This is a genomic window from Paraburkholderia sp. J41, assembly GCF_905220235.1.
In the GTDB taxonomy this organism is placed as follows: domain Bacteria; phylum Pseudomonadota; class Gammaproteobacteria; order Burkholderiales; family Burkholderiaceae; genus Paraburkholderia.
In genome coordinates this window covers 1-55,225 of sequence record NZ_CAJMZE010000033.1, presented here as the reverse complement: position 1 = coordinate 55,225, position 55,225 = coordinate 1, and the positions used below count along the sequence as shown (strand labels likewise).

Genomic DNA, 55,225 nt, shown 5'->3' with positions numbered 1-55,225 from the left:
GGCGAGAACAACAGCGACTTGCCCACGCCCACGGCCTGGCTCCAGTCCACGCCGCTCGTGCCGTTCGCGCCGTGCAGCATCTGGTTCATGAGACCGACGCCGATGATCGACCCGATCAGCGTGTGCGAGCTTGACGAAGGCAGGCCGAGATACCAGGTGCTGAGATTCCAGATGATCGCCGCGATCAACAGCGCGAACACCATCGCGAAGCCCGCGCTGCTGCCCACTTGCAGGATCAGTTCCACGGGGAGCAACTGAAGAATGCCGAATGCGACGGCGCCCGTCGACGTGAGCACGCCGAGAAAATTCCATGCGCCGGACCACATCACGGCGAGGTTGGGCGAAAGCGAATGCGTATAGATGACGGTCGCGACGGCGTTGGCCGTGTCGTGGAAGCCATTGACGAATTCGAAGCCGAGCGCGATGAGCAGCGCGATGCCGAGCAACACCCACGGCAATACGGAGCTTTCGCGCACGGGCGAGAGATCGTCGGCGAGGTGCATCGCCACGTAGACGGCGCCGGCCACGATCACGAGAAGGAATGCGAGCAGGCTCACATTGCGTCCGCGCGGCTGGGCGGCGCCCGGTTGAAGGGAAATATCCGGCATGGCGGGTGGACTCCTGGGGGATGGAGAAACGGCAAAGGTTTCGCCTTCGATCCTGACCAGCCTTCGTGTCGGTTTAATGACAGCGAGGCGCGGATAATTCCGCGGTACCGCCTGCAAATGCCGTGCAAACGATAGCTAACTCGCGTGAAAACACGAAATGGGGAATGCATGAAGCCCGCGCGGATTGCCGGGCTGTGTCGCGCGGTTGGCCCGCCGCGCATGCAAGTGGCGGGAGGTGCCGGACGACTTAAAACGGCAGGCCGCCGGACGAGACGACGCCGCCCGCGGAACGTGATTCCGCAGGCGTGTCGAAGGCCGGTTGCTTCACGCATGACGATTCGCGCGGCACGCGGCACGCGCGAGCGTGGAACTGCGGTGGCGGTAAAACGTCAACCCGGACGCCGCCTCGGCGTGGCGTGCTCGCGGCGGCCGGGCGAGAGGGCGAGAGCGCGCTCGTTTTCCGCCGATGGCGCCGCGAGCGCGGCGCGGTCAGCGCGCGGATTTCGAGAGACGATGCCCGAGGCCGAGGTTCGAGACGATCTGCCAGGTATAGACGCGCGAATAATGCACGCCGAACTGGCGGCCGATCAGCTCGCGCACGCGGCTGTTGGTCCACGCATCGCTCGGAAAGCCGTGTTCGCGCGCGGAGCCGTGCAGCGCGCTGGCGATCCAGCCCAACGCCGCCTGGTCGAGCACCGAAGGACGGCCGCCCACGCTCATTTGCTGGAGCGCGGCGAGACCGCCGTCCTCGACGATCGTCTTGTAGCGTCGCACTGTCTGGGCAGACAAGTGCAACGAATCGGCGACGGAATTGACAGTTGCGCCTTCCATCAACATCTGGCCGGCGGCCATTCTTCTTGCAACGCTTGGCAAATTCTCGGTTCGGGTAAGCATAGGTTCACTCGTCGACGAAAGATTGCGGTCATGCGGCTTGGTGGCGGCCGCTCCTGTAACCCTCTTTCCTGCAAGCGGGGTTCTGTCGCTTGCCACGCTCCTGCGCCAGCCTGCTGCGCGGTGCAAGATTCATGACGGACGGCGAAATCAACATCCGGCGAAGGATGCCTGTTGCGCAACACTTCGTGTTCCGCAGCGGATATTAATAATTGTTTTTGTAGGGAATGTGTATAGCTGCCGGAAAAATAGTCTGCTTGACTTGTCGTTTATCCTGACCTATCGGAAAAAAACGCCCAACTCGAGTTGCACAATAAATCTCATGACCATTGCATAAAATGCGATTTCGCCATGGCCGATTGGAAGTGGAACCGTTTTACGGGTTATTTACTGAAGAATGCCAAAGCCGCTATTCGTCTAATCGTTGATGCGTCAAATGCGCGATAAATGATGCAGAAGTATCGCCGATGCAAGATGTGCAATTTCCGTGATGGCTTGGCCGTTTGTGGGCACAATAGCCTTTCACTGGCATTACACGAGACAAATGAGCATCGACATCGGGACGAAGATCGAGCGCCTGCTCCGGCGCGCCGCGAGCCGCCGCGCGCTGGTGCCATATAACGCGTTTCATGCGCTGTTCGCGGCCGCGGTGCCGCTGCGCGAGCGTTACGACCGGCTCGAAGCCGTGGCGGCGGCGCTCTGCGAACCGCGCGAAGCCGATTATGTCGCGTTGCTTGCGACCGATTCGGGTTTGCCCGGCCCGGACTTTTTCGTGCGTTTCAAGCGGCTGCATGCCGAGCGTTATTATGCTAGGCGCTGATCGGCATCGCGCATTGCGTCTCGCCGAAAAGCGTCAGCTTGCGAGCGAATCGCGCGAACGCGTTTATGCGCATTACGCACTTCACGCGCAAATCGTTCGCGAACCCGCCGCTGAAATGGAGAAGGCGGAAAGCGTTTAAATGGCGCGAAAACTTACTCGGCCCGGTTGCGGTCGCGCACGAGAATCGACACGTAAATGGCGGTGCAGACAATGATTACCGCCACGCCCGCATACACTTTATTGTTATTGAATTCGATCAGCCCGACCACGGCAATGGCAATGCCCGTTGCGGAGCCGAGCGTGCCGATCGCGGCCACCAGAATGCGCAGCCGGCTCCATACGCGGCGGCGCCGTGCGGGGCCGGCGCCTTCCATAAACCGATGCAGTCGATCGAAGGACATGGTGGCTGTACCTCTGTGAATGCGATGGGGCAAACAGCGGGGAAAGTGCTTGCGTCGATCTCGCATTGATCTCGCATTGATTATAGGCAGCCGTTTTTTCATGCGCGTTCAGAAGCTTGCATTGCATCGGGTTGCTTCAAATGGCCCGGAGCGAGGCTGGAATGCGCACCGCTCGTTTGCAATCTTCTTGCGTTTTTTCGGGGCGTTTAAGTTTGTTTTAATTTTGCGCCGCCATGATGGGTTCGTCGGGTCGATTCGATAGTCGATTCGTGGTTGTTCTCTTCACGTCCCCTGTTGGCCGCCGATCGCATCGGCGGCCTTTTTTTGCGCGGGTTTCGGCCAGCGCCTCGGCCTGCATGGACCCGGCGCCTCAAACGTGCTCGGGAAAGCCGGCTCGGCCTTGCGTGAGATCGCGCAGGGCGTCGCGCGCGGCGTTGACGGCGCTCACGGGAAGCTGGATCGTGAGGCGCACTGTCATCGTGTAATGGCTTTCGGCGAGCGTGAACTGCGCTTGCTCGATCCAGTGGCGCACATGGGTTTCGTCGGGATAGCCGACCTCGACCGTGAGCCGCGCCTGGGCGATGCGCTCGATGCGCGGCGCGTTTTGCAGCGCGCTGGCAATGGCGTCGGTGTAGGCGCGCACGAGGCCGCCCGCGCCCAGCTTCACGCCGCCGTAATAACGCACGACCGCGGCGAGCACGCCGTCCAGATCGTGGTGGCGCAGCACTTCGAGAATCGGGCGGCCCGCGGTGCCGGAAGGCTCGCCGTCGTCGGACATGCCCGATTGCCCGCCCGCGAGCAACGCCCAGCACACATGCGTGGCGGTGGGGTGTTCCTCGCGCAGACGGCGCAACTCGGCCATCGCGGCTTCGCGGTCCGCGACGGGAATGGCTTGCGCGATGAATCGGCTCTTGCGGATGTCGAGTTCCGCGCTGACAGTGTGGGCAAGCGTGAAAGTGGGCAAAGCGGAAAGCCGGCGTACGACGGCGCGGAAGAAACCGTCATGTTAACCGAGGCCCAGCGCAGCGCGGCGGCGTTCCGCGAGCCCGTCCCCATATCTTGTCAGTTTACGTAACGGTTTCTTGCGCGAGATGCTAGTGACGCCCCGGCAGTGTGGGCCGATAATGCAGGACATGACGGGTCTAGCTCTGGCTGGAGCGAAGCCGAACTCCTCATTCGGTGATCCGTCATTCTCGTGATCTCTCGCGGCGCCGTTCTGGCGAAGCGTTTTCCCTAAAAAAATCCCCGGTCAGGACGTAGGGTCCGCCGACCGGGGGTCATAAGGCTCGCCTGTTCTCAAGAGGCGTTGTCACCTTACGTCCGCCAAAATCCGGCCGCAACGGAAAAAAAACGTGCGAAAAAAAGCCCGGCCATTGCTGACCGGGTGAATGAGAATACACCGTGCGCTCCGGGGAACGAAACGCTCGTCTACGTTACTCGCCGCTCGCGCGGGCGGCAACGTGTGCGCATTACCTGCAATTACCGACGACGGTCTTACGCACCGTACCGCGCGGCGCGTCCGTGGGCGATACGGGCGGAATGAAGCGCGATAAAGCGGAATAAAGCGAAATAGGCGGGAAAATGCGGCCGCAGCGGCGATTCGCGCCGGGACTCGCGGAAAGACTTGGCAAGATACGCGCTGGAGCGCCACGCCAATGCCAGGGAACATGCGCGGAAAATGCGCCGAGGCCGGTTTCCCTTATCGGGAAAACCGGCCTCGGTGTCTGCCTTCGGACGGCTCGCCGTCACGATCTCATGACGGGCGGCCATCCGGTAGCGCGACTCATGCGTGACTCATCGCCATGCGATCAGTAACGCGGGGGCGGCGGCGGACGGTGATCGTCGTGCCAGCGCTGCGGACCCGGATCGTGCGGATGACGGTGCATCCATTCGTCATGCTCCCAGTAACGGTGGCCGTCCCAGTAACGGTTGTCGTGCCAGCCGATCGACAGTTGCACGCCCACCGGCATCATGTGCGGCTCGCCGTATTGCGGCGCGGATTCGGCCCGTAGCGCGAACGGCGCCGACTGTGCGAATGCCGACGATGCGCCCATCAACGCGCCACCGGCGACAAGCGCGGCGGCCAGAGCGCGGGCGGGGGTCTTCCAGCTCTTCGTGTTCATGTTGTTACCTCCTCTGGGTTTCGTCGCCGCGTCGCAGCGGGTGCGTTGCGTTCGACCATGGAACGAAGCTTATCGGCTGAAAGCCCGCGAATACGTGACCACTTGTAAGCTTTCATTTCAAACGCCGCGCCGCGAAAACCCCCGTTTCTGACAGTTCGGCCTTGATACAAAACGGATTACCGCGTGTTTCTGACAATTCGCCCCTGCGCTTCGCGGCGCTGTTTGTCAATTGACGTTACATTCGCGGACCGGGCGTTGTCACGCAGACCGGTCGCATCAGTCCGATTCGGGTTCCCGCGCTGCGCCTTGAGCCGCGTCCTGTGCGGCCTCCTGGTCGATTGCGCTTCGCGATTTCATCTGCGCTCGCAGCTCGTATTTCTGGATCTTGCCCGTGGCCGTGCGCGGCAATTCGCCGAATTTCACGGTGCGCGGCACCTTGTAATGCGCAAGAAATTGGCGGCAATGCGCGACGATTTCTTCGGCGGTGGCGCTCATGCCGGGCCGCAACTCCACGAACGCGCAGGGCACTTCGCCCCATTTCGCGTCGGGCGTGGCGACGACGGCCGCGAGCGCGACCGCCGGATGGCGATACAGCGTGTCCTCGACCTCGATGCTCGATATGTTCTCGCCGCCGGAAATGATGATGTCCTTGCTGCGATCCGTGATGCGCACGTAGCCCTCGGGCGTCATGACGCCCACGTCGCCGGTATGGAACCAGCCGCCGCGAAACGCTTCCTCCGTCGCGCGCTCGTTCTTGAGATAGCCCTTCATGCAGATGTTGCCGCGGAACATGATTTCGCCGAGGGTTTCGCCGTCGGCGGGCACGGCTTCCAGCGTTTGCGCGTCGCGCACGCTCACGCCCGCCTGCAAGTGATAGCGCACGCCCTGACGCGCGGCGAGCTTCGCCTGCTCGTCCTCGGGCAGCGTTTTCCAGCGTTCCTGCACGGCGCACACGGCCGCCGGGCCGTACACCTCGGTCAAGCCGTACACGTGCGTGAGTTCGATGCCGATGGCCTTCATTTTCGCGATCACGGCCGGCGCGGGCGGCGCGCCCGCGACCATCGTGCGGACCGTGTGCGAGATGCCTTCGCGGTACGCGGCGGGCGCGTCGGCGAGCGCGCCTTGCACGATCGGCGCGCCGCAGTAATGCGTGACGTGCTCGTCCCGAATGAGATCGAACACGAGTTTGGCGTCAAACTTGCGCAGGCACACGTTCACGCCCGCGCGCGCCGCGACGGTCCACGCGAAGCACCAGCCGTTGCAGTGAAAGAGCGGCAGCGTCCAGAGATACGCGGGGTGCTTCGGCATGTCCCATTCGAGAATGTTGCTCACCGCGTTCAGGTAGGCGCCGCGATGGTGATAGACCACACCCTTCGGGTCGCCGGTCGTGCCCGACGTGTAGTTGAGCGCGATGGCGTCCCATTCGTCGCGTGGCGGCTTCCACGCGTAATCGGCGTCGCCTTGTTCGAGGAACGCTTCGTAGTCGATGGCGCGCGGGAAACACGCGGGGTCGGCGGGCGCGACATCGGCCACGCTGATGATTTTCAGCTCGGGAAATTCGAGCGCCGCGCGCTGCGCGAGCGAGGCGAATTCGGTGTCGACGATGAGCGCCTTCGCTTCGCCGTGGCGCAGCATGAACAGCATTGTGGCGACGTCGAGCCGCGTGTTGAGCGTGTTGAGCACCGCGCCGAGCATGGGCACGCCGAAGTGCGCCTCCACCATCGCCGGAATGTTGGGCAGCAGCACCGCCACGGTGTTGCCGCGCCCAATGCCGGCGCGCTCCAGCGCGCTGGCGAGGCGGCGCGTGCGCGCATAGGTTTCGCGCCAGTTGCGGCGCACGTTGCCATGAACCATCGCGAGGCGGTCGCCGTAGACTTCGGCGGCCCGCGCGATGAAGTCGACGGGCGTGAGCGGCACATAATTGGCTTCGCATTGCGCGAGCCCTTGTTCGAACGGATGCGGCATGGCGGTGTCTCCTTGAGCGTCGCGCGACGGGCGACCCTGGTTTTGTGAGTATGATGCGCGCTAACGTAGCAGGTCCGCGCGCGCCAGTCTGTCGCGGGCGCGACAGAGCGTGGAGCCGCGGGTCCGGCGCTTGTGCGTGCTTATGCTTGCGGTACGTGGCTCTGCGCCGATGTTTGGCTGCTTCGCGATGTGCCTGCTTCGCGATGTGCCGGTTTCACGCAACGTCCCATTTTCAACCGCCAGGAAGCCCGCAATGCCACCGACGATTTCGCATTCCGACGCCGCGCCGTTTCGCGAACCGGTGCGCGAAGGCGAACGCATCGACGCTTCGAACGCGCCGCGCTTGCGCACGCTGTTCGAGCGATGCGCGTGGTTTCGCGCGCTAACGGACAAGCATCGCGATTGGGTGATCGCCTCGTCGCACGCACAGGGTTATGGCGCGGGCGCCGTCGTGGCCGCGCGCGAGGCGCCTTCGGACTGGTGGCTCGGTGTGAGCGCCGGACTCGTGAAGCTCGCGATCTTCAACGCCTCCGGGCGCGGCTGCACGTTTTCGGGCGTGCCGCACGGCGGCTGGTTCGGCGAGGGCAGCGTAATCAAGCACGAGCCGCGCAAATACGACGTGATTGCGCTGCAACCGTCGCTGGTGATGGCCGTGCCCGCCGGGACGTTTCACCGGCTGATGGACAGCAGCCTGCCGTTCAACCGCTTCGTGATTCATCAGCTCAACAACCGCATGGGCGAATTCATCGCGCTGATTCAGAACAGCCGTTTGCTCGATGTCGATGCGCGGGTGGCGCAGGCGCTCGCGCAAATGTTCAATCCCGATCTTTATCCTGAAACGGGCCGTGCGTTGGACATTTCACAGGAAGAGATCGGCATGCTGGCGGGCGCCTCGCGGCAGCGGATCAACCAGGCGTTGCAGACGCTCGAGCGCGACGGTCTGGTCGCGCTTTCGTACCACCGCGTGAACGTGCTCGACCTCGACGGCTTGCGCGCATTCGGGCGCGAGCAGATTTGAGGCGAGCGATGATCGGTAATCGGTAATCGGTAATCGGTGAGCGATGATCGGTGAGCGAGGCGCGGTCGCTCAGCGATCGAGCGCGAGCCGCGCGCCGATACCGACCAGCACCACGCCCATTGCCGCGTCGATCGGACGGCGCAGCTTGCGGTAGCCGCGCTGCACGCGCTCGGTGGAGAACAGCAGCGCCATTGCGGTGAACCAGCAGATGGACACGCCCGCCACCGTGACCACGGTGGCCGCATGTACCCAGCCGGGCGCATGCGCGGGCAGCAGCGTGACGAACAGGCTGCCGAAAAATGCCGCCGCTTTCGGATTCGTGAGGCCGACCAGCAGGCCGCGCCGGTACGAATGCGCCGCGCCGGTTTGCTTCGCGGCGGCCGTGGGTTCGGCGGCGCGCGCGCCTTGACGCAGACTCATGAGAATGCGCACGCCGAGATAAAGCAGATACACCGCGCCCGCGATACGGATGCCTTCATAAAGCCACGCGAGCTGCGTGAGCACGATGCCGAGACCGAACACCGCGAGCAACGCCCACAAGCCGTGCGACGTGGCGATGCCCGCCGCCGCGAACAGACCGGCGCGGCGGCGCGCGAACGCGTGCGAGGTGACGGCGAGCATGTCCGGGCCGGGGCTCGCGCAGGCGAGCAGCATGACGCCGGCAATGGCGGCGAGTTGGGGCAGGAAGTTCATGGTGTGACGCTTTCGGGCGGTTGTGCAACGGAGCGATGAATCAGCGAGCGTCGAGGATACCGCGAACGCCGGCGCCGCGCTGTCGAAATCCGGTAATCCGGCGATTCAGCGATCCGGCGATCCGGCAATCCGGCGATTGGGCGATTCAGCGATTCAGCGATGCGGCGATGCGGCGATCAAGCGATGCGGCGATTGGGCGATCCGGCGATCCGGCGACGCGGCGATCCGGCGACGCGGTGATGCGGCGATGCGGCGATGCCGCGATCCGGCAATCCAGCGATGCCCCGATCAAGCGTCCGGCGGCACGCCCAGCAGTTGCAGCGTGCCTGCCGTCACGCCCGAGAATACCGGCCCCGCCACCGTGCCGCCGTAGAACGAGCCGCCCACGGGATCGTCGATCATCACGGCCACGATCACGCGCGGCGCGCTCATCGGCGCCATGCCCACGAACAGCGCGCGGTAGCGGTTCTTCGCGTAGCCTGCGCCGATCTGCTTGCGTGCCGTGCCCGTTTTGCCGCCCACGCGATAGCCTTCGACGTTCGCCGCGCGGCCGGTGCCGCCGTCGCCCGTGGCCATTTCGAGCATTTCGCGCATGGCGGCGGCCGTGGCCGGCGTGGTGACGCGCTGCGGCGCGCGCGCGGGCGCGGCGCCGTGTATCAAAGTGGCGGGGTGGAGCGTGCCGTCGCCGGCATACGCGGTGTAGACCTGCGCCATTTGCAACAGCGACGCGGAAAGGCCGTAGCCGTACGCCATGGTCGCTTGCTCGATCGGGCGCCAGCGCGCCCACGGCCGCACGCGCCCCGCCGCGACGCCGGGGAACGTCACGCCGGGCCGCTGGCCGAGCCCGTATTCCTGATACTTGTCCCAGATGGTTTGCGCCGGCAGGTTGAGCGCGAGCTTCGCGAGCGCGATGTTGCTCGACTTCTGGATGGCTTGCGCAACCGTCATGCGGCCGTGGTTCGAGGTGTCGTGAATCGTGGCCGGGCCGATGCGGTACGTGCCCGGCGTGGTGTCGATCACCGTGTTCGCGTTCACGCGCCGCAAGTCCATCGCGAGCGAAACGACCACGGGCTTGATCGTCGATCCGGGCTCGAACGTGTCGATCACGGCGCGATTGCGCAACTGCCTGCCGGTGAGGCGCGCGCGGTCGTTCGGGTCGAACGACGGCCAGTTGGCGAGCGCCAGAATCTCGCCGTTGCGCGCGTCGAGCACGACCACGCTGCCCGCTTCGGCGCGGTGTTTCGCCACGGCCGCCTTGAGCTGCGTGTAGGCAAGCTGCTGCACGCGGCGGTCGATCGTCAATTGCACCGTTTCGCCATTGCGCGGCTGCACGGGCGGCACGGTTTCGGAGATCACGCGGCCAAGCCGGTCGCGGATCACTTCGCGCTGGCCCGGCGTGCCTTGCAGACGCGCTTGCGCGGCGAGTTCGACGCCTTCCTGGCCCGCGTCCTCCACGTCGGTGAATCCCACGACGTGCGCCGCCGACTCGCCTTCCGGGTAATAGCGCCGCGAGTCGGCGATGAGCGTGATGCCGCCGGTTGCCATTTCGTCGATATGCGCGGCGGTTTCGAGGTCCACCTGGCGTTTGAGCAGCACGAACGAGCGGTCGCCGGCAAGACGCCGCTCCAGTTCCTTCAGCGGCATCGCCAGCATGCGCGCGAGCGGCGCACGCGCGGCGGCGTCGAACTGTTTCGGCGTGGCCCAGACCTCGAAGGTCGCGAGGCTCACCGCGAGCAGCGCGCCGTTGCGGTCGGTGATGCGCCCGCGCATGGCGTCGAGTTCGAGCGTGCGCTGGTAGCGTTTTTGCCCTTGCTTCACGTAGAAGTCGTGATTGCCGACCTGCACCCAGAACGCGCGCCCCGCGAGCGCCGCAAACGCCGCGAACGTGACGAACACGAGGAACCGCGAACGCCACGCGGGCAGGCGCGGCGCGAGCATCGGATGACGGGTCGCGGTGGCGTGCGGGTCGCGCGGTGGTTTGCGGATTCGGTTCATGGAGAGCGTGGCGGCGCGAAATGGAATTTCATTGTAAACAAGATGTAATTTAAATGAAACGATGCGGGCGCGGCGGCGGCGCGCACCGAGCGCCGTCATCCGAAGAAACGGCGGAAAGGAGAAAGGCGAGCGGAAAAGAAGCGGAAAAAAGAAACGGAAAAAGAAGCGGAAAAATACGCGGAAAAAGAAACGGGCCGCGGAACGCGGCCCGAAATCGCAAACACCTCGCGCGCTACGACTGCACGGCGGCGCGCCGCGCCGTTCTCATGCGCTGGCCGGCAGGCGGAAGCTCGCGATCGACTCGCGCAGCCCGCTCACCTGATCCTTGAGCGAATGGGCGGCCGCGGCGGCTTCTTCCACGAGCGCCGCGTTCTGCTGCGTGACTTGATCCATTTCGCCCACGGCGCGATTGACCTGCTCGATGCCCGCGCTTTGCTCGCGCGACGCGTTGCTGATCTCTTCGAGAATCTCGTGTACGCGGCGCACCGACTGCACGATCTCGCTCATCGTCGAGCCCGCGTTGGTCACGAGCTGCTGGCCTTCGGTCACGGTGCCCGTCGACTTTTCGATCAGCGCCTTGATTTCCTTCGCCGCCGTCGCCGAACGTTGCGCGAGGCTGCGCACTTCGCTCGCCACCACCGCGAAGCCGCGCCCTTGCTCGCCCGCGCGCGCCGCTTCCACGGCCGCGTTCAGCGCAAGGATGTTGGTCTGGAACGCGATGCCGTCGATCACGCCGATGATGTCGCCGATCTGCTGCGAGCTGGTCGTGATGTCGCCCATCGTGCGCACCACGTCGTCGACCACGGCGCTGCCGCGCGTCGCCACGTCGGCGGCCTGGCTTGCGAGCGTCGCGGCGTGCTGCGCGCTTTCGGCGTTCTGGCGCACGTTGGCCGTCATCTGGTCCATGCTCGACGCCGTTTGCACGAGCGCCGCCGCCTGCTGCTCGGTGCGTTGCGAGAGGTCGGTGTTGCCCGCGGCAATCTCGTTGGCGCCCACGTTGATGTTTTCGGCGCCGCTGCGCACGCGCCCCACGGTTTCCACGAGCGAGCCCTGCATCGTGGCGAGCGCGCGCATCAGGCTTTGGCCGTTCGCGCCTTGCACCGCCAGATGCAGCGTGAGATCGCCCTCGGCAATGCGGTTCGCCGCATCCACGGCCACTTCCAGCTCGCCGCCGAGACTGCCGCGCACGCTGCGCACGACGAGCATCATCACGGCCGTCGCGGCGGCGCCCAGCACGAACGTCACCGCGAGCCAGCGCAGCAGGCTGCCATAGAATTCGGCGCTCACGTCGTCCATGTACATGCCTGTCACGATGATCCAGTCCCACGGCGCGAAGCGGCGGCCATAGCTCATTTTCGGCACCGGTTCGCTGTGGCCGGGCTTGGCCCACAGGTAGTCGAGGAAGCCGCCGTTCGGCTGGCTGCCCTGGCGCACGAGTTCGCTGAACACGTGTACGCCCGCCGGATCGGCGAAATCGGCGAGCAGCTTGCCGTCGAGTTCGGGCTTGATCGGGTGCATCAGCATGACCGGCTTCGAGTCGTTGATGCTCAGATAGCCGTCGGTGCCGTAGCGGATCGCGCCGATGGTGGCGAGCGCCTGCTTCTGCGCTTCGGCTTCGCTCATCACGTTGCGTTGCGAGAGCGAGTAGTAGTAGTTCGCGATGCTGGTGGCTTCGTCGACGAGCGCGGTTAGCTGCGCGCGCCGTTCGCGAATCATGCCGTCGCGGCTTTGCCAGGCGCCGAAGGCGACGATCAGCAGCAGGCCGATCCAGAGGATCGCAATCATCGAGCGGAGTTTCTTGTTGAGGGTCATCGTCTGCATGGTCGGTCGGTCTTTCTCGTGGACGGCTTGTGCGGCGTATGGCCGTATCTCGGTGTGCGGCGTTGCGAGGGCGCCAGACTGCTTTAACGGCGTGCGCGAACCCGCGCGAGAGTCAGGGGGAACCCTGCCCAGGCAAAGTTTCGTCATATGAATCAGCCGTTTGCAGCGGTGCGGCCCGAGCGTGGCGCGAGCGCGGCGTGCCAAATGCGCCGACAGCTTGCGACAGCGTGCTGAAACGCGCGCGCTTCCCCGCGTAAAAGCCACAAATTTCCCTGCAACACCATGATTTGCCACGATTGGCGGCGAACGGCGACGGTCGGGAATCATTTCCGCTATAGTCGCGACTTCGGCCCCGCGCCGGCGTGGCTTTGCGGCCAGCTTCATGGCCAGCTTCACGGCCCGCGGCAAGCTTTTTCGCGAGGCGTTGCGCCCGCTTTCGGTTTGAATGCGAATCGCTTTGAAAGCAATTTTCAAGGCGGCGCGGAAAGCGCATGCACGGCCTCGCGAACGCCGGCGCCCGAACCGGATTTTTCCAACGATGCTTGGCAACGAGCGACGCGCGGCACGGCACACGCCAGTGCCGCCGCGACGCCACATGGAGTCTCACACATGAACGCACGCGAACCTGCCCTGGTTCCCGCATCGCGCGCCGCACGGCTGCGCCAGATGCTCATCAGCAACGAACTCGAATTCCTGATGGAAGCGCACAACGGCCTTTCCGCGCGCATCGCGCGAGAGGCGGGCTTCAAGGCGATCTGGGGCTCGGGTCTGTCGATCTCCGCGCAATTCGGCGTGCGCGACAACAACGAGGCGAGCTGGACCCAGGTGGTCGACAACCTCGAGTTCATGGCCGACGCGAGCGACCTGCCCATCCTGCTCGACGGCGACACCGGCTACGGCAACTTCAACAACGTGCGCCGTCTCGTGAAGAAGCTCGAGCAGCGCGGCATCGCGGGCGTGTGCATCGAAGACAAGGTGTTCCCCAAGACCAACAGCTTCATCGGCGGCGAAGCGCAGCCGCTTGCCGACATCGACGAATTCTGCGGCAAGATCAAGGCGGGCAAGGACTCGCAGACCGACGAAAACTTCTCGATCGTCGCGCGCGTGGAAGCGCTGATCGCGGGCTGGGGCATGGACGAAGCGCTCAAGCGCGCGGAGGCGTACCGCCTGGCCGGCGCGGACGCGATCCTGATTCACAGCAAGCTCTCCAAAGCCGACGAAATTCTCACGTTCGCGCGCGAATGGGCCGGCCGCGGCCCGCTCGTGATCGTGCCGACGAAGTACTACAGCACGCCGACGGACGTGTTCCGCAAGGCCGGCATCAGCACGGTGATCTGGGCGAACCATCAGATCCGCGCGGCGGTTTCGGCAATGCAGGCCGTCACCCGGACGATCTACGAAACCCAAACCCTCGTGGACGTGGAAGACCGCATTGCCACGGTCAACGAAATTTTCCGCCTGCAAGACGCCGACGAATATTCGGAAGCCGAAAACCGCTATCTCTCCGCCACGTCGCGCGGCGCGGGTTCGGCGATCGTGCTGGCCGCGAGCCGCGGCTCGGGCCTCGACGCCTTCACCGAAGACAAGCCGAAGGTCATGCTGCCGGTCGCGGGCAAGCCGCTGCTGCGCTGGCTCGTGGACGCGTTCAAGAAGGAGTCGGTCAACGACATCACCGTGGTGGGCGGCTACAAGGCCGACGCCATCGACACGGCCGGCATCAAGCTCGTGCGCAACGAGCGCTTTGACTCGACGAACGAACTCGCTTCGCTCGCGTGCGCCGTGGGCGCGCTCGACAACGACACCGTGATTTCGTATGGCGACCTGCTGTTCCGCAGCTACATCCTGCGCGATCTCGTGGAAACCGAAGCGGACTTCAGCGTGGTCGTCGATTCGTCGCCGGCAACGGAAAACAGCAGCGTGCGCGACTTCGCCTGGTGCTCGGCCGCCGACGAACGCGAACTGTTCGGCAACAAGGTGGTGCTCAAGCGCGTGTCGAGCGAACAGGACGCGAGCGGCGCATACAGCACGGCGCCGCACGGCCGCTGGATCGGCTTGCTGAACGTGCGCGGCGCGGGCCGCGACAAGCTCGCGAAGAAACTTGCGCAACTGCAAACGCGCGCCGATTTCGACACGCTCGACATGCCCGCGCTGCTCAACGCGCTGATCGAAGACGGCGAGCAGATCGAAGTGCAATACGTACACGGCCACTGGCGCGGCGTGAACGATCTCGAAGACTTCCGCCGCGCGGGCGATTTCGCGCACGCGCAAACGCCGCTCGGCAGCGATGTCGCGACGCCGGACAGCGCGGAGGGCAATGCATGATCGAAGCGGCGCAATTCGTCGAAGCGGCGCGCGAGCGCGGCTTCGAATGGTATGCGGGCGTGCCGTGCTCGTACCTCACGCCGTTCATCAACTATGTGTTGCAGGACGAGTCGCTCCACTACGTGAGCGCGGCGAACGAGGGCGACGCGGTGGCACTGACGGCGGGCGTGGCGCTCGCGGGCAAGCGCGGCATCACGATGATGCAGAACTCGGGCCTCGGCAATGCGGTGAGCCCGCTCACCTCGCTCACGTGGACGTTCCGCTTGCCGCAATTGCTGATCGTGACGTGGCGCGGCCAGCCGGGTGTGTCCGACGAACCGCAGCACGCGCTGATGGGGCCGGTCACGCCGCAGATGCTCGACACGATGGAAATTCCCTGGGAGCTGTTTCCGACCGAAGCCGAGGCCATCGGTCCGGCGCTCGACCGTGCGCTCAGGCATATGGACGAAACCGGTCGTCCGTACGCGCTCGTCATGCAAAAGGGCAGCGTCGCGCCGTTCGAACTGAAGGGCGGCGGCGCGATGCCGGCGAAGCACGCGCTGGCGGTTGCGAAGTCGAACTGGAACGGTCGGAGTCCTGAGCAATTGCCGACGCGTCATCAGGCGCTAGAGCGCGTGATCGCGGCCACGCCGGCCGAATCCACGGTGGTGATGGCTTCCACCGGTTTTTGCGGGCGCGAGCTATACGCGCTCGACGACCGCGCGAATCAGCTTTACATGGTCGGCTCGATGGGCTGCGTCACGCCGTTCGCGCTCGGCTTCGCGCTCGCGCGGCCGGATCTGAACGTGGTGGCCGTTGACGGCGACGGCGCGGCGCTCATGCGCATGGGCGCGTTCGCCACGCTTGGCGCATATGGTCCCGCGAATCTCACGCACGTTTTGCTCGACAACGGCGCGCACGATTCCACCGGCGGCCAGGCCACCGTTTCGGCGCAGGTGTCGTTCGCGGCGGTCGCGGCGGCGTGCGGTTACGCCGATGCCGTGGAAGGCGACGACCTCGCGACGCTCGACGCGGTGCTGGCGGCGGCGCGCGAGCGCGCGGCGGGCGCATCGGGCGTCGAAGGCACACGTTTCGTACGCCTGACGATCAAGCGCGGCACGCCCGACGGTTTGCCGCGCCCGACCATCACGCCGCCCGACGTCAAGACGCGTCTCATGCGCCACATCGGCGCGCTCGCTCACTAAGCGGGCTTTACAAGGATCAGTCGATGCTGTTGCTCAATCCCGGCCCGGTCACGCTCACGGAACGCGTGCGCCGCAGCCTGCTGCAAGAAGACCTTTGCCATCGCGAGAGCGAGTTTTTCGACGTGCAGGAAGAGGCGCGCACCCGTCTTGTCGGCGTCTACGATCTCGATCCGGCCCAGTGGCAAGCCGTGCTCATGACGGGCTCGGGCACCGCCGCCGTCGAAAGCATGATCGCCTCGCTCGTGCCCGCGAACGGCAAGCTGCTGATCGTCGAAAACGGCGTGTACGGCGAGCGCATCACCGCCATCGCCGCGCAGTACGGCATCGCGCATGAAGTCGTGAAGCACGAGTGGATGCAGGCGCCGGACCTCGCGCGCATCACGGCTGCGCTCGACGCGGGCAAGTCGTTCACGCACGTCGCGATCATTCATCACGAAACCACCACGGGCCGCCTGAACGATCTGCGCGCGCTGGGCGAGGCGTGCCGTGCGCGCGGCGTGCAAATGCTCGTCGACGGCGTGAGCAGCTTCGGTTCGGAAGCCATCGACTTCAACGATGCGAGCATTGCCGCCGTGGCCGCGACCGCGAACAAGTGCCTGCACGGCGTGCCCGGCGCGGCGTTCGTGATCGTGCGCCGCGCGGCGCTCGCGACGGCTGCGAGCCGCACGTATTACCTCGATCTCAAGCGTCTCGCCACGTTGCAGGATCAGCGCAATACGCCGTTCACGCCTTCGGTTCACGCGTACTACGCGCTGGTCGAGGCGTTGCGCGAACTTGCGGACGAAGGCGGCTGGCAGGCGCGTCACGCGCGCTATGCGGCGCTTTCGGAGCAGGTGCGCGCGGGACTGGCCGCGCGCGGCATGGAAAGCGTGTTGCCGAAGGACGCGTCGTCGGTGGTGCTGCGCGCGTTCCGCTTGCCGGCGGGCGTCGATTACCCGAAGTTGCACGACGCGCTCAAGGCGCGCGGCTTCGTGATCTACGCGGGGCAGGGCGGTTTGTCGAAGGAGTTGTTCCGCATTTCGACGATGGGCGACATTCACGCCGCCGACGTCGAGCGTTTGCTCGCTTCGTTCGACGAGATCGCGCGTTAAGTTCGTCGCGTTTCAAGCGATGAACAAAGGGCTTGCCGCGCGGCAAGCCCTTTGTTTTTGCGGTTGCCGCGGCGCGCGCGTGGCTCAGTGAAGGGCGCGTTCGCGCGTCGTGCGGGCGGTTGCCGTGGCCGTCGCGGCCGCGGCCGCGAGCTTCGCCGCCTTGGCCTTTGATGCGATCTTGCCGGCGCGCCGCGCGCGCGCCTTCTTGAGCCAGATGACGACGCCCGTCGCGCTGAGCAGCGCGACGAACAGCCCTGTGAAGCTGACGGCGATGCGTCCCGGCAATCCGGCGATACGGCCCGAATGCAGCGGAAATTGCGCTTGAATGAAGATGTCGCCGGCGCTGCCCCGGCCGGGAATCTGGCGCGCGAGCACATCGCCCGTGCGGCCGTTGAAGATGAGCCACGGATTGCCGAGGCCCGCGTCGCCGTGATCGTTGCCCGCCGCGAAGTAGCCCACGGCGTAAGTGCCGGCCGAGGGAATCGCGAACAGGCCGCCCGGCGGCGCGACGATGCCTTCGCGGCGGCCGGCTTGCGCGGCGAGACCGGCGACGCGGTCGCGCGCGGCATCGGCTTCGGCGGGCATGAGCGCGGGGCCGGGCGCGGCGGTGCGGAACGGATCGGGCGCGAGCGTCGAGAACACGGAAACCACGGGCCGCACGATCTGCGCGCCCAGATTCATCGAAATCGACGTGACGGCCACGACGATCAGCAGGCCCCACAACCACACGCCGCCCGAGCGATGCAGGTCGAACGCGAGCGTATAACCGCCGCGCTTCACGCGAAACGCGAGCGACTTGCGCCAGCTTTTGAGATTCGGAAACGCGAGCACGATAGCGACGAAACCGTCGAGCAGCCAGACCATGCCGACCACGCCCATCGTCCACACGCTGAAGTCGATGCCCATCTTCGTCGGCAGAAATAGCGTGTAGTGAAGCTGGTAGAGGAACGGGACGAGATTGAGCGGCCGCAGCGACGGCGCGCCCCACATGCGGCGGCCTTGTTCCGCGCCTGTCACGGGGTCGAGCGCGACTTGATTGAAGTCGAGTGCATACGGCGCGCCGGTTTTCGGGTCGAGACGCGGGGAAACGCGCGCGATCCACGTTTGGCCCGGTTCGACCGCGAGCGGCATGTAGGTTACTTCGGCGTGCGGTTCCTCGGCTTCGAGGCGCTTCGCGAGTTCGAGCGCGGGCAGCGGCGCCCCCGGCGTCGCGCTGTGGAAGAACGCGGGATTGAGCAGCGCGTCGAGTTCGTGGTCCCACGCGATCACCGCGCCCGTGAATCCGGCGAGGAACAGAAACGCGGCCGTGCCAAGACCGAACCAGCGATGCAGGCGGACGAGCAGCGGTCTCATGGGGGAATCCGGCACGCCGGCAAGCGGGGAATAAAGAAAGTGGTCACGGCGGCGGTTACAGCGGCGGTCACGGCGATAGGGAGCGGAAAAACGGCAAACCGGCAGGATGAACGCAAAGAATAAGCGCGCAAAGGATAAGCGCAAATAGGAATCGTTTGCATCATACGGGTCGCCGCACCGTGATGCAAGGTATACGAAAGGATAACGGTGGAGAGCGTGCGGCGGCGGGGGATGACCGCCGGTTGCAACCGGCAACGGCGGAACGGGATAGGCGAGATTCACCGTACCCCGCTCGCTGCGTTTTATCGTGGACGTCCGACTGACTTGACCTCAGACGGGGTCTTTGTCCGGCGGCCCTTCCGGCTGCTGCGGCTCGTCGTTGTGATGGCCCGGCGAGGGCGGCGAAAGCGGATCGCGTTCGGGATCGCGCGTGGGATCGGCGAGCGGATCGGGAAGCGGGTTGGTATGCGAGCAGATCATCGCGGTGTCCTCGTGCGTGTGCGGTTGAACGTGGCCCGTGGCGGGCGCGTAGCTTTCAGCTTCTAGCGTAGACGATCGCTACGCAGCTTGCGCGCCTGCTCCGCGCGCTGCGGATTCACGCACAAATGACGCAGGATGGACGCGCGATGCCGCAATCTTGCGCGGCATTGTTGCAGTCGGCGAAACGCTGTTTGTATCCGCCTGGCGTTTCTGGATGTCTTCCCAACCCTTACACTTCCGCTTTCTCAAAAAAGGAGCGGTGAGAGACCGCTCCATTCGTCCTTGCAGGAGTGGTGTCATGGGTGTGGCGGTCATTGCGGTGGTGTTCGTGGCGGGCTTGTTCGGCGTGCCGACACTTTTCGGTCACGGAACGGCGCACGCCGGGCAGACGCAGACGCAAACCGCTTCCGCGCAGGAACAATCCGCCCATGCCGACGCGCAAACCCGGCCGCCCGCACCCGCTACCGAAGTGGCGTCGGACGGCATCGTTCACCCTTGAAACCGGCGGTTGCGTTCAGAGCCCGTTGAGATCGGCGGGCGTGTCGATATCGCGCAGCACGCCGGGATCGTCGACGTCGATGCGCGTGAGCGCCTGCGTGCTCAATAGCGCTCGCGCGCCCGCGTCGCCGTCGAGCGCGCCCAGCGCCTCGCGATGCACGTAGCCGAAGCCGACCGGATGCCCGCGCTGCCCGCGGTAATACGGCGCAACGAGCGATGCGCCGGTGTCGAGCGTACGCGCCACGGCTTCGATCGTCGAAACCGCGATGCACGGCATGTCCGCCAGCGCCACGATCCAGCTTTCCGCTTCGTGATCGGCCTCGATGCCGGCGGCGAGACTCGCGCCCATGCCGCGTGCGGCGTTGGGCGCGAACACCACGTCGCAGCCCGCGTCGTTGAGCACATGCGCGAGCGTTTCGGCGCCCGGGCGCACCACCGCGATCACGCGCGGCACGACACGCAGCAGCCGCTGCGCGGATTCGCGCGCGACGCAGGTGCCTTCGGGAAGCGGGGCGAGGAGCTTGTTGCGCAGACCGTTGGGATCGAAGCGCGAACCGGTGCCGGCGGCGAGCAACACGCCGGTGGCAAGCGATGCGTAGGCCATGGGGTGTACCGCGCGGGAGAGGAACAAGCGCCGATTGTGCGGGGCATCCGTGCGCAGCGCAAGCCCTCGGCACGCCATTCTTCCGGCGCGATAAGACCGTTTCTTGCAAGCATGAAATGGAATGCCGGACCGGCAATGCAGATCCGGCAGTGGAGAGAGTCAAGTGCCGTCGATATGCCCAACGACGCCGACATGCAGTGCATGAGTTGCAGTGCAGATCATGCAAGCGAATTCATCTGCGGCACGACTTTGTCGAGCGTAAGCGGCAAGTCGCGCACGCGCACGCCGGTTGCGTGATACACCGCGTTGGCGATCGCGGCGGGCACGCCGGTAATGCCGATTTCGCCGATACCGCGCACGCCGACGGGATTGAAGCGCAGGTCCGGCTCGCCGACGAACAGCACGTCCAGCGTGCCCACATCGGCGTTCACCGGTACGTGATACTCGGCGAGATTGTTGTTGGCGATGCGGCCCATGCGCGTGTCGAGCAAACCCTCTTCGTGCAGCGCTGTGCTCATGCCCCACACCATGCCGCCCATCAACTGGCTGCGCGCCGTTTTCTCGTTGAGCACGCGCCCCACGTCGTAGGCGCCGACGATGCGCGCGACGCGGATCGTGCCCAGTTCCTCGTCGACATGCACTTCCGCGAACACTGCACCAAACGAGTGAAACGCGTATTGCTGCTTCTCGCTGCCGGGCTTCGCGGAAACCGTCGCCTCGACAGGCTGGCCGCCCGCGCGCGCGATGACGGCGGCAGCCGGATCGCGGCGCGATGCGTCGCTGCGGCTCACGACCCAGCCGTCCTGCACGGTCACGTCCTCGGCGGCGAGGCCGAATACCGGCGAGGCGCGGTCGGCGCGGGCAAGCGCGACGAGCTTGTCGCGCGCGGCCATGGCGGCGGCCTGCACGGCGGGCGACACGCTCGCCGCCGACTGCGAGCCGCCCGAAACCGGCGCGGTCGGCAAGGTCGAATCGCCGAGCGCGTCGGCGGCCACCTGCGTCATCACCGTGTAGGTGCCGGTGCCGATATCCTGCGTGCCCGACGCAACCATCGCGCTGCCGTCCGGCAAGATGCGTGCGACGGCACCGGCTTCGCTGCGGTTCGCGGGATAGGTGGCGGTCGCCATGCCGAGGCCGATCAGCGTATTGCCGTTGCGCATCGCGCGTGGCTGAGCCACGCGCCGCGACCAGCCGAAATGCTGCGCGCCCGCCGCATAGCAGTCGCGCAACGCCTTCTCCGACCACGGCTTGCGTTCCTGCGGCTCGCTTTCCGCATAGTTCTTCAGGCGCAGCGCAACGGGGTCCATGCCGAGCTTCCACGCGAGCTCGTCCATTGCCGATTCGAGCGCGAACGAACCCGTGGTTTCGCCGGGCGCGCGCATGAAGGTCGGCGTGCCAACATTTAGGGCTACTATGCGATGGCTCGTGGTGAGATTGGGCACGGCGTACATCATGCGCGTGATGAGCCCGGAATATTCGAGCCAGTCTTCGAATGTCGACGTATGCGCGAGCGTGTCGTGGCGCAAACCCGTCAGCGTGCCGTCGGCGCGCGCCGCGAGCGAAACATGCTGCTCGGTATGCGGGCGCGAGCCCACCGGCCCGAACATCTGCGGACGCGCGAGCACTAGCCGCACCGGACGTCCCGTTTGTTTCGCGGCCATTGCGCACAAACTGACATGCGACCACGACGAGCCCTTGCAACCGAAGCCGCCGCCGAGGAATGGCGAGATCACGCGCACGTTGTCGGGCGGCATGCCGAACACCGCGGCGACCGCCGTGCGCGCGCCGCTCACGCCTTGCGTCGCGTCGTAGAGCGTGAGCGAGGGGCCGTCCCAGCGCGCCATCGTCGCGTGCGGTTCCATCGGGTTGTGGAACTGCGTGGGCGTGGTGTAGACCGCGTCGATGCGTACCGCGCCTTCGCTCAAGCCCGCCTCGATGTTGCCGCGCGACGACGCCACGGGCCGCCCCATCGCGCTCGCGGGCACGCGCGACTGGCTTTTCGCGCGATCGAAATCGAGCGTGGCGGGCGTGGGCGCATACGTGACGGCGACGTGATTCGCGGCGTCGGCCGCGTGTTCGAGCGTATCGGCGACCACCACGGCAACGGGCTCGTTGCTATAGCGCACCGCATTGTCCTGCAACAGCGTGAGGTGACGGCCCGCGGGCGGCTTGAGCGGCGTGCGGCCGCCGTTGGGCAGGCGCATTGCGTTCTCGTACGTCATCACGAGCAACACGCCCGGCATCGTTTGAGCGCGGCGCGTGTCGATCGAAGCGATCGTGCCGCTGGCAATCGTGCTCGTCACCAGCACCGCGTGCGCGAGCCGCGCCTCGGGAAAATCGCCCGCGTAATGGGCGTCGCCCGTCACCTTGAGCACGCCGTCGATACGGTCCATCGGTTGTCCGGTGAAGGTGCTCATGCGAGGTCTCCTGCGGTGTTGGCCTGCGCGCCGGCCGCGAGCAGCGTCGCGCGAACGATCGCGCGCTGCGCGAGCCCGACCTTGAACGCATTGCCGTCGAGCGGGCGCGCCTGCGCGAGTTCAGCGCTCGCGGCTTCGCGCAGCGTTGCGGCATCGAGCGTGCGCCCGGTCAAGTGCTGCTCGGCGATGCTCGCACGCCACGGCCGATGCGCGACGCCGCCCAAGGCGATATGCGCGGTGCGAATGCGGTTGCCGTCGAGTTGCAGCGCGCTCGCCACCGAAACCAGCGCGAACGCGTAGCTTGCTCTATCGCGCACCTTGAGATAGTGCGCATGCTCGCTGAACGCGGGCGGCGGCAGATCGACGGAAGTAATCAGTTCTCCGAATTGAAGCGTGGTGTCGAGATCGGGCCGTTCGCCGGGCAGACGATGAAACGACGCGAATGGAATCGCGCGCGCGCCTTGCGGTCCGCTCACTTGCACCGTTGCGTCGAGCGCCGCGAGCGCGACGCTCATATCGGAAGGATTCACGGCGACGCACTGCGCACTCGCGCCGAGAATCGCATGCATGCGCGTGAAGCCGCCGATGGCCGCGCAGCCGCTGCCCGGCGCGCGCTTGTTGCATTGTGCGAACGCGGTGTCGTAGAAGTACGCGCAGCGTGTGCGCTGCATCAGATTGCCGCCCACGGTCGCCATGTTGCGCAGTTGCGGCGAAGCGCCCGCGAGCAGCGCCTGCGAAAGCAGCGGATAACGCGTGCGCACGAAGGTGTGATTCGCGGCGTCGCTGTTGCGCACGAGCGCCCCGATGCGCAAGCCGCCGTCGGCCAAAGTGTCGATGCGGTCGAGCGAACCGATGCGCGTGATGTCGATGAGCGTCTGCGGATGCGCAACGCCGCCTTTCATCAGATCGAGCAGATTCGTGCCGCCGCCGATGAACATTGCGCCGGGTTTTTGCGCGGCCGCGATGGCGCCATTGACGTCGGCGGCGCGCTGGTAGGAGAGAGCGTCCATGCGTGCTCCTTCGCTTACGCGCTGGCCGCATGCGCGTCGCGCACGGCGGCCACGATGTTCACGTAGGCGCCGCAGCGGCAGAGGTTGCCGCTCATGCGCTCGCGTATTTCGGCGTCGCTCAGTTGCGCGGGACGCGTGCGCACGTCGGCGGTAACGGCGCTCGCGGTGCCTGCGGAAAACTCGCTCAGACATGCCGTGGCCGAACACAACTGGCCGGGCGTGCAGTATCCGCACTGGAACGCATCGCGCTCGATAAACGCGCGCTGGATCGCGCTCAATTGACCCGTTTGCGCCAGACCTTCGACCGTCGTGATGCGCTCGCCTTCGTGCATCACCGCGAGCGTGAGACAACTGTTGATGCGGCGGCCGTTTGCGAGCACCGTACACGCGCCGCATTGCCCGCGATCGCAGCCCTTCTTCGTGCCGGTCAGGCCCGCATAGTCGCGCAGCGCGTCGAGCAGCGTGACGCGCGGTTCGAGTTGCAGCACATATTCGCGGCCATTGATGTCGAGCTTGACCGGTTGCGCGGGAACGGGCGGCGGCGCGGCAGTGGTGGCAGCCGCCTGCGGCCTGTTCTGCGCGTGCAAGTGCGGCGCGGCGTTCAGCGCCGCAGCAGCAGCAGCCGATTGTAAAAAGCGCCGGCGTTTGACGTCGGCGGGCGCCGCGGCGTCGGCATTGGTCGATTGAGTATTCGAGGATGCGTCGCGTGAATCGCGCGGCGCGTCGTGGGGATTGTGATTGGACATGGCGTTCGGCAGACTCCAGGACGAAGACGGAACGAAGCGCATGGCCGCCTGAATCACAGGGGAAAAGCGGATGCGCCGTGCATGGGTAGAGCAATTCCGATGCCGCTTGCTGACTCATAACTGTCACAGCGAACTGTCACAGCGTTGGATTGGCGCGGGTTGCAACTCGCGCCAGAACAGCACGTTGCGCCTGTGGGGCGACAAAGTAAAGCATTAACGCAGAATGCGATAACTCGCTGGCGCGTGACTGACGCGAAGATGGCGCGTCAGTCAGGATCGGATTCGAAGCTTGCCGGCTGCCGTCGATAATCAGGATGACGAAGTAATTGCGTGAAAAAGAAACCGGCTCGCCTGCGCGGCAACGCAGGCGAGCCGGTGCGTTCACATTGGAACGAAGGCGTCAGTCGATGCCATGAAACACGGCGTCGTCCAGGCCGAGGTAGGCGGGCGGACGCCAGGCGGCATCGCGCATCGAATGCTGGACGAGATTTTCCACGCCCAGCAGCACCGCGAAAATCGCCATGCGCACCGGAATGCCGTTGTCGGTCTGGCGGAAGATCGCAAGACGCGGGTCGTGGTTCAGGTCCGTCGAAAGATCGTTGGCGCCGGGGCGGCTGTCGCGCGGCAGCGGGTGCATCACGAGCGTGTCCGGGCCGCAGCACTCGTCCAGAATCGCCTGATTGATCTGGAAGTCGGGCGTATAACCTTCGAACGATTCGTCGGTGAAACGCTCTTTTTGAATGCGCGTCGCGTACACCACGTCGGCGCCGCGCAAGCCTGCCTTGAGATCCGTTGTCTGCTCCACCACGTGGCCGTTGGTCGAAATTTTATCGACGATATAGGCGGGCATTTCGAGCATCGGCGGCGAAACGAGCGTGAACTTGATGCCGCGATACAGCGCGAGCAGCTTCACGAGCGAATGCACCGTGCGGCCGTATTTGAGGTCGCCGACCAGCACGATGTGCGCGCCGTCGACGATCTTGCCAAGACGCGAGAACTCGCGCTGGATCGTGTAAAGATCGAGCAGCGCCTGGCTCGGGTGCTCGCCGGGGCCGTCGCCGCCGTTGATGACGGGAATGTTCACGGCGCGCGCGAATTCGGCCACCGAGCCTTGATCAGGATGCCGAATCACCATCGCGTCGACGTAACCCGCCATCACGCGGCTCGTGTCGTAGATCGATTCGCCCTTCGCCATCGACGAAAACGTGAAGCCGGTCGTGTCGCACACGGAACCGCCCAGCCGGCAGAACGCCGCGCCGAAGCTCACGCGCGTCCGCGTGCTTGCTTCGAAGAACAGGTTGCCGAGCACGGCGCCTTCGAGCACGCGCGAGATTTTCCTGCGCCGCGCGATGGGCTGCATGATGTCGGCCACGCGAAACAGCGCTTCCACGGAGTCGCGCGAGAACTGATCGACGGAAAGCAGTTGCGGCTTGCCTTCCACCTGAATCTGGCTCGCGAGCGAACGCGGATCTACGCTTTGCGTATAGCTTTCGCGCACCTCGCCGTTGCCGACGATTTCGGAGACGAAGCGCTCCACGATTTCGGGCATGGCGCGCGATTCCGCCGATTCCTCGGGCAGCAGCCACGTATCGAGCGCCCGGCGGGACACGCCGATGCGGCTCGCGAACAGGTCGCGGGTCATGTTCAGACGCCGCATGGCGTCGCGAAGGAAGGCTTGTTGCGGAACGCTCATGCTGGCACCCGTTGGTTCTGGTTTGTGTACGCGGTGCGTATATTAGTTCGGTGGCGGGAGAAGTCAAGCGGTTTGTGCGGTGTCGCCGGCCGGTGCGGCGCGGGCTGGCTCGAACGGGATAAAACTCGCATCGCGCGGCGAATTGTGCCTGCACGGCACGCACTATCGTGCCGCTGCATCGAGTGCAGGAAATTTGGGATGGCGATTTCGCGAGCGCCGCGATAATCGACGCTTTGATTTTTTCGAGGCCGCCGTAACGCCGGCCTCCGTTGCCGAAGATGTTTGCCTTGCCGCCGTCATTTCACCGCCCGGAGCACCAGTCATGAAGCTGCCGTGGTCCGGCGCCGCCGACGATCTCACCAAGGGCGATCTGCGCTTCGTCACGCAGCACGCGGCGCGGCGCTCGGCGATTGCGTGGGCGTGCGCGGCCGCGGTGCTGGCGCTGGCGAGCGGCGTCGCCATCGGTCATTTCACCGCCAGTGCGCCGGGTGCGATCCCCGGTCCGGCGGGGTCGAGCCAGCATCACTACGTGGTGGGCGAGATCGGGCGCATGGATGCCTCCATCGCGCTGCTTGATCCGCGCATCGAACGGCTTTCGGCGCAGCTTGCCGAACTGCGCAAGTTCGACGAGCGGTTGCGCGCGCAGCCGCCGCGTGCCGGCGTGCCGACCATAACGCCGGCGCACCCGGGCGACGAAGGCGAAGGCAACGAGGGCAACGAGGGCGATGGCGAAGGCGGCCCGGCGCTCGCGCCGCGCAAATGCGTGGAGCGGTCGGCGGCGCGCGACAACGCGAAGGCCGTCAGCGGTGAAGTCGATTGCATGAGCGCGACGCTTTCCGCGCTCGAAGCGGCCACGGCCGAGCACGAGGCGGCGTGGGCCGCGTTTCCGGGCCGCCGCCCGCTCGACGGCGGCCGCAACGGCTCGCCGTTCGGCAACCGCGTCGACCCGTTCACGCATCAGCTCAGCTTTCATCCCGGCGTCGATCTCGTCGCACCCGCCGGCACCGCGATTCTCGCGGCTGCGGGCGGACGCGTGATTTTCGCGGGCCCGAAGGGCGGATACGGCAACGCCGTGGAGATCGACCACGGCAACGGCTTCGTCACGCGCTACGGCCACGCCTCGAAGATCGACGTCGAAGTGGGCCAGATCGTGTTGCCGCGCGAGCATATCGCCGACGTCGGCTCGACCGGGCGCTCGACCGGCCCGCATCTGCATTTTGAAGTGCTCGTGCATGGCCAGCCCGTGAATCCTGTCGATTACCTCGCGTTGTTCCCGAGCCTCGCGCCCGGTGCGATGCCGGGCGCCGAAGACGGTGCGGGCACCATCGCCATTTCGACGGCGGGTTCTCACCATGGCTGATCCGCGACGCACGGCGCGCGTGCGCACCAACGCCGATCTCGCCTACGAATTGCAGCCCGTGCGCTCGCGTGTCGTGCGCGTGGCCGGCGTGGTGCTGTGGACCACGCTCGCGGCGACGACCGGCGCCGCTCTCGCCGCGTGGTGGCTCATGCCGCACGAAGCGCCGAGCTGTCCCGTGGTGTCGCCCGACGCGCTGAGCCGCGAGTTGGGCGAAACGCAGTTGCGGCTCGAACAGGAACGCGCCGCTCGCGCCACGCTCCAGCAAGCCGCCGAAACGGCGCAGGCCAGCATCGCCAAGCTGCAAACCGAGCTGCTGTTCGTGCGCAACCATCGCGCCGCAACGCGCTGATCGGCGCGGATTTCCAACCGGTGCCGCGCGCCCTTTTTCATTCGCTACGGTAGTTTTTTATGTTCAGCACCAAGAAGAAGCCGCAACCCGCCATCGAGCAAACGAAGCTGGCGACGTTGATCGCCCAGGACATCACGATCTCGGGCAGTCTCGAATATGCCGACGGCCTGCGCCTCGATGGCCGCGTGCAAGGCAACGTCACCGGCAAGCCGGGCGCGAAAACGCTGCTCGTGCTGAGCGAGCGCGGCTCGATCGAGGGCAACGTGCATGGCTACGACATCGTCGTGAACGGGCGCATTCATGGCGACGTGATCGCCGATCACTTCGTCGAATTGCAGGCGAATGCGCATGTCGTGGGCAACATCTACTATCAGCAATTGCAGATGGATTGCGGCGCGTCGGTCGACGGCAAACTCGCGAAGCGCGACCCCAACGAGGCGCCGAGCCTGATGCTCGATTCGCCCGACATCGAGATTCTGCCGCGCGAGTGAACGCCCGCGGCGCGGCGCGCGCGTTGGGTGCGTGTTGGCCCTGCCCGCTGACTTCGCTGACTCCGCTGACGCGCGCGGCCGGTCGATCCCGGTTACACTGCGCGACATGACCGCTCACCCGCACCGACACGCTCTGCCTCGCGCCGCCGCCTTGCGCGCGGTGTCGTCGGTCGCGCCCGCCTTTGGGGCGCCGGTGGAAGTCAAAGCTAAAAAACAGCCGCTCATCTGACCGGAGCTTGCTGTTCCGTCAGATGTTGCGACGGAACAGTCTGCCCCGGCGTCTCCGCCTTCCTGGCTCTCTTTTCCTGCGCACCGCTGAATGGACTTCGATACGGTCGTGTTCAAGGGAAAAGTCATGTCTCACATTTTCGCGCCGTCCGCGCGCTTCTCGGGTATCTGGATTCCGCTCGTCACGCCGTTTCATGCGGGCGTCGTCGATCTCGGGGCGCTCGACGTGCTGGTGCGTCATTACGCCGAAGCGGGCGTGGCCGGTTTCGTCGCACTGGGTACGACGGGCGAGCCTGCGGCGCTCGACGATCGCGAGCAGGACGCCGTGCTTGCCACCGTGCTCGCGGCCGCGGGGGCGTTGCCCGTTGTGGCGGGCGTGAGCGGTAACCATACGGCGAGCGTCTGCGAGCGCATCGCGGCGCTCAACGAGCAGCCCGTTGCGGGCGTGCTGGCTGCCGCGCCGTACTACATCCGGCCTTCGCAGGCGGGCGTGATCGGCCATTTCGCCGCCATCGCCGATACAAGTCGCAAGCCCGTGATCGTCTACGACATTCCGGCGCGCACGGGCGTGGGCATCGAGTTGCCGAGCCTGCTCGAACTCGCGTCGCATGAACGTATCGTGGCCGTGAAGGACTGCGGCGGCGCGCTCGACAAGACGCTTGCGCTGATTTTGGACGGCCGTCTGGACGTGCTGTGCGGCGAGGATCTCGATATGTTCGGCGCGCTATGCGCGGGCGCGAGCGGGGCGATTGCGGCGTCGGCGCATTTGCGGCCCGAGCGTTTCGTGGCGATGGAAAAAGCGTTGCGCGAAGATCGGCTCGGCGAGGCGCGCGAGATCTGGCATACGCTCGTGCCGCTCGTGCGGGCAGCGTTCGCGGAGCCGAATCCTGGGCCGGTGAAGGCGGCACTTGCGTCGATGGGTCGCATGCGCAACGAACTGCGCGCGCCGATGACGCGCGTGAGCGGAGAACTGGAGGAAACGCTCGCGCGGCTAATGGCGTGACGGCGTGACGGCGTGACGCGCGAGCGCGAGCGGGCCGGCGACTGGCGTCAGCGCGCCGCGTGGGCGCTCGCGGTGCTGCGCGCGCGGCGCCGACGGCTGCGCGGGCGTTCGCTGACGGCGGGCTCGCCGTTGAGCAGAATGCGGCGGCCGGGCACGTGCTGCGCGACGAGCCGCGCGATTTCGAGGGCCGTGCTTTCGGCGGGAACGACCTGGCGGCGCGCGCCTTCGTCGAGCGGCGTGGTCCATTCGACGAGACGATACGGCCGTCCCCACGGATGCTGAAGCGGCGTGGAAACGCGGCACGACGCGATTGCGGAAACGCCGCCATCGCGCAGCAGGGACTGTAGGTGCATCAGCACGTCGTCTTCAACCATCGCCTCGCTCCTCGCGGTTCGCCGCATAAAAAAACGCCGCCGATGCTCCGGCGGCTCAACAGGGGTTGAGCATATGGTTGCAGCGAAGAATTAAAAGAGACTTAAGAGCGCATGCGTAAGGCTGCGGCGTGCGCGCTCGACGAGCGCGCGACCGGAATGAAACGGAATAACGGCGGGGATAACGGCGGGGATAACGGCGGGACTCGAAAGACCAGCGCGGGGAGCAGCGAGGACGACGGAAAAACGCGGGCGGAGCAAGAGGAAGCGCGCGGCCTCAGTGCGGCTTCGAGCCGTTTCGCCGCAGCGTGGCGCGCACTTTTCTGGCGGCGAACAAGGGCAAATAGTCCTGAATGCGCGCTTCGGCCCGATATTCGTCGAGCGTGCTGGCGTAGATGCGGGCGACGGTTTCCTCGGGCGTGTTGGTTTCCTCGGCGATCGAATGGACGATCTGCTTGAGGTCCTCGGTTTTCGGCATGACGAATCTCCGGATAGGCGGGCGGGGGGGCTGACGGAATTACGGACAAACGAGTCTGAATTCAAGGACATCCGCACGCGGGATGCCAATTGAAACCGCCTATCGAATTGGGCGGAATTGCGCCGAATTACGCGGCGCGAGACGCGCGTTACCGGCGTTTCCGTTTGAACGATGCCGCCATCGGCGCGAAATGCCCGTTCATATGGGCTTCGCCATGAAAAAATGGCCACGGCCGGACCCATGTCCATGCCGTGGCCGCGTGGCTGGCGGCGCGCCGTGCTGCGTCGACTGACCGCAGGCGCGCGCCGCGAACCGCTGCGCTTTTATGTCGCGCTTATGCCGTGTTCATGCGGCATTTTCGAGCGACGGATAGTCGGTGTAGCCCGTTTCGCCGCGCGCATAGTACGTTTGCGGATTCGGCGCATTGAGCGGCGCGTTCAGTTCGAAACGGCGCGGCAGGTCCGGGTTCGCGATAAAAAGCTGGCCCCACGCCACGGCGTCGGCTTCGCCTGCCGCGAGCGCGGCTTGTGCCGATTCGAGCGAAAACTTTTCGTTGGCGATGAACGGGCCGCCAAATTCGGCCTTCAATTGCGGGCCGAGGCGATTGTCGCCGACCGACTCGCGTGCGAACAGGAACGCGATCTTGCGCTTGCCGAGTTCGCGCGCCACATAGCCGAAGGTGGCCGCCGGATTCGAATCGCCCATCGTGTGCGCGTCGCCGCGCGGCGCGAGGTGTACGCCCACGCGACCGGCGCCCCAAACTTCAATGCAGGCGTCGGCGATTTCGAGCAGCAGGCGCGCACGGTTCTCGATCGAGCCGCCGTAGGCGTCGGTGCGATGATTCGTGCTGTCCTGAAGGAACTGGTCGATCAGATAGCCGTTGGCGCCGTGGATTTCGACGCCGTCGAAGCCCGCTGCCTTCGCGTTGACCGCGCCCTGGCGGAACGCGGCAATCACGCCCGCGATTTCGTCGAGTTCGAGCGCGCGCGGCGTGACGTATTCGCGCTGCGGACGCACGAGGCTCACGAAGCCTTGCGCCGCAATGGCGCTCGGCGCGACCGGCAGGTTGCCGTCGAGGAATACGGGGTCGGAAATGCGGCCCACGTGCCACAGTTGCAGGAAAATGCGGCCGCCGGCGGCGTGTACCGCATCGGTTACGATTTTCCAGCCTTCGACTTGCGCCTGCGACCAGATGCCGGGCGTTTCGGCGTAACCCACGCCTTGCGGCGTGACCGAGGTCGCCTCGCTAACGATAAGGCCGGCCGAAGCACGTTCGGCGTAATAACGCGCCATCAGCTCGTTGGGCACGCGTTCGTCGCCCGCGCGCTGCCGCGTGAGCGGCGCCATGATGATGCGGTTCGGGAGCGTGAGATCGCCGATCTGGATAGGGTCGAAAAGCGTTGCCATGGTTCACCTTGTCTGCGGGCACGGCCCGCGGGCTGTAAAGCGATTCGGAGATAAAGCGGAGTTAGCGGACGATGCGAGCCGCGACACGCTACAACTGCGCGTTCATGTGGGCGAGGAACGCCTCGATGACGGGCTCGTTGCGCTTGAAGAACACCCACTGGCCGACCCGTTTCGACGTGACGAGACCGGCTTTTTGCAGCGCGGCCAGATGCGCGGACACGGTGGATTGCGAAAGCTCGCAATGTGCGTCGATCCGGCCCGCGCACACGCCGTGGTCCAACGTCAGTTCCTGATCGCCGAAATGCACCTGCGGTTCGCGCAGGCACGCAAGAATCTCCCGGCGCACGGGATTGGCGAGCGCCTTGCAGATTGCGTCGACGTCGAGGGTCGGAGTCGTTTCTTTCATCGCTAGTGCATCGTTACTGAGCGAATCTTATATCGTATTTTTCCGATATGTGCGGATGCCATTGATGAAAGCAGGGTTGTTCGACGAGCGTAAGCAAACGGCTCGCGCCCGAATGGCGGCGCGAGCCGTTGTCACAGCGCGCGCTCGACGACGATTTCCACGCGGCGGTTGCGGGCGCGCCCCGCGAGCGTGCGGTTGTCGTCGAGCGGCGACGATTCGCCGCTGCCGCTCACGGACATCGTGTCCAGCGCGACACCCGCGTCGGCCTGTGCGTCGCCGGAGGTATCGGCGCTGCCCGTCACCATTTCGCGCAGCGCGGCAAAGTGGCTGTCGACCAGTTCGCGTTCGATGCGCTCCTCGGCGCGAATGCCGAGCGCCTTGTCGGCGTTCTTGCCGAGGGCGTCGGCGTTTTTCTGAAGCAGCGAACCGTCTCACTGTCGACGCGTGGCTCACCAACCGCGACTTGCCCATGCTCGTGCCGCGCAACGGCATCAGCGATCTGTCTTCCGACGGCACCGACGCGCTGGACGGCATCGCTTCGATCGGCCTGATCCGGCCGCCGAGCGCGCCGAAAGCGCCGTTCGCCGAGCGCGAACTTGCGTGGCGGCTGATCCGGCAACTCAATTTCAATTATTTGCCGTTCAGCGATATGGACCATCGCGCGGGCGGCCAGGGCTTACGCGATCTGCTGCGACTTTTCCTGAGCCGAGATGACGTCGACCAGCACCGGCAAGTCGAAGCGCTGATCGGCGTCAAAACTCGTCCCGTAAGCCGTATGTTGCCAGGCAACGGACCGCTTGTTTTCGGGCGCGGTATCGAATGCTCGCTGACTGTCGACGAAAGCGGGTTTTCGGGCACCAGCCCGTATTTGCTCGGAATGATTCTCGAGCATTATCTTGCGCGCCATGTTTCGATCAACGCATTCACGCAGACGGAACTGCATTCGATGCAACGGGGCAGGGTTGCGCGCTGGCCGGTTCGCATGGGTGCGCGAGGCGCGGCATGAATACGAGAGCGAAACCACCGATGGTCGCGACGGAGTAAACGATGAACGATAGAAACCACGCGCTCGCGGCGGCAGTGAAGGCCGGCGCGCAGCCGGTTCATGACTGGCTGATGCCGGTCACGCCTGAACTGCCCTGCGGCGCGGATCTCGAATACGACCCGGAATTTATCGTGCTGGCGGGGCGAATCGCGGCGAAAAGCGACGCGCAGTATGGCGATTTTGTCGGGATTCCCGAGCCGGTCAACTGGGGCGAAGTGGATCGCGAATGCCGGCGCTTGATGATGCGCAGCAAGGACATTCGTCTTGCCGTCATCTTTACGCGCTGCCGAACACGGCTGAGTTCGGCGGCGGGGCTTGCCGAAGGATTGCGCGTGCTTTCGGCCTGGCTCGCCGCATTTCCCGACGACGTTCATCCGCAGCTCTCCGTGGATTCGGATCGCGACGCCGCGCTGGAAATCCGCATGAATGCGCTGCAAGCGCTGACGGACACCGATGGCTTGCTGTCCGATATTCGAGAGATATCGCTGACGAAGTCGAGCGCAACGCGCCTGCAATTGAGAGATATCGAGCGCGCGTTCGCGCATCCCCGACCGAGCGATGCGCTGGCGCCGGAATCGGTTTCGCTCCAGCTGGACGATCTCAGCGTGCAACAGCCCGCGTTGTTTTCGGCGCTCGACGAAGCCGTCGCGAGCGTCGAGGAAATGGAAGCGTGGGCGCGCGTGCATCTGGAAGGGTATGAGCCCGATTTTGCTTCGCTGAGGCGCATCTTGAAGCATGTTTCCGGGCGCGCGACGCAGCATCCGGCGGCCGCGCCGCTGGTGCAAGGTTTCGACGACGCGGCGCCTGCCGCGAACCACGACGAGCCCGGTGTCGAGCCGGACCTGAGCGCCGTGGAGGTGCCGCCGCCGGTCGCGGAGCGCAACGCGCCGCGCGCGGAGGCGGGCGTGTCCGGGCGAGAAGAGGCGCTCAACGCGATGCGCGCCGCCCGGCATTGGTTCGAGCGTCACGAACCCAGTAGCCCGATTCCCGTGTTGCTGCGTAGAGCGGAGCATTGCGTCGGCAAACGGTATTCGGAACTGGTTCACGCCGTTCCCAACGAACTGATCGCTCAGTGGGAAAGCGAGTAAGCGGTTTTCGCGCGGCTCGGCGAGAGCGATACGAGAAAACCACGCTGCCTTGACCGCTCTCGTTCGCGCCGATTTTGTTACATGTCTTACTGGCGTCAATTCCGGCGGTTACATAAACCTTACATTTGCGCCCTATACTCAGTGCCATCTCAAAAACAGATGAGCACTGCGATGTCGAACAAATTCCTCCGCATGATTGCCGTTGCTACGCTGGCTGCGGCGACGTCCTTGCCGGCGTTGGCCGGCGACATGAACAACGCTTTGGGCGGCGCGCTGGGTGGCGTGGCCGGCGCCGCACTTGGCGGGGCCGTGGGTGGCAGCACCGGGTCGGTGATCGGCGGCGCGTTGGGTGGCGGTGCGGGCGGGGCGGTGACCTCCAGTCGGCGCGAGCGCACCGGAGCGATCATTGGCGGCGCGCTCGGCGGCGGCGCGGGCACCGCAGCGGGCAATGCGATGGGCGGCCGCGGCGGCGGCTTGATCGGCGCGGCGGTAGGCGGCGGCGCGGGCTCGGCGCTGGGCGGGAATCTTTCGCGCTCGAATTCTTATTCCGACGACTACTCGCGCGGCTATCGCGGCCGGCATCATCACGGCAAGCATCGCCGCTGGGACTAATCGCGTGAAAGCGTGAAATAGCGTGCATGGAAAGGCGGAAGTGTCCGCCTTTTTTACGCTCGGCGGCGTCTCACGCCTTGCCCTGGAAAAATGCGTCGAGCTTCGCGTTTTGCGCCGCGCTTTCGAAACCGTCGAAGCGGCCCTCGGCGAGCCGTTGCGCCGCATGCATGAAGCCGCCCCCGGCCACGCGCACGAGCGCGCCGCCTATGCTGATGCGCCGCACGCCATGCGCTCTCAAATCGTCGAGCGAGACTTGCGCGACGCTGCCGTTATCATAGGCGCTCTTTTTATCAGATCGCCGCCGCCGATGTCCAAACCCGCCGACTCCAAAGCCGCGCCGCCCCGCATGTCCGATGTGGCGCGTCTCGCGGGTGTCTCGAAGATGACGGTCTCGCGCGTGATGGCCGGGCAAAGCGCGTCGGAGGCGACGCGCGAGCGCGTGCAACGCGCCATCGACGAATTGGGCTATGTGGCGGACGCCGCCGCGGGCGCGCTTTCCTCGGGGCGCTCGTCGTTTGTCGCGGTGCTCGTGCCTTCGCTCTCAAGCTCCAATTTTTCGGATACCGTGAGCGGCCTCACGGCGGTGCTCGAACCGCGAGGTCTCGAACTGCTGATCGGCGACACCGATTATCTGCCCGATCGCGAGGAGCGCCTCGTGCGCCAGATGCTGCGCCATCAGCCGCGCTGCATCGCGCTGACGGGCTCGCGGCACACGGAAGCCACGCGCACGTTGTTGCTGCGTTCGCGCGTGCCCGTCGTCGAGATGTGGGATCTGCCCGCCGAGCCGATCGACATGGCGGTGGGATTTTCCAACGTGAACGCCGCGCGCGAGATGGTGCGTTATCTCGCGAACAAGGGGCATCGGCGCATCGGGTTTTTGGGCGGCGCGAGCGAACTGGATCGGCGCGGGCTCGATCGTCTCAAGGGTTTTCAGCTCGAAACGAAGGCGCTCGGGCTCGAGCACGACCGCGTGGTGCGGCTCGGCGAGTCGCCGATCACGTTGAGTCACGGTGCGCCCGCCATGGCCGAATTGCTCGCGCGTTGGCCCGACACGCAAGCGGTCATGGGCGTGAGCGATCTGTCGGCGTTCGGCGCGATCATGGAGTGCCAGCGGCGCGGTCTGCGCGTGCCCGGCGATATCGCGGTGGCGGGCTTCGGCAACTTCGAGATCGGCGCGTGCTGCCATCCGTCGATCACGACCGTTTCCGTCGACGCCTACGGCATCGGCCAACGCGCGGGCGAAGCGATCCTCGCGGCGCTCGCGGCGGGCGAGGGAGCGCGCCGCCGCGCGAAAACGCGCATTCAGTACGCCGTCGTGCCGCGCGAAAGCGCCTGATTCTCACCCGAAATCGCGGTAATTTTCCTCGCTGCGAGAGCGAGCGTCATCGTGCTAACATCGTTGATGTTATCGGTAACAAACGACAAAAGCGAAAGGCGCGATCGAGCGACGTTCCCGCGACGAGCGCCGCGCTGATCGCGCAATATGGAAGGAGATAAGCGCCATGACCACTTCGTCCCCGCGACGTCTGCGCAGCCAGGAATGGTTCGACGACCCTTCGCACGCCGACATGACCGCGCTCTACGTCGAGCGTTTCATGAACTACGGCCTCACGCGCGAAGAGTTGCAGTCGGGCCGGCCGATCATCGGCATCGCGCAAACGGGCAGCGATCTCGCGCCGTGCAATCGCCATCACATTGCGCTCGCGGAGCGCGTGAAAGCCGGCATCCGCGACGCGGGCGGCATACCCATGGAATTCCCCGTGCATCCGCTCGCGGAGCAGAGCCGGCGGCCGACCGCCGCGCTCGACCGCAATCTCGCGTATCTCGGGCTCGTGGAAATTCTGCATGGCTTTCCGCTCGACGGCGTGGTGCTCACCACCGGCTGCGACAAGACCACGCCCGCGTGCCTGATGGCGGCGGCGACCGTCGATTTGCCCGCCATCGTGCTGTCCGGCGGCCCGATGCTCGACGGCTGGTACGAAGGCAAGCGCGTCGGCTCGGGCACGGTGATCTGGCACGCGCGCAACCTGCTGGCGGCGGGCGAGATCGACTATGAAGGCTTCATGGCGTTGACCACGGCGTCGTCGCCTTCCATCGGCCATTGCAACACGATGGGCACCGCGCTTTCGATGAATTGCCTTGCCGAAGCGCTGGGCATGTCGTTGCCCGGCTGCGCGAGCATTCCTGCCGCGTACCGCGAGCGCGGACAAATGGCTTATGCCACCGGCAAGCGCGCCGTCGATCTCGTGCGCGACGACATGCGGCCCTCGCGCATCATGACGCGCGAGGCGTTCCAGAATGCGATCGTGGTGGCTTCGGCGCTGGGCGCGTCGACGAATTGTCCGCCGCATCTGGTTGCAATCGCGCGGCACATGGGCGTCGATTTGAGTCTCGAAGACTGGCAACGCCACGGCGAGCAAGTGCCGCTGCTCGCCAACTGCATGCCGGCCGGCGAATATCTGGGCGAAAGTTTTCATCGGGCGGGCGGCGTGCCCGCGATCTTGCGGCAACTCGACCGCGCGTCGCTCGTGCATCGCGCGTGCGAAACCGTCTCGGGAAAGAGCATGGGCGAGATTGCCGATGCGGCGCCCGAAGCGGACGAAGAAGTGATTCGTACTGCCGATAATCCGCTCATGCACGGCGCGGGATTCATGGTTCTCTCGGGCAACTTTTTCGACAGCGCGATCATGAAGATGTCCGTGGTCGGCGAAGCGTTCCGGCGCACTTATCTGAGCGAGCCGGGCGCGGAAAACGTGTTCGAAACGCGCGCGATCGTGTTCGACGGCCCCGAGGATTACCGCGCGCGCATCAACGATCCCGCGTTGCAGATCGACGAACGTTGCATGCTCGTGATTCGTGGCTGCGGCACGGTGGGTTATCCGGGCAGCGCGGAGGTCGTGAACATGGCGCCGCCCGCGCAGATGGTGAAGCGCGGGATCACGTCGCTGCCGTGCATGGGCGATGGGCGGCAGAGCGGCACCTCGGCGAGCCCCTCGATTCTCAACATGTCGCCGGAAGCGGCGGTGGGCGGCGGCCTCGCGCTGTTGCGCACGAACGACCGTATTCGCGTCGATCTGAACGCGCGCAAGGTGGACGTGCTGCTCGACGCGGACGAACTCGAACGCCGTCGCGCCGAAGCGCAATACGAAGCGCCGCCCTCGCAAACGCCGTGGCAGGAGTTATATCGCAAGACGGTTGGCCAGCTTTCCACCGGCGGCTGCCTGGAACCCGCGACGCTTTATCTGCGCGTGATCGAGCAGCGCGGCGAGCCGCGCCATTCGCACTGAGGCGCTGGGACGCCAGGACAGCGAGGCGCGTGCGTTACAGCGTCTTGCCGATGCGGTGCGCCATCTCCACCACCGCAATCGCGAGACGCTTCTCCCGGCGCGCGTCGAGCCGCTCCAGCGGCATGCTCGTGCTGACCGCCGCGCGTTTGCCGAGCGCCGTCACGCCGACGAATGCCGCGAAGCAGGTGAGGCCCGCGGTGACTTCCTCGCGTTCCTGCGCGAGTCCCGTGCGGCGTATCGCGGCGAGCGCCGCGAGCAAGTCGGTTTTACGCGTGATGGTGTGATTCGTGACGGCGGCCAGTTGACGCGGCAGGATCGTGTTCACTTCGTCGTCGGGCAGGCTTGCGAGCAGCGCCTTGCCGAGCGCACAACAGTGCGCGGGCAAACGCGAGCCGAGATCGGAGACGAGCCGCACCGGTCGCGCCGCGTCTTCGCGCGCGATATAGACGACTTCCGCGCCGTCCAGCACCGCGAGTTGCACGACTTCGTTGTGCTTCGCGACGAACGCGGCGGCTTCTTGCCGGAACACATCCTGAAGGCGATCGTGCCGCACATAGGCGCTGCCCAGCTCGAACAGCGTGACGCCGACGATATAACCGTCGGCGCGCTTTTCGATCCAGCCGCGCCGTTCGAGCGAATCGAGCATCAGATAAAGCGTGCTGCGCGAGAGATTCGTCATCTCGCCGATCGCGGCCGCGCGCACGGGGCCTTGCGCGTGAGCGAGCACGTCGAGGATGTCGTGAATGCGCCGCAGCGCGGGGACTTCATAGGGTGACGACATGGGCGCGATTGCGTGAATGCGGGAGTCTCCAACAGGTTGGAAATAGTAGCATCAGGCTGGACACTACCGCGAGCGGTGCGGGTTTTCGGCGGCAATGTTCCTTGGTATCGTGGGGGTCGTGGGAGAGGCGCCGCAAGCGGTGCGTAGCGAATCGACGAAACATGGCGAATGCACCAGCGCGCCGTCACGGCAAAGCGCAGTCGCGTTCGGGAAATCGAGGTGGACGATGAAGTATGCGAATCTGGTCGAGCGGTTGCAGGGCCGCCGCACGACAGCGTGGGAAATTCATCATGCGGCGGTGCAAGCGGCCGCGCGCGGCGAGGACGTCATCGTGCTGAGCGTCGGCGATCCCGATTTCGCCACGCCGGAACTCGTGATCGAACGCGCCGTGACCGCGCTGCGCGAAGGCGATACGCATTACACGCCCATCATGGGCCGCGAGCCGTTGCGCGCCGCCATCGCGCGCGAGCATTCGAAGCAAAGCGGGCGTACGGTCGGCGCGCAAAACGTGATTCTGAGCGGTGGCGCCCAGAACGGGCTGTTCGCATCGTCGCTGTGTCTATGCGAGGCCGGCGACGAAGTGCTCGTGCCCGAGCCCATGTATCTGACGTACGAAGCCGCGATTCGTGCCTCGGGCGCGACGCTGGTGCCGGTTCCCGTCGATCCGGCGAACGGTTTTCATCTCGACTGCAATGCGCTGGAAGCGGCCGTGACGCCGCGCACGCGCGCGATTTTCTTCGCGACGCCGTGCAATCCTACGGGTGTCGTGATGCCGCGCGAGGATCTTGAACGCATCGCGCGGCTCGCGAAAAAGCATGACCTGTGGGTTCTCTCCGACGAGGTTTACGCCGACCTCACGTTCGAGCGCGAGCATGTGAGCATTGCGGCGCTGGACGGCATGGCGGAACGCACGGTGACGGTCGGCAGCTTGTCGAAGTCGCATGCAATGGCGGGCTGGCGCATCGGCTGGGTCATTGCGCCGGAAGCGCTCATTGCGCATCTCGCGCGGCTCGCGCTGTGCATGCTTTACGGTTTGCCCGGATTTATTCAGGAAGCCGCGCTGGTGGCGCTCGATCATCGCGAGCGGATCGTGGCCGAAGTGCGCGAGATTTATCGGCGCCGGCGCGACATCGTTCATGCGCGGCTCGCGAACGTGCCTGGCTTGCGCTGCCTGTTGCCCGAAGCGGGCATGTTCATGATGATCGACGTGCGCGGCACCGGCCTCGATCCACACGCGTTCACCTGGCAACTCTTCGAGGCGCAGAAAGTTTCGGTGCTCGATGCGAGTGCATTCGGGGAAACGGCGAGCGGCTATGTGCGGCTAGGTTTTGTCGTCGATGAGCCGCGTTTGGTCGAGGCGTGCGAACGCATTGCGGCGTTTGCGCGGCAATGCGTTCAAACGCGGCGCTAGGTTAAGCCAGGGCGTTCGAGGCGCGGTTGCGCGAGGGCGTCGAAATACAAACGCGTCGGCTCGAAAAGGTTCGCGGGCAAGGCGTCGCGCGTGAACCATGCCCAGCGCTCGCACTTGTCGGGCTCGGCCACCACGGGCGTGCCTTCCGCTCGCGCTTCCACGAACAGCGTGACGTGACGCACGCCGCCTGCTTCGAGCCAGCCGCTTGCCCAACCGGCCGCCTGCGCCTGCGTGGCCTCAAGGCCGGTTTCCTCGTTCAGTTCGCGCGTGGCGGCGGCAAGCGGATCTTCGCCGGGTTCGATCTTGCCGCCGGGAAATCCCCATGTGCCGCGGCCCCACGCGCCTTTGCGCAGTCCGAGCAGCCAGGCTGGGCCGTTGCGCACGACCACGCCTACGCCAAGCACGGTGACGGCCGCGTTCATGCCGGCGCTATCGCTCATCGCTCGCCGTCGAGCAAATCGTTGAGCATTTCGTCGAACGCGGCTTGCGCGTCCTCGAGTTCCTGGAGCGCGGCGTCGAAAGTTTGCAGCGCGAATTGCGACGGCTTGCCTTCGCCTTCGGGCGGAAACTGCGATTGCAGCGAAGTGAATGCCGACTTGACGCGCTGCGTGGCTTGCAGCACGCGCTCCATTGCGGCCGATTCTTCGGCTCGTGCCTGTTCTGGGCTCATCGAAAACTCCGGTTGATGTCGATATGTTGACGCGGGCGCGGCCGTTCAGGACAGCGGCAGCCCGCTGTTCGCCTTCACTTCGCGCAGCGAGAGCGCCGATTCGACCGACGTCACGCCCGGCAGGCTGCGCAACTGGTCGCGCATGAAGGTGCCGTAGTCGTCCAGATCGCGCGCCACCACCTGCAAAATATAGTCCGCCGTGCCGGAGATGTTGTGGCACGACAGAATGCGCTCGATGGCGCAAACCTCGCGCTCGAAGCGGTCGGCGAGCGCCCGGTCATGCACGGCAAAGCGCACCGAAACGAATCCGACCACGCCGTAGCCGAGCGCGCGCCGCGAGAGCACCGCGCGATAGCGGTCGATATAGCCTTCCTGCTCCAGACGCTTGAGGCGGCGCGCGCACGGCGTTTCGCTCAGGCCGACGGTTTCGGCGAGGCGCGAGACCGGCATGCGGCCGTCGGCCTGCAAGGCGCCGAGGATCGCGCGATCGAGTTTGTCGAGGTCAGTCATGGTGGTACGCGCCGATGGTGAGCGACATTCTTTACGGACATCGCGAATCGTAGCGCATTCCTCTACGGCGTGGCGATGAAGGCAGGAAAAACGCCAGAAAACGCTCAGGCGGCAGCGGCAAGATAGAGCCTCTTTTCTGCGAGGCCAACATGATTTCCGCTCACCTGCTGTTGATGTTCATCGTCGCCCTGATCATCGTTTGCGCGTTGCCCGGCGCGGACATGGCGTTGGTCATGCAGACGAGCATGGGTCGCGGCGTGCGCAGCGGGTTCGCGGCGGCGGGCGGGCTCGGCCTTGCGCGCGCCACGCATGTGACGCTTTCCGCCTGCGGCCTCGCGGCGCTGCTGCGCAACGCGCCCTGGCTCTACGAAATCGTGCGCTATGCGGGCGCCGCGTATCTCACGTGGATCGCCGTGCAAATTTTCCGCTCGCCCGCGTTCGCCATGCCGGATACGGCGACCGAAACCGGCGCGCGCGGCCATCGCACCGATTTCGTGAAGGGCCTGCTCACGAATCTGCTCAACCCGAAGGCGCTGCTGTTCTGCTCCGTGCTGCTGCCACAGTTCATTCGCCCGGCAGCGGGGTCGGTGTGGTTGCAGGTGAGCGAACTGGGCGTCGTGCTCGTGATCGTGTGCGCGCTGTTCGACGTGATCTACGTGCTGGGCGCGGCGCGCATTGCCGTGTGGCTGCGCCGGCACCCGCTTGCCCAGACCGTGCAGAAGTGGGCGTTTTCGTCCGCGCTAATTGGCTTCGCCCTGCGGCTTTCGCTCGATTGACGCGGGTTGCCGCCGCTGGCGGGGCGCGGCGGCTGGCAGCACGCGCGGCGCGCAAGGCGCCGCGCTGGCGGCGTCTTAACGCGTGCCGAGATAATCCATCTTGCCCAGCTCCACGCCGTTGTGACGCAGGATGTCGTACGTCGTGGTGATGTGGAAGAAGAAGTTGGGCATCACGAACGAGAGCAGGTAGCTCTGGCCCGTGAGTTCGATCGGGCCGCTGCGCATCTTGAGCGTGATGCTGCGATCTTCCGAACCGTCGATCTGCTCCGGCTTGAAGGTGTTCAGATAGTCGATGGTTTTCTGGATGCGCGCGTGTAGTTCGTCGAACGTCACCTCGACGTCCTCGAACTTCGGCGCTTCGACGTCCGCGAGGCGAGCGGCGCATCCCTTGGCGGTGTCCGTGGCGATATGAATCTGGCGCGCGAGCGGCAGCATGTCGGGAAAAAGGCGCGCGCCGGTGAACACGGACGGGTCAATCTGTTTTTCCGCGGCGTGAGCCTGTGCCTTGCCGATGATCGCTTGCAGATTCGTCAGGCCGCGCACGAGCACGGGCACCGACGCTTGAAACATGGAAATGGACATGGGGTTTCCTCGATTCTTCGAATGTACGCGATGCGCTCCGTGCCGGAGCTGATCGGGCGGCCCATTATGCGCCATCGGAGTGCGCGCTGCCATCTACCGAACGGCTAACGCCAAGCGCATAAAATGCCGGGTTTTAATCCGTGTCGAATGCCTGGCACAGCAAAGCGAAATTCCCTTCTGTTTTCGCGAGGTTGCGCGCCGCCGCCCCGTTCGGCGACGATCGTCGCGCAACCGCGTGCTTTGCGCGCAAATGCGCACTTCGAATTTCGAATGTGTTTTAATAGCCCGGCACTCACCATTCAATCCGCATCGTGATTGCGATGCGCTCAACCATGAACGCAGAACAGGCAGCAAGACGCCGCATCGCGCGTCGCATGGCAACCGGGTTCGCGCGAAGCGGCGGCGCACCACGTTGGCGCAGGCTGCGCGTATCGCTGCTGGCGTTCGCAGCCGCCGGCGCGGCGCACGCCGCCGTCGCGCAAGACGCGCAACTGCTCGACGCGCGCGTCACGCAGCAATCCGTCGCGCAGACCATCTGCCGTCCGGGTTATGCCGACACGGTAGCGCCGCCGTTTGACGAGACGATGGCGCTCAAGGACCGCTTGCTCGCGGCGCGCGGCATCGACGCCGACGACGGCGTGGGTTACGCGCTCGACCGTCATGTGCCGATCGTGCTTGGCGGCGCGCCGGACGCCACCGCGAACTTCGATTTGCTGCCGTGGGGTGGCCATGGCGGCGAGCGCCGCAAGTCGCTGCTGACGGTGCGCCTCAAGCGCTGCGTGTGCGCGGGCCGCATGTCGCTTGCCGAGGCGCAGGCCGCCATTACCGGCAACTGGTCACATCAGTACGAACGTCTCACGCGCATGGAATGCGGCGCGGCCGGTCCCGACGATACGACCTCGGCAAGCCGTGACGGCGGCTCCTGAGCCGCGCTGTTCCGTCACCGCGTTGTGACGGGCACGCAGGTTGCGTCTTGCCAGACGTATGCAGCGTCGCGCCGACAATATGCCGCAGCGCGCCGTTCGCCGAATGCGACTATTCTGATGATGATCAACGAAAAGGAGTTGTCACGATGCTAGCGTCTAGTCTTTTGCTGCTTTCCGTTGCAGCGCTGCTCGGTCAAATCGCATGGAATCGTGCCCGCGCACGCGCGAGCTTGCAACCCGTGCGCGTGCGCGCATCGCAACCGCGCCGTTTCCGCTGAAATTCCGCTGAGCTTTTCACTTCGAGATCGAGTGTCTCGCCAGGTAGGCCGCCATGCATCTCACTGTCTGGAACGTCCCGGAAACTTGTAGCGAGCAGGACGTCCGCACCTTTTTCGAGCGCGAGCTTGGCCATTACGCCAAGGGCGTTACCGTGTATGACGCCGGTACTCCCAACGCGCACGCGGACCTCGAACTCAATTCCGAAGTGCCCTATGTCGCCGAAGCCGTGGCGCGCGAACTGCAAAGCCGCCGCCTCGCGGGCGTGGCCTTGCGCGTGAGCGCCGCGCCGTTCGACGCCGAGGAGCCGCCGCGCGAGTGACGGTTTCGCGCCGTCGCCACGCTCTCTTTGCGTCGCGCGGGCGTAGCCCTTTCGCGTTCCTTGCTTCCATCGCACCGTCGGCCGGCTCGACGTGCGCGGCATCCATCGTTCGACTTCCCCGCAAGATTGCGCAAACAGCCGGATTCACGATGAACGACATCTTTTCGCGCCGCTCATGGGCGCGCGCGCTGACGCTTGCGGGCGCGTTCGGCATCATGTCGACGACGATGGGCGCCGCCCGCGCCGCGACCGACGCTGCGGCCGTTTCTGCTTCTACCTCCAGTTTTGCTGCGTCCGCCGCTTCTGCCACCACGCTGACTCCGGCGGCGAGCGTGCCGAAACCGGTAACGGCGGCCAGGCCCGGCGCGGCAGTTTCCGCGTCTACGCCGGCCCATGCGGTTCCGACGATTCCCGGCGCCAGCGCGGCGGCTTTGGCTCCAGCTTCGGCTTCGACATCGACATCGACATCGACGGCGGCGGCGGCGGCTGCATCGGCGGCTTCGACGTCGGCTGCATCGGCGTCCGCACCGCTTGCCGCGTCCGCGCCGCCGCTCACTTTGCCCGCGCGCACGCCGTTTACCGCGCAGCAAGCCTCCGAGGCCACGCGCGCCGCGCTCGACATGCGCGCGCGTTTCGACAGCGAAGTGACGCGCCGACTGCGCGTGCCGGCCGCCGACCAGCGCGCGTACGGCGATCGTCTCCAGGCCGCGCTCGACGCGAAAGACCTTGGCGCGCTGGCGGGCGAGTTCGTGATTCTCGTCGATCGCGCGCCCAACGTGCAGGCGCTATTCGTCTATTTCCGCGCGCAGGCGAAGGCGCCATGGACGCTGATCGGCGCTTCGCCGGTCGCGACCGGGCGGCCGGGCGAGTTCGATCACTTTCTCACGCCGCTGGGCGTGTTCGAGCACACGCCGCTCAACATGGACTATCGCGCTGAAGGCACGATGAATCAGAACGGCATTCGCGGATACGGCAAGCACGACATGCGCATCTACGATTTCGGCTGGGTGGATGGCGAGCGCGGCTGGGGCAAGGGCGGTTATTCGCAGATGCGCTTCCAGATGCATGCCACCGATCCCGACCGGCTCGAGCCGCTACTCGGCATCCGCCATTCGAAAGGCTGCGTGCGGATTCCGGCGGCGCTCAACGCGTTCATCGACCATCACGGGATTATCGACGCCGAATATCAGGCGCTCGTCGACGAAGGCAAGTCGCTGTGGGTGTTGCACGCCAATCGGCAGGTCACGCCGCTGGCCGGGCGCTTTCTGGTCGTGATCGACACGCAGCGCAAGACGCGGCCCGCGTGGTCGCCCGCGCCGGGCAGCAAGGCACGCGCGAAAATGCCGGCTTCGGCGGATACGGCTGATTGACGGGGGACTTGTCGGTCGCCGTTAGTCGTTGGCCGGTTGCGGTGCCGTATTCGCGCTGGACGTGGCTTCGCGCGTGTGCAGTGTCGTGGGCCGCTCGCGATTCGTGCGCTCACCACAATTGTCGTTGGTCCGTTTTGCGAGAGCTGTGGTGTTCGGCGATGGTTAGGAACGTCTGCACAAACCGCTGAACTGCCGACCCGCCGACCCGCTGAACCGCTGAACCGCTGAACCGCCAGCCGCCAATCGCCAACCCGCAACCCCCCGTCGACGCACCAGCGCTTTTCGCACAACGCCGCCGACCCTCTCACTACACTACCCGCGCCGCGCCAACATCACGCCCGCGAGCGCGATGGCGAAGCCGGCGATCTGGATCGGCGAAAGCGTTTCCCCGAACAGCCACCAGCTTTCGAGCGCGGCGAGCGGCGGCGCAAGAAAGAGCAGCGCCGTCGCGCGGGCGGCGTCGCCATTGCGCACCATCCAGACGAGCAGCGTCACGCCCGCGCCCGAGAGCATCGCGATGCCCCAGGCGAGCGACACCCAGAGCGTCGTCGATGCGATCCAGCGCGTTTCGCCGAGCGCCAGCGCGAGTACGACCGCGACGAGCGCCGCGCCCGCGTTCTGCACCGCGCTCGCGCTGCGGATGTCGGACTGCGCGAGCGACGTCTTTTGATAGAGCGTGCCCGCCGTGATCGATATGACCGACAGCACCGCGACGATCACCACGAGCAGCGGCGCGGCGTGGCCGGGTGCGGCCGCGCCTGCCGGATGCCCGATCGATTGCAGCTTCGGCAGCAGCACGAGCACGACGCCCGCAAGACCGAGCGCGAGGCCCGCCCAGCGGCGCGGCGTGAGGCGCTCGCCGAAAAGCCGCGCGGCGACGGCGGCGGTCAGCAACGGCTGAAGCGCGCCGAGCAGCGCCATCACGCCCGCGCTCACGCCCTGTGCGACGGCCCAGTAGCCCGCGCCAAGATACACGCCCTGAAGCAGCGCGCCCGCGAACAGATGCTTGCCGACTTCCCTGCCACGCGGCCACGGCGCACGCACGGCCAACGCGATGCACGCGAACAGCGCCGCCGTGCCGCCGAAGCGCGCGAGCAGGAACAGGTTGGGATCGGCGAAGGGCGCGATGGCGCGCGCGACGACGAAACCCGTCGACCAGAGAAACACGAAGAGAGCGGGGACGAAGGAGGCGAGCATCGGTAACGAGGAAAGGGCGCGTCGGTGGCGGCGCCGGGTCGCGAAAGGCTCGGAGTATCGCGCGGCGAGGCGGCGGCGGTCTTGTTTGGGACTGCACTGCGCAGGTAACGCAGCGCTCGATGGCGCAGAATCGGCGATTGCAACTAACAGCCTATTCTGCCCGCCGTGGACCAGCGGGAAAGTGCCGAGTTGCGGGTTTTGCGGCGCGGGCCGCGTCGCCCGGCGGCGTTCAGTTGAGCAACATCGTCGTCACGCCGATCAACCCTCCGCACAGCGCGCACGCGACGAGCAGCATGCGCGTGCGCCGATGCTCGCGTCGCCAGGCGTCGATCAGCGCGGCCTGCGACGCGGCTGCGTGGGGCGCGCCGGCCGCCGGATGGCGCGCCACCTGACCACGAGTGACCTTCGCGTGATGCTCGAAGTAGCGGAAAACCATTTGCGGCACGCGCGGCGCGATTTGCGCAAGATGCGGCAACTCCTGCGAAATCCGCCGAATCCAGCCGTGAGCGCCCATGTCGCGGCGCGCAATGTCGGCGAGCGTGTCGCGCGCGATGCCCCATGTGTCTACGCCGGGGTGAATCTCGCGTGCCAGCGCTTCCGCCTGGCCGAACGCGCGCTGTGCCGCCACGAGCCGCGGCGAAACCGTGCCGCCGAACGGCTGCACCGCATGCAGCAAATGATGGAACAGCGAGCCGGCGCTGCGCTCGTCGCTCTCGCTCGCGAAATGCGCTTCGCTGCGCGTGCGCAGTTCGGCTTCGATCTGCTCGGTGCGCGCGTGCTCGGGTACGTGGCCCGCCACGTGATGAAGCGTCGCAAGCCGTGCGTAATCCTGCTCGAACAGCGCCGTCGCGCCATGCACGAAAAATTCGCGTTCGGGCGACGAGAGGCTCGTCATCAGCGCGGCGCTCGCGAGCACGAGGCGGCCGTGCGATTCGGGCTCGACGCTCACGGCCACGCGGCGCGTATCGAAGGCCGCGTGAAAGAAGCCGTGCTCGAACGCCTGGCGCGCGACCACTTCGACGAGATTCGCCGCGACCTGTGCCACGTTGATGCGATGCTCGGCGAGCCCGGCCACGTCAATGAGCCGCACGGTGTCGATATGCTGCACGGCGAGCGTGTGTACGCTGCAAAAGTCCCACACCACGTCGGGCACGACGATGCGCGGGTCTTCGGCGAGATGGTGGCCGGTCTGGCTCAGGTTGGCCGCCTGGCCGCGCAGATCGAAGCGGCGTTGCAGGTCCTCGCGCAAGGTTTGCGCAAGCTTGCGCAATTGCAGGCGCCGCGCCACGCGCGAAAACCGCTCCATCCAGCGCGCGAGCACGCAAAGCAGCGCGGCATCGTCGTCGACTTCCTGAATCTGCTTCGTGCGCAGCACGCGCAGCGTGATCGTCCGATGCCCGTTGGCCGGCAGCGGGAGCCGCGCAAGGTGCGTTTGCTCGCACCAGCCGTTGTGGACCGGAGCCGGGTCGATCCATGAAAACAGTTCCTCGGGCGGCTTGCCGAAGGCGGCGTGCAAGGTCTTGCGCAATTCGTCGGGCGTAAGCGGCGCTTCGAAGTGCTCGATGGCGTCGATGGCGTCGTGCAGCGTGGCGCCCGCGAGTTCGGGATGCGTCGTGAGCGTTTGCGCGAACGCGGCCGCGAGCGGCGCGAGACGCGGCAGCGGCCCCGCGAGCCGCGACGCGAGGCGCGGGTCGCCGTGCAGGTTCGAGACGAGCGTGACGAACCAGTGCACCTTGTGATGCTCGGGCGCCGCAAGCCAGATGAGTCTCAGGCCGTAGCGCAACGCACAAAACAGCAACCGCAATTGACGAAGTCGTGAACGCATAAATTCCGGGGATCGGCGAAACAAGTGCCGCGTTTCACGCGCGAAGGCGCTTCGCGCAGCCCCACGAGATTAGCAGGGATGCGCGCGCAGATGGCGAAACGCGGCCAGTCGGGCCTTGGTTGGCTGTCGGACGAAGCGTGCAGCGTGCGTCGTGCCCGGCCGGCACGCGTAATACAATACGGCGGCTTTCGAACCCACCGAACTCCGATGCTCGCCGAACAACGCCATCAATACATCCTTTCGCAAGTGAACCGGACGGGCGCGCTCTCGGTGGCCGATCTCGTGCGCGAGCTGCGGGTGTCGCGCGAAACGATCCGTCGCGATCTCAATACGCTCGCGGCGCGCGGGCTGCTCGTGACGACGCACGGCGGCGCGCTGTCGAGCGATCGGCGCGAGCCCGATCTCGACGTGCGCGAAGCGGCCAACGCCAGCGCCAAGCGCGCCATCGGCGAGCGCGCGGCGGAGTTCGTGCCCGACGGCGCGTCGGTCATCATCGACTCGGGCAGCACCACGCATGCGCTCGCGCGCGCGCTCACGGACCGGCATCGGCTCACGGTCTATACGAACGACTGGCGCATCGGGTTGCTGCTCGGCCGCCGCAACGAGAATCGCGTGACGTTGCTGGGCGGCGAGCTTTCGGACCACGAAGAGGCGACGTTCGGCCTCGATACCGTGCAGCAGCTCGCCCAGTATCACGCCGACTTCGCTTTCGTCGGCGCGGGCGGCATTACCGCCGACGGCTGGCTCACCGATTATTCACGCATGGTCGCGGAAACGCGCAGCCGAATGCTCGCGGCCACGGCGTGCGCGATCATCGTCGCGGACCATTCCAAGTTCGGGCGCGTCACGCCGGTGCGCATCAACGGCTTCGAGCACGCACGCTATGTGATCACCGAGCTTTCGCCCGAAAAGAGCATCGCGCGTGCGATCACCGCGCGCGGGCCGGAACTCGTCATCGCCTGATTTCTTCGGTCGGCATAGCGCTCGCGTGCTCGCGCGAGCGGTGTTGTCGTACCCGTTACGTGTTCATTCGCGTGCCAATTATTGGCAATTTGTGGAAGTTTGTGTCGAACGCCGCCGTCGTCACGGCACTGTCACGAAAACCTGTGATTCTTGCCCAGCCCGTTCAGGCGAGTCGGCAAGCGTGCCCATCGGCTTTATCGCGCCGCTTGCGCCGGCCGGCTCACGCAGAAAACGCACGATTGCAGACGATCTGCAACTCGCATGCGAGTCGCACGCAATGCGCAGCCACAAACCGTCAGGGCAGTTCGCTTCATCCCAATCACATATGCAAACCAAACGCATCGGGTATCCCGAGCATGAGTTTTTTGCCTTCGGAGAGTGACATGAACCACACGAATTTCCATCGCGCGGGTTTTGCACGCAAGCTGCTGCCGATGCTGGCCACGGCCGCGCTGCTGCAAGGCGCGGCGATGAGCGCGCATGCCGCCGGCGCCGTCGTGCTCTACACGGCCGACGGCCTCGAAAATCTGTATCGCGACGTGCTGCCCGCGTTCGAGAAGCAGGAAGGCGTGAAGGTCAACATCGTCACGGCCGGCAGCGGCGAAGTGGTGAACCGCGCGAACGTCGAAAAGGACGCGCCCAAGGCCGACGTGCTCGTGACGCTGCCGCCGTTCATCCAGCAGGCGCAGCAAAGCGGCCTGCTGCAACCGTATCAGAGCGTGAACTACAAGAACGTGCCGGCGATCGCCAAGTCGGCGGACGGCTCGTGGGCGACGTTCGTGAACAATTACTTCTCGTTCGCGATCAACCCGGAAATCGTCAAGACGCAGCCGAAGACGTTCGCCGATCTGCTGCACCCGGACTACACCGGCAAGGTCGCGTATTCCAACCCGGCAACGGCCGGCGACGGCATGGCCGTGATCATTCTCACGACCTCGCTGATGGGCGAAGACAAGGCGTTCGATTACCTCAAGAAGCTCGAGCAAAGCGCCAGATTCCACACGAAGGGCACGGGTTATCTCGACGTGCTGCTCTCGCGCAACGAAATCTCGGTGGCCAACGGCGACCTGCAAATGGATCTCGACGACGCGGCCAACGGCGGTCTCTCGCTCAAGCCGATCTTCCTCGCCGCCGACGCGAACGGCCGTCCGACGACGTTCCAGCTTCCGTACGCCATCGGCTTGATCAAGAACGGCCCGAACCAGGCGGAAGGCAGGAAGCTCATCGACTATCTGATGTCAACGCAAGTGCAATCGAAGGTGCCGGACATCTTCGGCATTCCGGGCCGCACGGACGTGGCGCTCGCGGGCAAGAACGGCGCGGCCGTCAAGCAGGCCATTCAGGGCGTGAAGCTGATTCCGGTGGACTGGAACCAGGTGATGGCGAAGAAGGCCGACTGGACGACGCGCTGGAAGAACGACGTGATCGGGGCTTCGGGCAAGCAGACGGAAGTCGTGAAGCCGCAATAAGCGGTTGAAGGACGCGGCCGCGCGCTCGACCGCGCGCGGCCGTGTCATCGCACCTCGGTTTTACGTAGGAGATTCACGGTGAATACCGCAAGCCTTGCGCCGGCCGGCATGACCCGCGCGCTGCCGGACGCATCCGGCTTGACCGACGCGGCCGACGCGGCCGACGCAGCCGACGTTCACGCAGGCGTTCGGATCGACAACCTGAGTGTGCGTTTCGGCGCGCGCACGGTGCTCGACGATCTATCGCTCACGATCCGCCGCGGCGAACTGCTGACTGTGCTCGGCCGCAGCGGCTGCGGCAAGACCACCTTGCTGCGCTTCATCGCGGGCTTCATCGAAGCGGACGGACTCGCGGGCTCGCTGACCGTCGCGGGCCGCGATCTCACGCACGTGCCGCCGCATCAGCGCAATCTCGGGCTGCTGTTCCAGAGCTACGCGCTGTTTCCGCATCTTTCCGTATTCGAGAACGTCGCGTTCGGGTTGAAGGCGCGCCGCGTGCCGTCGCGCGAGATCGCGCGCCGCGTGGCCGACGCGCTCAAGCTCGTGCAACTCGGCGACGCGGGCCACATCATGCCCGCGCAGCTTTCGGGCGGCATGCAGCAGCGCGTGGCGCTCGCGCGCGCGCTCGTGATCGAGCCGGACGTGCTGCTGCTCGACGAACCCCTTTCGGCGCTCGACGCCAATCTGCGCGCTTCGGTGCGCTCGGAACTCAAGGCGCTGCACGAACGCTTGCCCGGTCTCACGATCGTGTGCGTGACGCACGATCAGGACGACGCGCTCGTGCTTTCGGACCGCACGCTGCTGATGCGTGACGGCCACATCGCGCAACTCGGCACGCCGCAGGAACTCTACGACGCGCCCAAGGACGCCTACGTGGCGCGTTATCTGGGCGCGGCGAATCTGCTGCCGCCGGGCGTGGCGTTCCCCGTCGGCGACAAGCGTCACGGCGTGCGCGATAAGCTCGCGTGCTTGCGCCCCGAGAGTCTGCGCGTCGCGCCGCTCGGCGAGGGCGTGCTGCACGGCACGATCGAATCGGTCGAATGGTACGGCTCGGTGCTTTCGGTGCCGGTGCTGCTCGACGCGATGCCGAACGAACCGGTGCTCGTCACCATGCAGCGCGGCCACGGCATGACGCCGGCGAAGGGCATGCGCGTCTCCCTGCGCTACGAGGCTGACGATGTCGTCCTTATCGACCCCTGATTCCGCGCTGAGCTTGCCGGGCGCGCAAGCCCACGCGGCCGCCGTGCGCCGCCGCGAACGGCGCGCGCAGTGGCACATCGCGTTCTTGCTCGTGTTCGCGCTCGGTCCGCTCGTGGTGTATCCGCTCGTGCGGCTCGTGCTGCTGAGTTTGTCGGGAGCGCACGGTTTGAGCTTCGGCGCCTACGCCACTTTCTTCGGCAACCCCGATTCGCGCGGCGTGATCGGCACGACGCTATGGATTCTGTTTCTGAGCGCGGGACTCGCGTCGATACTGGGCGTGGCGCTCGCGGCGCTGTTGTTCTTCAAGCCGTTTCCCGGAGCGACGCTCGTCACGCGATTCCTCGAACTGTTCGTGGCGTTCCCCTCGTTTCTCGTCGCGTTCACGCTGATTTTCCTGTACGGCTCGCAGGGCTCGGTGAGCATCGCATTGCAGCAGCTCTTTCATTTGCAGGCGCCGCCGCTCGATTTTCTGTTCGGCGTCGGCGGCGTGGTGCTCGCGGAAGTCGTGTTCTACGCGCCGTTCGTCGTGCGCCCGACGCTCGCCTCGTTTGCGTTGCTCGACATGCGTTTGATCGAAGCCGCGCGCAGTCTCGGTGCGAACGGCTGGATGGTGGCCGCGCGCGTGATTCTGCCGCTCGCGTGGCCGGGCATCGCCGCCGGAACGATTCTTTGCTTTCTGCTCACGCTCAATGAGTTCGGCATTCTGCTCGTGCTCGGCAGCGCGCATCTCGTCACGTTGCCCGTCGCGATCTACAGCTCGGCCACCGTCGATCTCGATCTGCCGACGGCTGCCGCGGGCGCCGTGGTCATGCTGGCGATGTCGCTGTCGTTGTATGCGCTGTATCGGCGCGTGAATCGTCGTGGTCAGGGAGGCGCGCGCGATGCCGGATAATCCGCCGACTCCTCCCGCCGCGCAAAGCCGCGTGGCGTTGCCGCCGAAGCACAAGCGCGCGCGTCCCGTCGAGCGCGGTCTGGCCGCACGCGCCGCGAGCGGCGTCGTGCTCGCGTTGGCCGCGTTGCTGTGCTTCTGGCTGTTCGTCTTGCCGGTGATCGTCGTTGCGTTGTCCAGCGTGGCGTCGCGCTGGTCGGGCACGATCTTCCCCGACGGCTTCAGCATGCGCTGGTTCGAGCGTCTGGGCTCCAGCGACTTCGACGCGCTCACCACGAGTCTCGAAGTCGGGTTCGGCGTGGCGGTGCTCGGTACGGCGCTCGGCTTGTGGCTCGCGCTGGCGCTCGAAGGGCGCGACCGGCGCGGACTCGGCGCGCTCGTCGACATGCTGGCGATGGTGCCCAACGGCGTGCCGAGCGTCGTGCTCGGCCTCGCGGTGCTGATCGCGTATCACAAGGCGCCGGTCGATCTGTCGAGTTCCGCGGCTATCGTCGTATTCGTGCAGCTCGCGCTGGTGTTGCCGTTTTGTTATCGGTGCGCCTCGGCGGCGCTGCGCCCGGAGTTGACGGTGTTGCGCGAAGCGGCCGCGAGTCTCGGCGCGCCGCCGTCGATGGTGCTGCGCCGCGTGGTGCTGCCGCAGCTCGTGCCGGGGATCCGCGCGAGTCTCGCGCTGGGGTTTGCGCTGTCGCTCGGTGAACTGGGCGCGACGCTCACGGTATATCCGCCCGGCTTCGCGACGGTGCCGATTGTCGTCGTGGGTGCGGTCGAGCGCGGCTATTACTTGCCGGCGTCGGCGCTCTCGCTGATTTTGCTGATCGTGTCGCTGGCGGCGCTGCTGCTGATCGCGGCGCGCGTGCCGCGCCGGCGTGCGGGCTGAGAGAGACGCGATGCGGTTCGACGCGCCGCCCGCGCCCGCCATCGACGAAGCGACCGCGCCGCTCGCGATGGTGCGCCGCCATTCGCTCACGGCGCTGGTGCGCGACGAAATCGGGCGATGCATTGCGACGGACCAACTTGCGCCCGGCGACAAACTCAACGAAGCCGAGTGGGCCGAGCGGCTCGCGGTCTCGCGCGGCCCGGTGCGCGAGGCGTTTCGCGTGCTCGAACAGGCGGGGCTCGTGCGCAACGAAAAACATCGCGGCGCGTTCGTGCGGCGCGTGTCCGAAGCGGAGGCGCGCGAAGTGTGCGAAGTGTGCGCGGCGTTGCGCGAGGCGGCGTGCCGGCTGCTGGCGGCGCGCATCGACACGGCGCGGGTCGCGCGACTGCGCGAGCGGCTCGATGCGATGCGCGAAGCGCTAGCCGGTGCGGACGGCGACGCGTTCCTGCATGCACGCGATGCGTTTCGCCCGACGCTGGTGGCGTCGGCGGGGAATGCGCGGTTGCAGGAAACCTATGCTGGCGCGGTGCGCGAGTTGCGGCTCGCGGTGCGCTGCGCGGTGCTTGAGAGCGGCGCGATGGAAATCGCGTATGCGGGCCATCGCGCGTTGCTCAGTGCGCTGGCTCCGCGCGACTCGGACGAAGCGGCGCGACGCGTGCGCGCCTCGTGCGAGGACGAATCGTAGTTAAGGGCGGCTGTTGGCCGTCGACATGAAACAAGGAGTGGTGAAGATGGCACTGAATCTTGCGGACATTCGCCAACTGTTCGAGGCACACGGCGCGACCGCGTATAGCGGCGAGCCCGTCACGCAACTGGAGCATGCGCTGCAAAGCGGCGCGCTCGCGCAGGAAGAGGGTGCGAGCGACGAACTGGTGGCGGCGGCATTTCTGCACGACCTCGGGCATCTGCTGAATCGCCGGGGCGAAACGCCCACCGAACGCGGCATCGACGATCTTCACCAATACTATGCGCTGCCGTTTCTGCGGCCGATTCTGCCCGACAGCGTGCTGGAGCCTATTCGCTTGCACGTCGACGCGAAGCGATACCTGTGCGCGACCGATGCGGGGTATTTCGATCGACTTTCGGCCGATTCGGTGCGCAGTCTGGAACTGCAAGGCGGTATTTTCGATGCCGATCAAGCGCGCGATTTCGCGGCGCGCCCCTATGCCGACGACGCGGTGCGCCTGCGCCGCTGGGACGATCTCGCCAAAGTGGCCGGCAAGCCGACGCCGGACCTCGCGCACTATCTGGAACTGGTCGAGCGCGTGATGCAACGTCATGCGTGAACCGTGTTTTCGACGGGCACTTTTACGACTATTTGCG

Annotated in this window: 54 protein-coding genes and 3 pseudogenes (1 of these 57 cut by a window edge); 27 read left to right on the top strand and 30 right to left on the bottom strand. The window is 65.9% G+C overall.

From position 1 onward, the window contains the following. Positions 1 to 608 carry the start of an inorganic phosphate transporter gene (locus tag U5805_RS25835; protein WP_322106350.1) on the bottom strand. It extends 976 nt beyond the left edge of the window, so only the first 608 of its 1,584 coding nucleotides appear in the window; the start codon lies at positions 606 to 608; the stop codon falls past the left edge of the window. 489 nt (positions 609 to 1,097) lie between these two features. After that, positions 1,098 to 1,460 carry a transposase gene (locus U5805_RS25830; RefSeq protein WP_322106349.1) on the bottom strand — a complete coding sequence of 121 codons (363 nt, stop codon included), beginning with the start codon at positions 1,458 to 1,460 and terminating at the stop codon, positions 1,098 to 1,100. Between the two features lie 583 nt (positions 1,461 to 2,043). On the opposite strand from U5805_RS25830, the gene U5805_RS25825 reads away from it, so the two are divergent. Further along, positions 2,044 to 2,319, top strand: coding sequence for a hypothetical protein (locus U5805_RS25825; RefSeq protein WP_322106348.1), 276 nt, complete (start codon positions 2,044 to 2,046; stop codon positions 2,317 to 2,319). 152 nt (positions 2,320 to 2,471) lie between these two features. Here the strand turns inward: U5805_RS25825 and U5805_RS25820 are convergent, their stop codons facing one another. From U5805_RS25820 to U5805_RS25800, 5 genes are all read right to left on the bottom strand, one after another. Beyond that, the gene (locus tag U5805_RS25820; protein ID WP_322106347.1) at positions 2,472 to 2,720 is read right to left on the bottom strand and encodes a hypothetical protein; all 249 of its coding nucleotides are present in this window, start codon (positions 2,718 to 2,720) and stop codon (positions 2,472 to 2,474) included. A 370-nt stretch (positions 2,721 to 3,090) separates the two neighbouring features. Continuing rightward, the gene (locus U5805_RS25815; protein WP_322106346.1) at positions 3,091 to 3,684 is read right to left on the bottom strand and encodes a YigZ family protein; all 594 of its coding nucleotides are present in this window, start codon (positions 3,682 to 3,684) and stop codon (positions 3,091 to 3,093) included. Between the two features lie 530 nt (positions 3,685 to 4,214). Beyond that, positions 4,215 to 4,490, bottom strand: coding sequence for a hypothetical protein (locus tag U5805_RS25810; protein WP_322106345.1), 276 nt, complete (start codon positions 4,488 to 4,490; stop codon positions 4,215 to 4,217). A gap of 38 nt (positions 4,491 to 4,528) precedes the next feature. Continuing rightward, entirely contained in the window at positions 4,529 to 4,843 is a 315-nt protein-coding gene (locus U5805_RS25805; RefSeq protein WP_322106344.1) for a hypothetical protein, read from the bottom strand. Positions 4,844 to 5,119: 276 nt separating this feature from the next. Then, complete coding sequence (locus U5805_RS25800) at positions 5,120 to 6,808, bottom strand: acyl-CoA synthetase (RefSeq protein WP_322106343.1); 1,689 nt, start codon at positions 6,806 to 6,808, stop codon at positions 5,120 to 5,122. Between the two features lie 253 nt (positions 6,809 to 7,061). On the opposite strand from U5805_RS25800, the gene U5805_RS25795 reads away from it, so the two are divergent. Beyond that, on the top strand, positions 7,062 to 7,826 hold the full coding sequence (locus U5805_RS25795; RefSeq protein WP_322106342.1) for a Crp/Fnr family transcriptional regulator: 765 nt from the start codon (positions 7,062 to 7,064) through the stop codon (positions 7,824 to 7,826). A gap of 69 nt (positions 7,827 to 7,895) precedes the next feature. Here the strand turns inward: U5805_RS25795 and U5805_RS25790 are convergent, their stop codons facing one another. The 3 genes from U5805_RS25790 to U5805_RS25780 form a co-directional block, all read right to left on the bottom strand. Continuing rightward, positions 7,896 to 8,519, bottom strand: a complete 624-nt coding sequence (locus tag U5805_RS25790; RefSeq protein WP_322106341.1) for a LysE family translocator — start codon at positions 8,517 to 8,519, stop codon at positions 7,896 to 7,898. A gap of 288 nt (positions 8,520 to 8,807) precedes the next feature. Continuing rightward, positions 8,808 to 10,514 carry a penicillin-binding protein 2 gene (locus U5805_RS25785; RefSeq protein WP_322106340.1) on the bottom strand — a complete coding sequence of 569 codons (1,707 nt, stop codon included), beginning with the start codon at positions 10,512 to 10,514 and terminating at the stop codon, positions 8,808 to 8,810. A 264-nt stretch (positions 10,515 to 10,778) separates the two neighbouring features. After that, entirely contained in the window at positions 10,779 to 12,326 is a 1,548-nt protein-coding gene (locus U5805_RS25780; protein WP_322106371.1) for a methyl-accepting chemotaxis protein, read from the bottom strand. 618 nt (positions 12,327 to 12,944) lie between these two features. Between U5805_RS25780 and aepX the strand changes: the two genes are divergently transcribed. From aepX to U5805_RS25765, 3 genes are read left to right on the top strand one after another with little or no spacing between them, the layout of a single operon-like run. Further along, positions 12,945 to 14,657, top strand: coding sequence for a phosphoenolpyruvate mutase (gene aepX / locus U5805_RS25775; protein WP_322106339.1), 1,713 nt, complete (start codon positions 12,945 to 12,947; stop codon positions 14,655 to 14,657). Further along, on the top strand, positions 14,654 to 15,841 hold the full coding sequence (gene aepY, locus U5805_RS25770) for a phosphonopyruvate decarboxylase (protein WP_322106338.1): 1,188 nt from the start codon (positions 14,654 to 14,656) through the stop codon (positions 15,839 to 15,841). The genes aepX and aepY overlap by 4 nt, the downstream gene beginning before the upstream one ends. A 23-nt stretch (positions 15,842 to 15,864) precedes the next feature. Beyond that, the gene (locus U5805_RS25765) at positions 15,865 to 16,932 is read left to right on the top strand and encodes a 2-aminoethylphosphonate aminotransferase (RefSeq protein WP_322106337.1); all 1,068 of its coding nucleotides are present in this window, start codon (positions 15,865 to 15,867) and stop codon (positions 16,930 to 16,932) included. Positions 16,933 to 17,016: 84 nt separating this feature from the next. Here U5805_RS25765 and U5805_RS25760 read toward each other — a convergent pair whose 3' ends face one another. Together U5805_RS25760 and U5805_RS25755 are read right to left on the bottom strand one after the other, a co-directional pair. Further along, a complete protein-coding gene (locus U5805_RS25760; RefSeq protein ID WP_322106336.1) occupies positions 17,017 to 18,285 on the bottom strand; it encodes a PepSY-associated TM helix domain-containing protein in 1,269 nt (422 codons plus the stop codon). Between the two features lie 330 nt (positions 18,286 to 18,615). Then, complete coding sequence (locus tag U5805_RS25755) at positions 18,616 to 18,765, bottom strand: hypothetical protein (protein WP_322106335.1); 150 nt, start codon at positions 18,763 to 18,765, stop codon at positions 18,616 to 18,618. Positions 18,766 to 19,063: 298 nt separating this feature from the next. Here U5805_RS25755 and U5805_RS25750 point away from each other — a divergent pair, with 298 nt between their 5' ends. Continuing rightward, entirely contained in the window at positions 19,064 to 19,264 is a 201-nt protein-coding gene (locus tag U5805_RS25750) for a hypothetical protein (protein WP_322106334.1), read from the top strand. 15 nt (positions 19,265 to 19,279) lie between these two features. On the opposite strand, the gene U5805_RS25745 is transcribed toward U5805_RS25750, so the two are convergent. The 5 genes from U5805_RS25745 to U5805_RS25725 form a co-directional block, all read right to left on the bottom strand. Further along, complete coding sequence (locus U5805_RS25745) at positions 19,280 to 19,867, bottom strand: nucleotidyltransferase family protein (protein WP_322106333.1); 588 nt, start codon at positions 19,865 to 19,867, stop codon at positions 19,280 to 19,282. A gap of 218 nt (positions 19,868 to 20,085) precedes the next feature. Further along, complete coding sequence (locus U5805_RS25740) at positions 20,086 to 22,284, bottom strand: xanthine dehydrogenase family protein molybdopterin-binding subunit (protein ID WP_322106332.1); 2,199 nt, start codon at positions 22,282 to 22,284, stop codon at positions 20,086 to 20,088. Beyond that, positions 22,281 to 23,294, bottom strand: coding sequence for a xanthine dehydrogenase family protein subunit M (locus U5805_RS25735; RefSeq protein WP_322106331.1), 1,014 nt, complete (start codon positions 23,292 to 23,294; stop codon positions 22,281 to 22,283). The genes U5805_RS25740 and U5805_RS25735 overlap by 4 nt, the downstream gene beginning before the upstream one ends. Positions 23,295 to 23,308: 14 nt before the next feature. Beyond that, complete coding sequence (locus tag U5805_RS25730) at positions 23,309 to 24,040, bottom strand: (2Fe-2S)-binding protein (protein ID WP_322106330.1); 732 nt, start codon at positions 24,038 to 24,040, stop codon at positions 23,309 to 23,311. A 400-nt stretch (positions 24,041 to 24,440) separates the two neighbouring features. After that, positions 24,441 to 25,733 (bottom strand): aspartate carbamoyltransferase, encoded by a 1,293-nt coding sequence (locus tag U5805_RS25725; RefSeq protein WP_322106329.1) that lies wholly within the window; start codon positions 25,731 to 25,733, stop codon positions 24,441 to 24,443. A 322-nt stretch (positions 25,734 to 26,055) separates the two neighbouring features. On the opposite strand from U5805_RS25725, the gene U5805_RS25720 reads away from it, so the two are divergent. The 4 genes from U5805_RS25720 (at position 26,056) to dapA (ending at position 29,164) form a co-directional block, all read left to right on the top strand. Further along, entirely contained in the window at positions 26,056 to 27,093 is a 1,038-nt protein-coding gene (locus U5805_RS25720; RefSeq protein ID WP_322106328.1) for a M23 family metallopeptidase, read from the top strand. Beyond that, positions 27,086 to 27,442 (top strand): hypothetical protein, encoded by a 357-nt coding sequence (locus U5805_RS25715; protein ID WP_322106327.1) that lies wholly within the window; start codon positions 27,086 to 27,088, stop codon positions 27,440 to 27,442. The genes U5805_RS25720 and U5805_RS25715 overlap by 8 nt, the downstream gene beginning before the upstream one ends. Positions 27,443 to 27,501: 59 nt before the next feature. Continuing rightward, complete coding sequence (locus U5805_RS25710; protein ID WP_322106326.1) at positions 27,502 to 27,933, top strand: polymer-forming cytoskeletal protein; 432 nt, start codon at positions 27,502 to 27,504, stop codon at positions 27,931 to 27,933. A gap of 355 nt (positions 27,934 to 28,288) precedes the next feature. Then, on the top strand, positions 28,289 to 29,164 hold the full coding sequence (gene dapA / locus U5805_RS25705; protein ID WP_322106325.1) for a 4-hydroxy-tetrahydrodipicolinate synthase: 876 nt from the start codon (positions 28,289 to 28,291) through the stop codon (positions 29,162 to 29,164). Positions 29,165 to 29,307: 143 nt separating this feature from the next. On the opposite strand, the pseudogene U5805_RS25700 reads toward dapA, so the two are convergent. The 5 genes and pseudogenes from U5805_RS25700 to U5805_RS31875 form a co-directional block, all read right to left on the bottom strand. Further along, a pseudogene (locus U5805_RS25700) lies at positions 29,308 to 29,538 on the bottom strand (DUF2866 domain-containing protein); the annotation flags it as partial. 274 nt (positions 29,539 to 29,812) lie between these two features. Next, positions 29,813 to 30,013, bottom strand: coding sequence for a DUF3562 domain-containing protein (locus U5805_RS25695; protein WP_322106324.1), 201 nt, complete (start codon positions 30,011 to 30,013; stop codon positions 29,813 to 29,815). Between the two features lie 345 nt (positions 30,014 to 30,358). Beyond that, positions 30,359 to 31,420: an alkene reductase gene (locus U5805_RS25690; protein WP_322106323.1), complete on the bottom strand. Its 1,062-nt coding sequence runs from the start codon at positions 31,418 to 31,420 to the stop codon at positions 30,359 to 30,361. A gap of 88 nt (positions 31,421 to 31,508) precedes the next feature. Further along, positions 31,509 to 31,826 carry a metalloregulator ArsR/SmtB family transcription factor gene (locus U5805_RS25685; RefSeq protein WP_322106322.1) on the bottom strand — a complete coding sequence of 106 codons (318 nt, stop codon included), beginning with the start codon at positions 31,824 to 31,826 and terminating at the stop codon, positions 31,509 to 31,511. Between the two features lie 224 nt (positions 31,827 to 32,050). Further along, positions 32,051 to 32,257: pseudogene (locus tag U5805_RS31875) on the bottom strand (hypothetical protein); the annotation flags it as partial. Here U5805_RS31875 and U5805_RS25675 point away from each other — a divergent pair. The 3 genes and pseudogenes from U5805_RS25675 to U5805_RS25665 form a co-directional block, all read left to right on the top strand. Then, positions 32,257 to 32,832: pseudogene (locus tag U5805_RS25675) on the top strand (type VI secretion system baseplate subunit TssF); the annotation flags it as partial. The pseudogenes U5805_RS31875 and U5805_RS25675 sit on opposite strands and share 1 nt — an antisense overlap. 41 nt (positions 32,833 to 32,873) lie before the next feature. Then, positions 32,874 to 33,959, top strand: coding sequence for a type VI secretion system protein TssA (gene tssA, locus U5805_RS25670; RefSeq protein WP_322106321.1), 1,086 nt, complete (start codon positions 32,874 to 32,876; stop codon positions 33,957 to 33,959). Between the two features lie 171 nt (positions 33,960 to 34,130). Next, entirely contained in the window at positions 34,131 to 34,571 is a 441-nt protein-coding gene (locus U5805_RS25665) for a hypothetical protein (protein WP_322106370.1), read from the top strand. 70 nt (positions 34,572 to 34,641) lie between these two features. Here the strand turns inward: U5805_RS25665 and U5805_RS25660 are convergent, their stop codons facing one another. Continuing rightward, positions 34,642 to 34,794, bottom strand: a complete 153-nt coding sequence (locus tag U5805_RS25660; RefSeq protein WP_322106320.1) for a hypothetical protein — start codon at positions 34,792 to 34,794, stop codon at positions 34,642 to 34,644. Positions 34,795 to 34,878: 84 nt separating this feature from the next. Here U5805_RS25660 and U5805_RS25655 point away from each other — a divergent pair, with 84 nt between their 5' ends. Next, positions 34,879 to 35,907, top strand: coding sequence for a LacI family DNA-binding transcriptional regulator (locus U5805_RS25655; RefSeq protein ID WP_415914665.1), 1,029 nt, complete (start codon positions 34,879 to 34,881; stop codon positions 35,905 to 35,907). Between the two features lie 166 nt (positions 35,908 to 36,073). After that, positions 36,074 to 37,858: an IlvD/Edd family dehydratase gene (locus tag U5805_RS25650; protein WP_322106319.1), complete on the top strand. Its 1,785-nt coding sequence runs from the start codon at positions 36,074 to 36,076 to the stop codon at positions 37,856 to 37,858. Between the two features lie 34 nt (positions 37,859 to 37,892). Here the strand turns inward: U5805_RS25650 and U5805_RS25645 are convergent, their stop codons facing one another. Next, a complete protein-coding gene (locus U5805_RS25645; RefSeq protein WP_322106318.1) occupies positions 37,893 to 38,639 on the bottom strand; it encodes an IclR family transcriptional regulator in 747 nt (248 codons plus the stop codon). A 226-nt stretch (positions 38,640 to 38,865) separates the two neighbouring features. Between U5805_RS25645 and U5805_RS25640 the strand changes: the two genes are divergently transcribed. Beyond that, positions 38,866 to 40,050: a pyridoxal phosphate-dependent aminotransferase gene (locus U5805_RS25640; protein ID WP_322106317.1), complete on the top strand. Its 1,185-nt coding sequence runs from the start codon at positions 38,866 to 38,868 to the stop codon at positions 40,048 to 40,050. Here U5805_RS25640 and U5805_RS25635 read toward each other — a convergent pair. The 3 genes from U5805_RS25635 to U5805_RS25625 are packed head-to-tail and all read right to left on the bottom strand — an operon-like array spanning position 40,047 to position 41,230. Further along, on the bottom strand, positions 40,047 to 40,490 hold the full coding sequence (locus tag U5805_RS25635; protein ID WP_322106316.1) for a nucleotide triphosphate diphosphatase NUDT15: 444 nt from the start codon (positions 40,488 to 40,490) through the stop codon (positions 40,047 to 40,049). The genes U5805_RS25640 and U5805_RS25635 overlap by 4 nt on opposite strands. After that, positions 40,487 to 40,720 carry a hypothetical protein gene (locus U5805_RS25630; protein WP_322106315.1) on the bottom strand — a complete coding sequence of 78 codons (234 nt, stop codon included), beginning with the start codon at positions 40,718 to 40,720 and terminating at the stop codon, positions 40,487 to 40,489. The genes U5805_RS25635 and U5805_RS25630 overlap by 4 nt, the downstream gene beginning before the upstream one ends. Before the next feature lie 45 nt (positions 40,721 to 40,765). After that, on the bottom strand, positions 40,766 to 41,230 hold the full coding sequence (locus tag U5805_RS25625) for an Lrp/AsnC family transcriptional regulator (RefSeq protein ID WP_322106314.1): 465 nt from the start codon (positions 41,228 to 41,230) through the stop codon (positions 40,766 to 40,768). 149 nt (positions 41,231 to 41,379) lie between these two features. Between U5805_RS25625 and U5805_RS25620 the strand changes: the two genes are divergently transcribed. Beyond that, positions 41,380 to 42,006: a LysE family translocator gene (locus U5805_RS25620; RefSeq protein ID WP_322106313.1), complete on the top strand. Its 627-nt coding sequence runs from the start codon at positions 41,380 to 41,382 to the stop codon at positions 42,004 to 42,006. Positions 42,007 to 42,081: 75 nt separating this feature from the next. Here the strand turns inward: U5805_RS25620 and U5805_RS25615 are convergent, their stop codons facing one another. Next, positions 42,082 to 42,588 (bottom strand): DUF1993 domain-containing protein, encoded by a 507-nt coding sequence (locus tag U5805_RS25615; protein ID WP_322106312.1) that lies wholly within the window; start codon positions 42,586 to 42,588, stop codon positions 42,082 to 42,084. Positions 42,589 to 42,962: 374 nt separating this feature from the next. Between U5805_RS25615 and U5805_RS25610 the strand changes: the two genes are divergently transcribed. The 3 genes from U5805_RS25610 (at position 42,963) to U5805_RS25600 (ending at position 45,482) form a co-directional block, all read left to right on the top strand. Beyond that, positions 42,963 to 43,514, top strand: coding sequence for a hypothetical protein (locus U5805_RS25610; RefSeq protein ID WP_322106311.1), 552 nt, complete (start codon positions 42,963 to 42,965; stop codon positions 43,512 to 43,514). Positions 43,515 to 43,845: 331 nt separating this feature from the next. Beyond that, positions 43,846 to 44,112 (top strand): RNA-binding protein, encoded by a 267-nt coding sequence (locus tag U5805_RS25605; protein ID WP_322106310.1) that lies wholly within the window; start codon positions 43,846 to 43,848, stop codon positions 44,110 to 44,112. Between the two features lie 149 nt (positions 44,113 to 44,261). After that, on the top strand, positions 44,262 to 45,482 hold the full coding sequence (locus tag U5805_RS25600; RefSeq protein ID WP_322106309.1) for a L,D-transpeptidase: 1,221 nt from the start codon (positions 44,262 to 44,264) through the stop codon (positions 45,480 to 45,482). A gap of 312 nt (positions 45,483 to 45,794) precedes the next feature. On the opposite strand, the gene U5805_RS25595 is transcribed toward U5805_RS25600, so the two are convergent. Both U5805_RS25595 and U5805_RS25590 read right to left on the bottom strand, forming a co-directional pair. After that, positions 45,795 to 46,679, bottom strand: a complete 885-nt coding sequence (locus tag U5805_RS25595) for a DMT family transporter (RefSeq protein WP_322106308.1) — start codon at positions 46,677 to 46,679, stop codon at positions 45,795 to 45,797. 229 nt (positions 46,680 to 46,908) lie between these two features. Then, a complete protein-coding gene (locus U5805_RS25590) occupies positions 46,909 to 48,504 on the bottom strand; it encodes an ABC1 kinase family protein (RefSeq protein WP_322106307.1) in 1,596 nt (531 codons plus the stop codon). Between the two features lie 207 nt (positions 48,505 to 48,711). Here U5805_RS25590 and U5805_RS25585 point away from each other — a divergent pair, with 207 nt between their 5' ends. The 7 genes from U5805_RS25585 to U5805_RS25555 all read left to right on the top strand — a co-directional run bounded on the left by U5805_RS25585 (position 48,712) and on the right by U5805_RS25555 (position 55,188). Beyond that, positions 48,712 to 49,467, top strand: a complete 756-nt coding sequence (locus U5805_RS25585) for a DeoR/GlpR family DNA-binding transcription regulator (protein ID WP_322106306.1) — start codon at positions 48,712 to 48,714, stop codon at positions 49,465 to 49,467. 383 nt (positions 49,468 to 49,850) lie between these two features. Further along, positions 49,851 to 50,936, top strand: coding sequence for a 2-aminoethylphosphonate ABC transporter substrate-binding protein (gene phnS / locus U5805_RS25580; RefSeq protein ID WP_322106305.1), 1,086 nt, complete (start codon positions 49,851 to 49,853; stop codon positions 50,934 to 50,936). Positions 50,937 to 51,014: 78 nt separating this feature from the next. After that, positions 51,015 to 52,136 carry a 2-aminoethylphosphonate ABC transport system ATP-binding subunit PhnT gene (gene phnT, locus U5805_RS25575; protein WP_322106304.1) on the top strand — a complete coding sequence of 374 codons (1,122 nt, stop codon included), beginning with the start codon at positions 51,015 to 51,017 and terminating at the stop codon, positions 52,134 to 52,136. Next, positions 52,114 to 53,028, top strand: coding sequence for a 2-aminoethylphosphonate ABC transporter permease subunit (locus U5805_RS25570; protein ID WP_322106303.1), 915 nt, complete (start codon positions 52,114 to 52,116; stop codon positions 53,026 to 53,028). Before phnT ends, U5805_RS25570 begins: the two co-directional genes overlap by 23 nt. After that, entirely contained in the window at positions 53,018 to 53,902 is an 885-nt protein-coding gene (phnV, locus tag U5805_RS25565; RefSeq protein WP_322106302.1) for a 2-aminoethylphosphonate ABC transport system, membrane component PhnV, read from the top strand. The genes U5805_RS25570 and phnV overlap by 11 nt, the downstream gene beginning before the upstream one ends. A 10-nt stretch (positions 53,903 to 53,912) precedes the next feature. Beyond that, positions 53,913 to 54,587, top strand: a complete 675-nt coding sequence (locus U5805_RS25560) for a GntR family transcriptional regulator (RefSeq protein WP_322106301.1) — start codon at positions 53,913 to 53,915, stop codon at positions 54,585 to 54,587. Positions 54,588 to 54,633: 46 nt separating this feature from the next. Then, complete coding sequence (locus tag U5805_RS25555; protein ID WP_322106300.1) at positions 54,634 to 55,188, top strand: phosphonate degradation HD-domain oxygenase; 555 nt, start codon at positions 54,634 to 54,636, stop codon at positions 55,186 to 55,188. Positions 55,189 to 55,225: the final 37 nt, after the last annotated feature.

Bases quoted from the DNA above. Each gene is read 5' to 3' on its own strand.
- U5805_RS25830 (WP_322106349.1), bottom strand. From the start codon at position 1,460: ATGGCCGCCGGCCAGATGTTGATGGAAGGCGCAACTGTCAATTCCGTC.
- U5805_RS25825 (WP_322106348.1), top strand. From the start codon at position 2,044: ATGAGCATCGACATCGGGACGAAGATCGAGCGCCTGCTCCGGCGCGCC.
- U5805_RS25820 (WP_322106347.1), bottom strand. From the start codon at position 2,720: ATGTCCTTCGATCGACTGCATCGGTTTATGGAAGGCGCCGGCCCCGCA.
- U5805_RS25810 (WP_322106345.1), bottom strand. From the start codon at position 4,490: ATGGCCGCCCGTCATGAGATCGTGACGGCGAGCCGTCCGAAGGCAGAC.
- U5805_RS25805 (WP_322106344.1), bottom strand. From the start codon at position 4,843: ATGAACACGAAGAGCTGGAAGACCCCCGCCCGCGCTCTGGCCGCCGCG.
- U5805_RS25800 (WP_322106343.1), bottom strand. From the start codon at position 6,808: ATGCCGCATCCGTTCGAACAAGGGCTCGCGCAATGCGAAGCCAATTAT.
- U5805_RS25795 (WP_322106342.1), top strand. From the start codon at position 7,062: ATGCCACCGACGATTTCGCATTCCGACGCCGCGCCGTTTCGCGAACCG.
- U5805_RS25790 (WP_322106341.1), bottom strand. From the start codon at position 8,519: ATGAACTTCCTGCCCCAACTCGCCGCCATTGCCGGCGTCATGCTGCTC.
- U5805_RS25785 (WP_322106340.1), bottom strand. From the start codon at position 10,514: ATGAACCGAATCCGCAAACCACCGCGCGACCCGCACGCCACCGCGACC.
- U5805_RS25780 (WP_322106371.1), bottom strand. From the start codon at position 12,326: ATGACCCTCAACAAGAAACTCCGCTCGATGATTGCGATCCTCTGGATC.
- aepX (WP_322106339.1), top strand. From the start codon at position 12,945: ATGAACGCACGCGAACCTGCCCTGGTTCCCGCATCGCGCGCCGCACGG.
- aepY (WP_322106338.1), top strand. From the start codon at position 14,654: ATGATCGAAGCGGCGCAATTCGTCGAAGCGGCGCGCGAGCGCGGCTTC.
- U5805_RS25765 (WP_322106337.1), top strand. From the start codon at position 15,865: ATGCTGTTGCTCAATCCCGGCCCGGTCACGCTCACGGAACGCGTGCGC.
- U5805_RS25760 (WP_322106336.1), bottom strand. From the start codon at position 18,285: ATGAGACCGCTGCTCGTCCGCCTGCATCGCTGGTTCGGTCTTGGCACG.
- U5805_RS25755 (WP_322106335.1), bottom strand. From the start codon at position 18,765: ATGATCTGCTCGCATACCAACCCGCTTCCCGATCCGCTCGCCGATCCC.
- U5805_RS25750 (WP_322106334.1), top strand. From the start codon at position 19,064: ATGGGTGTGGCGGTCATTGCGGTGGTGTTCGTGGCGGGCTTGTTCGGC.
- U5805_RS25745 (WP_322106333.1), bottom strand. From the start codon at position 19,867: ATGGCCTACGCATCGCTTGCCACCGGCGTGTTGCTCGCCGCCGGCACC.
- U5805_RS25740 (WP_322106332.1), bottom strand. From the start codon at position 22,284: ATGAGCACCTTCACCGGACAACCGATGGACCGTATCGACGGCGTGCTC.
- U5805_RS25735 (WP_322106331.1), bottom strand. From the start codon at position 23,294: ATGGACGCTCTCTCCTACCAGCGCGCCGCCGACGTCAATGGCGCCATC.
- U5805_RS25730 (WP_322106330.1), bottom strand. From the start codon at position 24,040: ATGTCCAATCACAATCCCCACGACGCGCCGCGCGATTCACGCGACGCA.
- U5805_RS25725 (WP_322106329.1), bottom strand. From the start codon at position 25,733: ATGAGCGTTCCGCAACAAGCCTTCCTTCGCGACGCCATGCGGCGTCTG.
- U5805_RS25720 (WP_322106328.1), top strand. From the start codon at position 26,056: ATGAAGCTGCCGTGGTCCGGCGCCGCCGACGATCTCACCAAGGGCGAT.
- U5805_RS25715 (WP_322106327.1), top strand. From the start codon at position 27,086: ATGGCTGATCCGCGACGCACGGCGCGCGTGCGCACCAACGCCGATCTC.
- U5805_RS25710 (WP_322106326.1), top strand. From the start codon at position 27,502: ATGTTCAGCACCAAGAAGAAGCCGCAACCCGCCATCGAGCAAACGAAG.
- dapA (WP_322106325.1), top strand. From the start codon at position 28,289: ATGTCTCACATTTTCGCGCCGTCCGCGCGCTTCTCGGGTATCTGGATT.
- U5805_RS25695 (WP_322106324.1), bottom strand. From the start codon at position 30,013: ATGCCGAAAACCGAGGACCTCAAGCAGATCGTCCATTCGATCGCCGAG.
- U5805_RS25690 (WP_322106323.1), bottom strand. From the start codon at position 31,420: ATGGCAACGCTTTTCGACCCTATCCAGATCGGCGATCTCACGCTCCCG.
- U5805_RS25685 (WP_322106322.1), bottom strand. From the start codon at position 31,826: ATGAAAGAAACGACTCCGACCCTCGACGTCGACGCAATCTGCAAGGCG.
- tssA (WP_322106321.1), top strand. From the start codon at position 32,874: ATGAACGATAGAAACCACGCGCTCGCGGCGGCAGTGAAGGCCGGCGCG.
- U5805_RS25665 (WP_322106370.1), top strand. From the start codon at position 34,131: ATGTCGAACAAATTCCTCCGCATGATTGCCGTTGCTACGCTGGCTGCG.
- U5805_RS25655 (WP_415914665.1), top strand. From the start codon at position 34,879: ATGTCCAAACCCGCCGACTCCAAAGCCGCGCCGCCCCGCATGTCCGAT.
- U5805_RS25650 (WP_322106319.1), top strand. From the start codon at position 36,074: ATGACCACTTCGTCCCCGCGACGTCTGCGCAGCCAGGAATGGTTCGAC.
- U5805_RS25645 (WP_322106318.1), bottom strand. From the start codon at position 38,639: ATGTCGTCACCCTATGAAGTCCCCGCGCTGCGGCGCATTCACGACATC.
- U5805_RS25640 (WP_322106317.1), top strand. From the start codon at position 38,866: ATGAAGTATGCGAATCTGGTCGAGCGGTTGCAGGGCCGCCGCACGACA.
- U5805_RS25635 (WP_322106316.1), bottom strand. From the start codon at position 40,490: ATGAGCGATAGCGCCGGCATGAACGCGGCCGTCACCGTGCTTGGCGTA.
- U5805_RS25630 (WP_322106315.1), bottom strand. From the start codon at position 40,720: ATGAGCCCAGAACAGGCACGAGCCGAAGAATCGGCCGCAATGGAGCGC.
- U5805_RS25625 (WP_322106314.1), bottom strand. From the start codon at position 41,230: ATGACTGACCTCGACAAACTCGATCGCGCGATCCTCGGCGCCTTGCAG.
- U5805_RS25620 (WP_322106313.1), top strand. From the start codon at position 41,380: ATGATTTCCGCTCACCTGCTGTTGATGTTCATCGTCGCCCTGATCATC.
- U5805_RS25615 (WP_322106312.1), bottom strand. From the start codon at position 42,588: ATGTCCATTTCCATGTTTCAAGCGTCGGTGCCCGTGCTCGTGCGCGGC.
- U5805_RS25610 (WP_322106311.1), top strand. From the start codon at position 42,963: ATGGCAACCGGGTTCGCGCGAAGCGGCGGCGCACCACGTTGGCGCAGG.
- U5805_RS25605 (WP_322106310.1), top strand. From the start codon at position 43,846: ATGCATCTCACTGTCTGGAACGTCCCGGAAACTTGTAGCGAGCAGGAC.
- U5805_RS25600 (WP_322106309.1), top strand. From the start codon at position 44,262: ATGAACGACATCTTTTCGCGCCGCTCATGGGCGCGCGCGCTGACGCTT.
- U5805_RS25595 (WP_322106308.1), bottom strand. From the start codon at position 46,679: ATGCTCGCCTCCTTCGTCCCCGCTCTCTTCGTGTTTCTCTGGTCGACG.
- U5805_RS25590 (WP_322106307.1), bottom strand. From the start codon at position 48,504: ATGCGTTCACGACTTCGTCAATTGCGGTTGCTGTTTTGTGCGTTGCGC.
- U5805_RS25585 (WP_322106306.1), top strand. From the start codon at position 48,712: ATGCTCGCCGAACAACGCCATCAATACATCCTTTCGCAAGTGAACCGG.
- phnS (WP_322106305.1), top strand. From the start codon at position 49,851: ATGAACCACACGAATTTCCATCGCGCGGGTTTTGCACGCAAGCTGCTG.
- U5805_RS25570 (WP_322106303.1), top strand. From the start codon at position 52,114: ATGTCGTCCTTATCGACCCCTGATTCCGCGCTGAGCTTGCCGGGCGCG.
- phnV (WP_322106302.1), top strand. From the start codon at position 53,018: ATGCCGGATAATCCGCCGACTCCTCCCGCCGCGCAAAGCCGCGTGGCG.
- U5805_RS25560 (WP_322106301.1), top strand. From the start codon at position 53,913: ATGCGGTTCGACGCGCCGCCCGCGCCCGCCATCGACGAAGCGACCGCG.
- U5805_RS25555 (WP_322106300.1), top strand. From the start codon at position 54,634: ATGGCACTGAATCTTGCGGACATTCGCCAACTGTTCGAGGCACACGGC.